Source organism: Cyanobacterium sp. HL-69 (genome assembly GCA_002813895.1).
Taxonomy (GTDB): Bacteria; Cyanobacteriota; Cyanobacteriia; order Cyanobacteriales; family Cyanobacteriaceae; genus Cyanobacterium.
Map to the genome: position 1 here is coordinate 1384115 of CP024912.1, position 57671 is coordinate 1441785.

Sequence of the window (57671 nt, forward strand, 5' to 3'; positions counted from 1 at the left end):
GAAACTGCCCGTCCTGAAGCGAGTAAGAATCTCCATACTAATCTCATCATTGAAAAGATTGCGGAGCAAGAATCTATTACTCTGACTGAGGAAGAAATTAGCGAGAAAATCGCTGAGGTTACTAAAGAGATGAACTCCAGTGAAATTGATCAAAACAAGTTACAGAAGTTTGTGAAAAATGATCTTTTATCCGACAAGGTTTTGACTTTTTTACAAGAAAAAAATGAGGTTGAGTTGGTGCCTGAAGGTAGTTTGACTCCCGAGGAAGGGGAAGCAACCTCGGAAGGTGAAGTTGAGCAAGTGAGCGCTGAATAATTCTCTAAGATTATTTTTCGTTTTTTACCCCAAACCCTTTTTATATGAGGGGGAGGGGCATCTTTTTTATTAGAATTGTTATTGTTGTTTTATTAGGTTAAGGTTATGGCTGAAGATAAAAAAGAAATGATGTATGGGGAAAGGGCGATCGCCGAGGGATCCTTGATTACATTTCCCAATCCTCGTCCTGGTAGGGTTTACAACGTCAGCGTGACGTTACCAGAGTTTACTTGTAAATGTCCTTTTTCTGGTTATCCAGATTTTGCCACTATTTACATTAACTATTCCCCCGATCAAAAAGTGGTGGAATTGAAAGCGATTAAACTTTATATTAACAACTATCGCGATCGCTATATATCCCATGAGGAATGTATTAATCAGATTTTAGATGATTTTGTAGAAGCCTGTGACCCCCTTTATATGTCCGTTAAAGGGGACTTTTACCCCAGAGGTAATGTCCATACAGTCATTGAAGTAGAACACAAAAAAAACCCCCAATAACCCCAAAAGCGATGGCAAAAATAGAGTTACCTTACAGTGAAATATATTACTATCCCGACTTTTTTGACTCTGCCACCAGTGATGTTTTATTTACTGAATTACATAGAGAAATTGAGTGGCGACAGGATAATATTACAGTGTACGGGAAAACTCATTTACAGCCTCGCCTAACGGCTTGGTATGCCGACGAAGGCTTAACCTATACCTATTCTAATCTCACCATGTATCCCAATCCTTGGATTGATTGTTTGGAGCAGATAAAGGACAAGATAGAATTTTTGTTGAATGTAAAATTTAACAGTGTCTTACTCAATTATTATCGCCATGGCAAAGATAGTATGGGATGGCACAGTGATAATGAACCAGAATTAGGAAAAAATCCCCTCATCGCTTCGGTTAGCTTTGGGGGAGAAAGACGTTTTATGTTAAAAACAAGGGATAAGAAAAACCCCATTAAATCAGAAATATCCCTTACCCATGGCAGTTTGTTGGTAATGGCAGGAGAAACTCAACATTATTGGCTACATCAAATCCCTAAAACATCCAAGTCCGTTAAACCAAGAATTAACCTCACTTTTCGACTAATTAACCAAGAATTACAGTGAGTCCGATAAATGGAAGTTGTGACAGTGGATAAGAGACAAAGGGAAATAATCACCCCAATTTTTACTTTTTGCGATAAAAACGCTTAATAGATTCAATAATAGCCGTCACAGCCTGTAAATTTTCGTCTTGCTCTAACCCTTCAATAGGAGAATTTGCCACGTGTTGCATTTTTTTAGCAATTACTTCTATATTTTTATCGTAATGCTCAAACATTCTGATAAGAAGATCATCAAAACTACAAGTTCTCACAATAGACCAATGTTGTTCTAGGGTATCAATATCATATACTGCATAGAATAAAAGAATCTTAGCACGGAGAGGATTAGTATATTGCATTATTTCCTGTTTAAGTTCAAATAGATTTTCTATTTTTAGCCAAGGAATAATCTGCCCTTCTGGCACACTGCTAGGGGTTACATCTCTTTTTACCTCTTCTGTCGGTTGCGATATTTCTTGGGGTTGTGATGGAGTAGAGGTTTGGGACTTTTCTGTTTCCTGAGTTGCTTTCTTCGATTGTGCTTTAATTAGCTGGGTTTCTTCGTCTCCAGAATTAGTATCTTTATCTATATCTCTCACTTCGTAGGGGTATAAATGACTAAAGTTATCCATGATGGTATCGGCGATGAATGTATAAAAATTCTGGCGATTGATGCTTGATACCACCATATCAAGGGCTTTTTTTAGTCTTTTACTACTGGGATAAAGTTCTTTTATTTCACGGATTAAGTCTCTCATGTCATACATATCGATGACATTTATATCTGCTTCCCAGTATTGCTTACACACAGCAAAAATTACTTTTTTCATTCTTGCTGATTCTTCATGATTTTGAATCGCTTCTGTAATGGCCTCGACTATTTCTGTGTCAGAAGTCTCATTTTCTTCGATATAGTCTTCTTCAACGGGAATAATTTGGTATAAATCAGACATACGTCTCAAAACATAAGTGGCAATTTTTTTATAAATAGTTTTGCGATTTAATGTTTCTACCGCATGATGAAGTAGGGCTTTAAGATCTTCTAAGGTGGGGTTTGTTTGATGTAAATTTTCTAATAAATCAAAAAAGGAATAGTCATTGATAACATTAATATCGGTTTCCCAATATCTTTGACTAACATAAAATACTAACTTTTTTGCCCTGAGTGCTTCCTTAGAGTTGCTTAAATCTTGTGCTATACTTTCAATTATATCTGACGATAAGACCATTTAATTTCGTCGGGAATGATTTGTTCTTTTTCTTGAAATTATAACTGATTCATACACTCCATCGATTTATTCCCTAAACCATTTTTGATGGCATTAGCCAAAAATAGAGATCATGGGGAGTAAAAGACTATGGATTAGCTATTTCTCGCAAAACTATGGAAATAGTAATGATGAAATTTCAAAAAAATTTAAACAATCATTTTTAATATTTTGTACCTTGAGAAAAAATCATTTGCGCAAATGAGAGGGCAATTCAATGTGAGGAAGAATTAACCGTAATTCATCATAGGAAATTAAACCAAAGTTCATGATGGTGGGTAAGGGTAAGTGACAATCGATTAAAGTTGTCCTGATGCGTTCTTTCGATTCACCACCATTAATGATTAAAGCTACGTCATTACCAAATAATTGTTCGGCAACCTTGGCATTATTAGCCCTATAATCTCCCCCTAAACTGGCTGTACCTGCAACGATGGGAAATGGAGATTGATCGACTAATTGATAGATGAAATCATCAGGACAGGAAACAAAGATGGTGTTATGCCCTGCGGTGACGGTATCGGAGAGGTTATTACGATGGGGAATGATGATACTGATAGGAAGGGGAAATTGATTAACTAAGACTTGAGCATCATTGTCTAAAAGGGCATAGTCGGGGAGTTTTTGTTGGTGGGATAATAATGTTAAGGGTTTACGGGGATTCCATTTTTTTAGTTCATGAATTTTTTTACAGGCATTGGAGTTTAAACCGTTGGCTAGAAGGAGATAAACCATATCGGTGTGTAAAATTACTATTTGCCCTTTGTCTAGGTAATCAATGATTTTTGGAATAATATTAATGGATTTAGGCTGAATTTTGCTCATGTGATAATTGCTCAATATTTCTGTTAAATATTATACGTTATGCTATTTTTGCATCATGCTGTTTACGCATCGAAAATATTCATTAAAACCATAGAACAAAAGTTATTTTCCCGTTAAAAAAGTAAGAATGCTGGTGGCGGTGTCCAGAGGGCAATTTCAAATAAATCCCTTGCCCCTGTCATGGCTTGTCCTAAAAATAAAAGTAGGGCGATACAATTAACGATGATGTGAATGTTGCGCCATTTATGAGTTTTATCTTTGTATATCTCGTTAATGATGGCAATGGAAAATATCATCAATAGGGTTACGGTAACTCCATAATAGTAGTGGGAGATGTACCATTCATCGCCTCTACGAAATACACCGTCTTGGCAACCAAGGATGACGACTGCCATACCGCTAAGGGTAGCGAATATTCCTCGCCATAGTTTGGTTTTAGCTATGTAAAGTAATATGTAAGTGGCGATCGCCCCTAAAAACATTAAAATAATAAAACTAAACTGAAAAAAATCTGTTTCCCAAAGTCTATTCTCGATAATATTTTTAGCCACAATAGGACGAAACAAACCGATAAGACTAACGATTACCACGGCGGTAGAGAGTTTTTTCCCTATGTCTACATGGTTTTTTCCCACTGAGGGTGGAATAGAACTTTTATCCCCTGCCTTGATGGCAAGTCGTCTTTGGCGAGTATCCCAAGCAAAATAGGATACAATACCGATGAGAGGAAACACACCTATGACCGCTAAAATGGGATGTACGATAATGGAAAATTGCTCGGCATTCATGATAATAACTAGGTAGTGCAACAAAAAATAATTTATTGGGGACTGTGGTAGCTATTAGCAGTTAGGCATTAGGTTATAATGCCATTAATTAAGAACTTGCACCACACACAAAATTATGGAAACTGATATAAGGCTATAGTAACCCATAATATTTTAGTCTCCTCCCATGGCTAATTAGTTCACAATGGTTGAATCTAATTATGAATTTCTTTGCCACCGATGAAACATTAATTGACTTACTAGATGAACATTTCCCCTGCCCTTGCTCAAAAACTAGCTACGCCCTTAAAAATTGGTTCTATGGAGGTTAATAGCCGTGTGTTACAGTCTCCTTTGTCGGGGGTGACTGATTTGGTGTTCCGTCGTTTGGTGAGGCGTTATGCCCCCCAATCCATGACCTATACAGAGATGGTTAATGCGACGGAATTGAGCCATATGAAAAAGTTACCCCGTCTGATGGAAATTGATCCTGATGAGCAGCCTATTAGTATTCAGTTATTCGATTGTCGTCCCGATTTTATGGCTCAGGCAGCCGTTAAGGCGGTGCAGGAGGGGGCGCAAACGGTGGATATAAATATGGGTTGCCCTGTGAATAAAATTACTAAAAGAGGGGGCGGCTCAAGATTATTGAGGGAGCCAGAAGTGGCGATCGCACTGGTACGGGAAGTTAAAGGGGCGGTGGATGTACCCGTGACGGTTAAAACCCGCTTGGGATGGAATGATCAAGAAATTAATATTATTGAATTTGCTCAACGCATGGAGGAAGCGGGGGCAGATATGATTACCATTCATGGACGCACCAGAGAGCAAGGTTACACGGGCAATGCAAGATGGGAGTTTATCACCCAGGTGAAGAAAAAGTTAACTATTCCCGTCATTGCCAATGGAGATATATTTTCCCTCGAAGATGCCCTCCGTTGTCTGGAAATGACTCAGGCAGATGGGGTGATGTGTTCCCGTGGTACTTTGGGTTATCCTTTTTTGGTGGGGGAAATTGACCATTTTTTGAAAACAGGAATTAACCCCGTTTATCCTACCATCAGGCAAAAATTGGAATGTGCCAAGGAGCATTTACAGGGCTTGTGGGAATATAAGGGTTATAAAGGCATTCTGCAATCCCGTAAACATCTGGCTTGGTATTGTAAGGGTTTTGAGGGGGCTTCAGAATTAAGAGATAAATGTTCTCGCATCGAATCGGTGACGGAAGGTTATGATTTGTTAGATGCTGCGATCGCCCTAATACCTTGAGAGGGAGTCATCCACATACACCGCATAGGCATCGATACCCCCCGACAGGTTTTTCACATTTTGGAACCCTTGATGAAGCAACCACTGGCACATCTGAGCGGATCTGATACCGTGGTGGCACATGACGATGGTTTCTTTTTCCGGGTCTAATTCCGTCATGATTTTAGATGACCATTGCTCATATTCACTGAGGGGCAAAATGATAAAATGGGGCAAAGAGGCGATCGCGACTTCTTGCAACTCTCTCACATCAAGTAATTGCACCATGTCAGGACGATCAGCCAAAATCAAAGACAAATCCTGTACCGTTAGGCTAGACATCTGATTCATTATCAATACGATCCAATATGTGATTATTGAAAAACTTAAGTTGAATTCCTCCTATGATTAACAACTAGGAGGATTCATCCTTTTATGATGAAGGGCGTAAACTACGGTTCAAAACCCATTACCCTTGCAACCTCTTGTAAATCCGCCTTGATGCCACCTTTGATACCACCTTCACTATTAGTCATAGCACTATCAGGATCCTTCAAACCGTTTCCAGTCAAAACACATACCACCGTGCCATTATCAGGCACCTGATCCTTTAACTTCAATACCCCAGCCACAGAAGCCGCGCTCGCAGGTTCACAGAAAATACCTTCTTCCCTGCCCAAAATTTTATAAGCCTCTAAAATTTCACTGTCGGTTACAGCATTAAACTCCCCATTAGAAGCCTCCCGCACAGACAAAGCCTTGTCCCAGTTTGCAGGGTTACCGATGCGGATAGCGGTAGCAATGGTATCAGGTTTCATAATTTGATGTCCGTGAATTAAAGGAGCCGAACCTGCCGCCTGAAAGCCCATCATGCGAGGAAGACTGTTACATCTACCTTCCCCTTGATACTGACAAAACCCCATCCAATAAGCGGTAATGTTACCGGCATTGCCCACAGGAATACATACCCAATCAGGGGCATAACCTAAAGTATCTACCACCTCAAAAGCAGCAGTTTTTTGTCCTTCTAAACGATAAGGGTTAAGGGAATTAACCAAAGTAACGGGGTAGTTATCAGCAATTTCTCTTACAATGGTTAAAGCATCATCAAAATTACCATCAATGGCAAGAACCTCTGCTCCATAAATCAAAGCCTGAGCTAATTTCCCCAGAGCAACATAACCATCAGGGACAATTACAAAAGCTCTCAAACCAGCTCTCGTGGCATAAGCCGCCGCCGCTGCTGATGTGTTTCCCGTACTAGCACAGATTACAGCCTTTGCCCCTGCCTCCTTGGCTTTGGTAATGGCCATAGTCATTCCCCTATCCTTGAAAGAGCCAGTAGGGTTCAAACCATCATACTTGACAAATACTTTGACGTTGCGCCCAATTAAATTAGAAATGTAGGGAACAGGAATTAAAGGAGTGTTTCCTTCTCTAAGGGTGACAACTGGGGTGTTTTCCGTCACGGGCAAATAGGCTCGATACTCTTCAATCAAACCTCTCCATCCGCTTCTAGGTAAACTATTAAGTGTGTTTGGGGAAATTTTCGTCGCTACCACAGGTGTTAATTTTGAATAGATGACTGTCGCAATTATAACATATAGTGTTACTCACTGGTAGGGCTGGTTTATGGTCAATTTTCTTTTGGGGGTAGGTTATGGTGATAGTGGTAGAAAATTTCTAACTAAGTCTAAAATTGTCTAAAATTTATTTATCAACAAGTTGCCCATAACCTTTTCTTAAAAAATAGATTTATCATTCTTTTTATATAGCAGTTGTTCTTTTGTAATGAAAATAAAGTATATTCTAAAACCGAAAAATATAACCCAACATTTCGACACATTTCAATGTATTGTATTTATTTTTGCTGTCATATTTTTTCTAATTCTTTCGGGGCTGGTAGTAAGCGATAGATTAAGTTCCGCGGATGTATCTTTCCAAAACTTCCTTCAAGATAGTTTACCTAGTTGGTTTGAATATATTGCCAGATTTTTTTATTTTGTAGGTGAGGCAGAAGTTGCTGTTTTTGTAGTTTTATTTAGTTTGATTTTTTTGGTGCGGAAAAGGTTATGGATTGAAGCTCAAGTGATGGCTTTATCTTCTTTATCTATTCTCTTATTAGTCGATAAAGTATTTAAACCATTATTTGCTATTCCTCGCCCTATAGATCGTATGGTTGACCATGTTAACGGTTATAGTTATCCTAGTGGTCATGGTTCGGGAAATTTAATTTTATATCTACTCATTGCTTATTTTGTTTCCCAATATTTTCCCCGCCGAAGGGTTGCTTTATTTAGCTTTGTTGTTATTTTTATGATTTTGATGGGCATCAGTAGTGTTTATTTGGGTGTACATTGGATGACGGACTTTTTGGCTTCTTACTCTGTTGGTTATATTATTTTTAGTATTTCTATACTATTGTACAAAAGTTCTAAGTAGCTTTGAGGATGAGTAAGGGGGATTTTGGTTAAGATTAAGAAATGTAACAATCTTTGAGTAATCAATGGAAGCACAAAAAAATCCTCGTCCTAATTTTTTCAATCCCATAGTATATGTTGCCCCTTTTTTTTTGTGGGGTACGGCAATGGTTGCTATGAAGGGTACTATATTGGAAACTACTCCGATATTTTTGGGAGCATTAAGAATTTTTCCTGCGGGTATTTTGGTTTTAATATTCGTGAGTCGGGGAAAAAGTTTACAACCCCAATCATGGAAAGCATGGGGCTGGATTGTATTGTTTGCTTTGGTGGACGGCGCTATGTTTCAGGGTTTTTTGGCGGAGGGATTATTGCGCACGGGGGCTGGCTTAGGCTCGGTTATGATTGATTCTCAGCCTTTGGCGGTGGCAATTTTATGCCGTTGGTTATTCAAGGATATGATTGGTTTTTGGGGTTGGTTAGGGTTAGGTGTGGGGATTATTGGTATTAGTTTGATTGGTTTGCCTGATGAGTGGATTGTTAATTTCTTTCAGGGTAATTGGGGGGAGTTTTATTTTAGTTGGGAAGGGCTTTTTAATAATGGGGAGTGGTTGATGTTGTTGGCTTCTTTGTCTATGGCATTAGGTACTGTTATGATTCCCTATATCTCCCGTCATGTGAATACGGTATTGGCTACGGGATGGCACATGATTATTGGGGGTTTGATGTTATTTTTCCTTAGTGGGGTGACGGAGACTAATCAGTGGGTAAATATTAGTTTGTCTGGTTGGTTGTCTATTGCTTATGCTGCTACGTTTGGCAGTGCGATCGCCTATGGTGTATTCTTTTATTTAGCATCAAAGGGTAATATTACCAGTTTAAGTGCGCTGACTTTTTTAACCCCTGTATTTGCCCTTAGTTTTGGTAATTTGGTATTAGGTGAACAACTTTCTTCGTTGCAATGGGGGGGAGTGTGTCTCACTTTAGTTAGTATTTATTTGATTAATCAGCGCAAAATGATTAATAATAAATGGCAAAATTTTAAGCTCAATTTTCCTTGGTTGAATATTCGAGAAAAGATAAATTAATGAGGTAGTGCTGAAAAAGTCTTTAGATTTAGTGTAGGTGTCAGGTAAAAAATTTTATATTTATACAAAAATACTTGACAAAAAAAAATATATTCGCCATAATAATATATGTGCTGATTGCGGGTATAGCTCAGTGGTAGAGCGTCACCTTGCCAAGGTGAATGTCGCGCGTTCGAATCGCGTTACCCGCTTAAATGATTAATGAAACTTAAAAGCCGAGATCGCTCTTGGCTTTTTTTGCTTCTATACGTAATGTATCATCATCCATGGTTTGCCAGTCTGGCTCTCCTACCTCTGCATAAAACTGTTGATCATAGGCTCTAGTCCTCACTACCACGGGCATAGGCACCGCATGGCCTAATACTAATGCCTGTTGTTTGGAGTCTAATTTTGCTAATACCGAGCGCAACCCACTTGCCCCAGAAACCCCTGTAAAGATAGCATCAATATCCTTCTCATCGTTCAATAAACAAGTAATCCTCGTACCTACTTGGGACATTACTTCATTATCTATACCCGAAGGACGTTGATCTACAACTAACAAGGTTACAAAGTATTTTCTCATCTCACGGGCGATCGTGCCAAAAATCGTTTGATGGACAATTTTAGAATCCAAAAAGCGGTGTGCCTCCTCAATGGTAATCACCAAAGGACGAGGTCTATCTGTGCTGTTTTTAGTTTGTAAAAAAGTTTCCGCCTTTTTTACATAAGCACGGTGAATCCTACGAGTAATCATATTCGTCACCAACATATAAGAAAGCATACTACCTTGAGAGCCAAATTCCACTACCACGTGTTTACCACCGTCAAGAAGGGCAAGGATTTCATTAATATAATTGTGAGGACATACCGACTTCATATACTTAAGGCTTTCCAACCTTTTCAACTTCCGTTGCAAAGCCATAATTGAGCCTTTATGCCCCTGTTTCTCATTACAAAATATTTCTATATCCTCATTAGTCATATTAATGAGTTTATAAATCCAATCTCTGCCCAACTCTCCAGCCAAGATATTGGCATTGTCCAAGCTAGCCTCCGACAAACCCAACTCCCGACTAATTAACCGTAAATCCTCAATCTCGATTTGGTCATAACTTAAAAATAAATCCCTCGAATTGGGTACTCCTCGGCGTTTGGTCGATTTTGGATCCAAAGTATAAATTTCTACTTCCTTAGGAAACAATTGCCGTAAACCCTTGACCATGTTTAACTGTTTACCCTCACTCACCGCTTCCCAACCATATTCCGAGTGCATATCAAACATTAAATTAACAGCGGCCTGTTTGCGAATAATGCCCGAAATAAGAAGCCTTGTTAAAAAAGATTTACCCGTACCTGATTTACCAAAAATACCATTGCTACGTTCTACAAAACGATCTAAATCAATACAGATAGGTACTTCCATATCGAGAGGTTTCCCGATCGCAAAGTTCCTTTTATGGGGATCATCTTCCCAACCAAATACCGAGCGAAAATCCTGCTCTGTGGATTCATATACCTGACTAAAATGGCTAGGAATGGTTTTAACGGGTAGTAATTTTAATTGACTTTCAAATTCACCAAAGGCATTTTTGAGGGTAATAGTATTGGGGCTATCTTCTTCGATGCTGTTATCAATGCTCAACATGAGCATGGGAGCAATTTCGATGGTGCCATAGGTGTCGCTTCCTGCCAATACTTCTCGCCAAAAATCATCTTCAGGATCGGGGGGATGGGTAAAAATTCTGGGGGTGGATGTGCCTAGGGAAACATCGGTGAGGAGACAGAAAAATTTTGACCTGCTTCCTTGCACTACTAAAAATTTACCTACTCGCATCTCTTCTACGGATATATCAGGATGTAAGCGCACTTCTAATCCTTCGCTTAATGATCCTTCAATAACTGATCCTAAAGGTTGATTCAACTGTCAAATTCTCCCAAAAGTCAATCTTAACCACTATATTAGCTTGTTATGAGTAAATCTGATCTTATTGTGTAACGGTTTTTATCTCGCAAAGAAGCGCAAATTCATAATTATTAAGAAGAAATCATGAGTAAGTCCAACCCCTGCTCAAAAATCTGGTCAATGGGTAACATTTGATGGTCAGAGGTCATCATTTTATGATCCTTGGTGGCTTTGATAGTTGCACCATTTTCCAACTCATATTCAAAAACCTCTTGTTCTCCTCTATCATGCCACTGGGCGATCGCCTGAGTATATACAAAACCATATTGATCTACACTGTAAACAGTACATTGGATATGCTCCTCCACAATTTTGCCAATGGGTAAAACCCCATATTCCACCGTCAAAATCTCCGTATCATAACTCAAACAATACTCCGCAAACTTAACCATCTGGTCAAATAAACTCTCCGCAATATCCTTGGAAACACCATTTTTCATGGAACCATCAATAAATTTTTCTTGGTGTTTTGCCATCTCCGATGCCTTTTTTTTACCCATCGCCCGACGCAACAAATCCGCCTCCCCAAGGGAATAACCCGCCAAATCCTGAGCCATTTTCATAATTTGCTCTTGATATACCAACACCGCATAGGTTTCTTTCAAAATGGGCTGTAATAGCTCATGCTCATAGGTAATCGCCTCTCTACCATGCTTACGATTGATAAAAATAGGGATTAAACCAGCATCAAGGGGACCGGGGCGATAAAGTGCCAAAATAGAAGAAATATCCTCAATACCAGACGGTTTTAAATCCCTAACAATTTGTTTCATGCCATCGGATTCCAGCTGAAATATTCCTTGTAAGTCTCCCCTTTCCAAAAGGTTATGGGTGAGGGCGACATCTTTGGGTAACTTTTTACTCGTACCCTTTTCCAAAATTTGTAAAGCCTTTCTTTCCCCCAAAGGCAAGTCATCTACATCTATGTCAATATTACGATTGAGCTTAATTAGTTCCGCTGTTTTTTGGATTGTGGTTAGGTTTCTCAGACCCAAAAAGTCCATTTTCAGCAGTCCCAATGACTCTAAATCTTCCATGAAATATTGAGTAATTACTGAGCCTTCGTTGTTTTTTTGCAAAGGTACAATTTCGTCTAAAGGTTCACTGGAAATAACTACCCCCGCTGCATGGACACCAAACGTTTTATTCATGCCCTCGATGCGCATAGCCATATCTAACCATTTTTTTACCCGTGGCTCGTTATCATATCTTTCTTTGAACTCGGGGGTGGGAGTATCATCGGATACCATCACCTTTAATTTCGCTGGTTTTCCACGGGATACGGGAATCATTTTTGCCATTTCATCGGCTTCGGCGTAGGGTACATCCAAAACCCTGGCTACGTCCTTTAAAACAGCCTTAGAGGTCATTCTGTTGAAGGTAATAATTTGGGCAACTTTATCTTCTCCGTATTTGGCTGTAACATAGCGAATCATTTGATCCCTTCTATCAATACAAAAGTCGGTATCAATATCAGGCATGGATTTACGTTCTGGGTTCAAAAAACGCTCGAATAATAAGCCATGGTGAACAGGGTCAATGTTTGTAATACCAAGGGCGTAGGCTACCAGTGAACCAGCGGCGGAACCGCGCCCCGGGCCCACGGGAATGTCGTTGTCTCTGGCATATTTGATATAGTCCCACACGACGAGGAAATAGGTGCAAAAACCCATGGTTTCCATCATGCGCAGTTCATATTCTAGTCTTTCTTTGTAAACTGGACTAATTTCGCTTTTTTGCCGACAGTTGAATCTATCCATCAATCCATCCCAGGTGACAGCCTCGAGGTAGCTTTCGGGGGTGTGTCCGCTAGGAATGTCAAAGTTGGGAATTCTTGGCTCTCCGAGGACGTTGTAGGGTTTTATTTTATCGGCTATTTCGAGGGTATTGGCGATCGCCCTTTCTACAATTTCAGGTTCAAGATGATCCCTAAATAGCAGTTTCATTTCTGCTTCTGATTTGAGGTATTCTGTGCCTGAATAACGGAGTCTTTTTTCTTGGTCGATACTTTTCTTGGTATTAATACAAAGGAGGGCATCATGGGCTTCTACGTCATAGCAGGAGAGAAAATGGGAGTCGTTGGTGGCGATAATTTTGATGTCTAATTCTTGACTAATTTTCGCCAATTCTACGTTAACGATACGGTCTTCTTTTGATCCGTGATCTTGAATTTCGAGGTAAAAATCATCTTTAAATACTCTTTTGTACCATTTGGCTACCTCTCTGGCTCTTTTATAGTCTCCTTTAAGGATAGCTTGGGGCATTTCTCCCCCTAAACAGGCACTGGTGACGATTAAGCCTTCGTGGTATTGCTCTAATAATTCTTTGTTGATACAGGGACGAGAAAATATGCCTTTACCTTGCATCCCTTGAAGGTGGGAGATGGTGGTAAGTTTGACAAGGTTTTTGTATCCTTGTTTGTCTTTGGCGAGGACGATTTGATGAAATTTTTTGATGCCTTTGTGGTATTGGGTTATGTCGTCGTTGATGACGTACATTTCGTTACCAATGATGGGTTTGATGGGTTTATTAAGGCAGTTTTTGATCAGTTGAATGGCACCATACATGACTCCATGATCGGTAATGGCTATCGCAGGCATCTCTAATTCTACTGCTTTTTCTACGAGGGAAGGAATCTGGGATGCACCATCTAGTAAGCTATAGTCGGTGTGTATGTGTAAGCCAACAAAGGACATTTCATCAAGGGGAATAGGGAACAGGGAATGGGGAATGGTTCAAGAATTAATAACCAATAGATACAGTATAAGGAATTGTTTTGAGGATGGCATTTTCTGATGGGTTTGCTCAAATTTGCTAATTTTCTATTTCTATTTTTTCTGGAGAGAGATGTTGATGTCTAGTTGACTGGTGTTGGGGCTATTACTAGAGCTAGTAATGGCAATTCCTTTGAGGGCATTAATAATTGGTTGGCTCTCAGGGGGGGCATCTTCAAAAAATTCGGGGGCAAATTCATTGAGAATATTAACTGTTTTTTCTATGTCAAAAAAGACGTAACCAAAGTTATCTTGGGGGAGAGTTTGGGTGGTGAGGGTAAAATTTTCATTGCTTTGTAATGATGTATTACTATTAGTAATAGTATTAATATTTTCCTCTTGACTTAAGTTTACAAATAAGAGGTTATCTTCTAGCCAACCGTAAGATAATAGTTGTCCTTCTATGGTAGTCCATTTAGTAGATGAAACACCATTATTTTCCTCTTTTTCTATCCGTATAAATTGATCTGAACCTGTTAATCTTTCTATTTGGTTGAGGGTGTTTTCTGCTAAAGTGCGATCGCCCGTTTCCATCAAAAATAGACCTTTCATGCCAGTATCAGCAAAGGAATTATTTTCATCAACGGATAAGCCAAAGGCAAATTCTCCGTCTAACCAAGCAAAAATATCGTCCTGTAAATTGAGATTTAAGGCATTTCCAGTAAAAGATTCTAGTAACACAATAAACTGATCTAATTCAGGTATTAATTGACGATTTACCTCTACTTGTTCCCAAATAGTTTTTAAAGCTACACCATCTATCATAAAAATAACATCATCAGAAATTTTATTGATTAATTTATGGGTAGTAGTACTACTAATTTCTGAATATAAAGGATTTGATAAATTAACAATAGTACTAAGATTAATACCATGATCTTGAATATCAAAAGTAGTCACAGCAGTTTCAATCATCGGAATTTCTGCTGTACCGGGTAAATCAAAAGATTCTGTAATAATATCGCCGATGAAATAATTATAATCAGTAATATATGTCTGAAATAAAGGATTTTTTTGATTCAGTTTTTCCCTAGTTGTCTCATGGGCTTCTTTCACCGAAACAATAGAATCAGCCCCCCGATAAGTATCTATAAATTGTTCTATCACCGTTTGGGCATCACCCATGACGGCTTGATTATCAAAGAAACTAAACCACACACCTTCAGGGTTTTCGGTGGAAGTAACTTGATAAACTGTAATATTTTGATATTCACTTTCTATTACTTCGGTGTCAGGATTCTCTTTAATTTTGTTTAAAAAATTCCTTGCTTTTAATTTATTTTTTACCCCGGCAATTACTCCAACATTAGGTTCAGAAGTATCATCAATATTAGGAAGAAAAGCCATCATCAAATTTCCTAACCAAGGCTCAATATCTTCTTGGTAATTAACCTCAATATTTTCCGAGCCTAATTCATTTTGCCATTGTTGCCAATTTTCTTCAACGGATTCCCTTGCTCCAAAAGTGTCAAATTGTTCTAATTCTTGCCAGTCATTTATATCTGTGGAAATAAAACCAGTGGCAACGGCATCGGCGGGAATGATTTGTGAGCCTTGTAAGGGGGTTAATTCTTCTCCTAATAATAATCTACGACCAAAATAGTATCCTAATCCTGCGGCTACTATTACTATTAGGGAAACCCCAAAACAACCAATTCCTAGTTTATTTTTTTTCTGTGCGCTCATTACTTTTAGCCCATTTTATTAATGATTTTATCAAGGTTTTTTAGATACAGACCTAAAAACTTAGAATAGTTTTACATTTGTCCATCACCTACGACGATTTGTTTGAGGGTGGTAAAGGTTTCTAGGCTGATTAATCCTCGGCGATGCCCTTTTTGATTGGATACCCCCAAAAATACTGAGTTGCTTCCCTGTAAATAGCGATAAAAACGGGGGGATGAGTTGATATACACTAGGGCGCTATCGGCTTCCATGGCAAAGGTGCGCCCTTCTTGATAGGAATCCGTAACTAGACAGTTGGCATGACCACTGCTATATTCGTTGATATAGGAGATCGCACTTTGTAGATCATCTGTACGCCTAAAGGCGATGGTTTTAGTCAAAAAAGGTTCATGCCATGAAGACTCTTTGGCAGGAATTAGATAATCAGGAAACTCCTGCACTAAGGCATCATCCCCTTTTAAAACAAAGTCATTTTCCTGAAGATAGTTAAATAAACGAGTAATAGAAGTGGACTTTTGTTGACTATTAATCAAAACCTTTTCGATGGCATTAACAGGATCTGGTAAACTACCATGACTATCCACAATAACAGATTTAACTATATCAAGATCACTAGATAAAGACCAGTATAAATAACAATTACCCATGGCCGACTTCAACACTGGGGCAGTAGCCATTTCCGTTACCTGTTGAATTAAACTAGGGCGCCCGTAAGGGATAATTAAATTTAAATATTGATCCTGAGTGATCAAATCTTGGATAGAATAACCTTGTTCAGAGGGTAAAAATTCAATACAACTAGGGGGAAAATCTGCTTCCTCTAGGGCTACTTGCAGTATTTGGGAAATAATAGTGTTAGTATTGCTCGATTCACTACCGCCCCTCAAAATTAAACTGTTACCCGTTTTGATGGTTAATCCTGCGGCGATAATAGCCAAATCTGGTAAAGCCTCATACACCATGGCAATTACCCCAAGGGGCATCAACTGGGAATAATTTTGACAATAGGTTACTTGGTAGGGGGCATTGATTACTTTTTGAAAAGGATCAGGTAATTCTGCTAAAGTTTTTAATATCTCTACGGCTGCTTCTAGTCTTTGGGGTGTTAATTTTAGCCAATCCAAAATTAAATCGGGCACAGACATTTCCCGACTAATTTCTAAATCGAGGGTGTTTGCCTGAAGAATATCATCAAAACAATCTTCTAGTTTACTTGCCATTAATGATACCGCTAAGGAACGCTCTATCCCTTTTATCTTACTCATTTCGAGAAATGCTTGATGGGCTTTTTTTACCCTTTTATCGATGGATTCTGTCATAGAATTTGCGGTTATAACCTGAACAATTTTAATATCTGTATGGCAACAGAAGAATTATCAATACAGAGGAGATAATCATAATACTTCCCACTAGCCAAGGAATAGGATTCACTAATGAAAAGACTAATAATATAGAAATCATACCAATGGTAAACCATAGCAGGAAAAATAAGTAGTTTTTTGAGATTTCCTGACGGTGTAATACCCATTTTTTGCCATTCCAAGACCATTTTTTTTTGTATGGTGATAGATTAACCACAGGTTTTAAATACTGATGTTCTTCATCGGTGACAAATATTTGTTGACATTTGTGACAACCCAAGGCTTCGGTTAGGGTGATTGGTTGTAGTCTTCCCTCTTGACGACAAGGGCAGGGATATTCACATTTTAGGTCTATTGGCTGATCTTTAAACACTCAAGCCCCTCTTTGTTTTTGCTCTTTATTTATTTTTTTTGTTTATTTTAATTCAGAATTTGGTCTGATGATTTACTTCGACAACAAGACACTATAATATCTATCTTAAAAGTAATTTTTTAAGAGCGATCGCCCATGACCGATTTTTTTCAATTTGAAGCGGATTTTGTAGAGTCTCTCCGTTGTATTCCCCTAGCCGTAAGACTAAAATTAGACACCTGCGGAGTAAAATTAAAACTTAATCATTGGCATCAATTTACGTTAGAAGAAAGAGAAATATTAGTTAAAAAACCTTGTGTAACTTCCCTTGAAGCTGAAGATTATGCTACTTTTTTGCAAGAATTAGTACATAAACAAACGGGAAAATATGCAAAGACTTTAGAAATTGAGTCTAATCCATCATGGCAGCAAAAAGGGAAAATACCACTACAAATCATTGAAAAAGCCCAAGAATTTGATATTAAATTAAGTATTAATCAATGGCAAAATTTAACAGATTTACAAAGATTTGCTCTAATTAAATTAAGTCGCCCCAGCCACGAAAATAATAACTTTCTCCCCGCCCTCAAGGAATTTGATTTAATTTAGGTTTATGAGAAGACGAAAAAAGTCCACTCCCCATTGCCTATTCCCCATTCCCCACCCCGACTAACAATATATTCATCAAACTGAGGTACAATAGTAAGATTGCAGACCAAATAAAACTCGTTTATGGTAGAAAAAAAACCAATTAAAGTAATAAGTGATAATCGTCAAGCCAGATACCTATATGAGATTTTAGACACCTATGAAGCAGGAATCCAGTTAGGCGGTACGGAAGTAAAATCCGTCAGGGCTGGAAAGGTGAATTTGAGAGATGGATATTGTTTGATTCGTAATGGGGAAGCATGGTTGATGAATGTTCACATCGCCCCCCACCAAACCGCAGGGCAGTATTTTAACCATGAGCCGAAGCGCGATCGCAAATTACTGTTACACAAAAAAGAAATCAGTAAATTAATCGGCTTATTAGAGCAAAAAGGATTAAGTTTAGTTCCCCTAAAAATGTACATCAAAGGAGATTGGATTAAAATTAATCTTGGTTTAGGTAAAGGTAAGAAACTCCATGATAAACGGGAAACCATTAAACGCCGTGACGATGAGCGACAAATGGCGAGAGTAATGAAACAGTATTAAAAATTGACAATTGACAATGGACAATTGACAATGAATTATACTTAAAGCTTTACTTTGAGTCATAAATAATGAGTTAATTTCTTAATCCAAAAGACTAACTATTCATTATCAATTATCAATTATTAATTATCAATTACTATCCATGGCTTCCATTTCCCAATTACACAAACAGCTTATCAATAAAGAACGTTCAGCGGTAGAAATTACCAAAGAATATCTCCATACCATCGAAAAATTAGAACCCCAAATTAAAAGCTATCTCCACATCACCAAGGATTTAGCCCTAGAGAGCGCCCAAAAAGTGGATCAAAAAATTGCTAGGGGAGAGGAAATTGGAACCCTTGAAGGTATCCCCATCGCCGTTAAAGATAATATGTCCACTAAAGGGATTCCCACCACCTGCGGTTCAAAAATTCTCGAAGGTTTTACCCCTAGCTATGAATCCACCGTTACCCAAAAACTCCATGACCAAGGGGCGGTAATTTTAGGTAAAACTAACTTAGATGAGTTTGCCATGGGAAGTTCTACGGAAAATTCTGGTTATCAAGTAACCGCTAACCCTTGGGATACCACCCGAGTGCCTGGCGGTTCTTCTGGAGGCTCTGCGGCCGCCGTGGCTGCCGATGAATGTGTGGTTTCCTTGGGATCTGATACTGGGGGATCTATCCGTCAACCTGCCTCACTGTGTGGGGTTGTGGGGTTAAAACCTACCTATGGTTTGGTGTCTCGTTTTGGTTTAGTGGCCTATGCTTCGTCCTTAGATCAAATTGGGCCTTTTGCTCACACTGTCGAGGATGCAGCTGTTATGTTAAAGGCGATCGCCGGTTACGACTCTAAAGACTCCACTAGCTTAAAAGTCGAAATCCCTGACTATACAACATCCTTTACCACCGACTTAAAAGGCTTGAAAGTGGGCATCATCCGAGAAACCTTTGGAGATGGATTAGATGGAGTAGTGGCAGAAGCCGTTAACCAAGGCATCAAAGAATTAGAAAAACTAGGCGCCCAAGTAAAAGAAATTTCTTGCCCCCGTTTCCGCTATGGTTTGCCAGTTTACTACATCATCGCCCCCAGTGAAGCCTCCGCCAACCTCGCCCGTTACGATGCTGTGAAATACGGTGTTAGAAGTCAAGCCGATAACCTCATGGATATGTACACTCAAACTAGGGCGCAAGGTTTTGGTAAGGAAGTAAAACGCCGTATTATGTTAGGTACTTATGCCCTTTCTGCAGGTTACTATGACGCTTATTATCTCAAGGCACAAAAAGTGAGAACTTTAATCAAACAAGACTTTGACAACGCTTTTGCCGATGTAGATGTATTAATTTCCCCTACCTCCCCCACTACTGCTTTTAAAGCAGGAGAAAAAACCGATGATCCCCTTACCATGTATTTATCGGATTTAATGACTATCCCTGTTAACCTCGCAGGTTTACCCGGTATGAGTATCCCTTGTGGTTTTGATGGTCAAAATTTACCCATCGGGATGCAGTTAATCGGTAACGTCTTACGGGAAGATATTTTGTTCAAAGTAGGCTACGCCTTCCAACAAGCCACCGACTGGCACACCAAATCCCCAAATTTGGGTTAATAGCCCGTAAAACATCCCCCAATTCTGGGGGACTTGTCAATTTGAGAAATGTAGTATTATTTTTTGAGATAGATGTTAATGTCTATTTTTTGCCCTAACAATTATTCACCATTGCCCGTTCCCCATTCCCTATTCCCCATTACTCAGTTGACCCTTAAACGGTAATTAGGTTATGGTAAAAAGAAAAATATTAAGATAGAAAATACATATAAAATGGACGGATTAACCTTTTTCCAAAATAGTGCTGGTAAATGGCGATCGCAACGTACCACCCATCACTTACCCTTCCGCCGTGCCGAAAGTGGTGGCTCAGAAATTAGGGTTGAAAGCCTCGACAAAAATAACCCTAAAATCAAAGAAATATGCGAAATGCACAAATTTGATCCTGAAAACTCCGTAGGAGGTTCCTATGTTGCTTGGGATGGCTCTATGGCGTGGGATAAAGAAAATGAAAGCCACAAAGGAGAAACCGTTTTTGCCCTTATTCCTGAGCCTAATAACCCCCGTGAAGGAAAACTATTAAGAGAGAGAGGATACGCCGAAATCGTACCCGTAGCAGGGGAATATTACCTTGATCATGATGATGCCCTCGTTTTAACCACCGAATATGAAACCATGACAATCCATGAGCGTTTTTGGTTTGTTAGCGATGATGTTCGTTTGCGTACCAGCACAGTGCAAAGATTTGGAGGTTTTAACACCGCTACTTTTTGTATTGAAGTAAGGGAAAAATCTGAAGACGACAAAACCACTCAACCTAATCTTGATTCCTTATTAGACTCCCCCGCCATTACTGGCTGGTAATACTAAAAAAAAGAGTTTTATTCCCTCCTTATTAAGGGGGGTTATGGGGAATCAAATCTTTACAATTCCCTACAAAAATTATATAAAAAAAGGCTGTTTCTATTATTAATAAAACATTTTAAAAAATGAGTAATTCCACAGATGTAAAAGCCCTTGCTAAATTAATGGCTGGTGATTTTAGTAACGAAGCACAAGCCATAGAAAATCCTCCCTTCTTTGCCCATATTCGGGTATGTATGCGTCCTTTACCCCATTCTCTTTTTGGAGAGGTAAGTTTTTTCCTCGAACAAGCCTACGATTTTTTACTCTCTCAACCCTACCGCTTAAGGGTATTTACCATCAAAGCAGTGGGTGATCATCTTGAGTTGGAACACTATAAACTCAAAGAAGAAAAAGAATTTTATGGAGCTTCTCGCAACCCCGAAAAACTAAAAGGATTAACCCTTGAGCATCTGGACAAAATGGATGGTTGTGATATGATTGCCCACTGGACAGGAACCCATTTTAAAGGTCAAGTCAAACCGGGTAAGGCTTGTATTGTGGAACGTAAGGGCAAAAAATCTTATCTTGATAATAGCTTTGAAATCGATGACAATAAGCTGATCAGTTTTGACCGTGGTAGAGACTTAGAAACTGATGAGTTGTTATGGGGTTCGGTGGCAGGACCTTTTCATTTTAGCCCAACCCAACGCTTTACCGATGAACTATAACCTCCAAAATATTCTCAACTCTCATCTCGAGTATCATTAGAAAACCTAATGCCTAAGAGCTAATACATAACACCTGCCTTATAGTTCGGAAACCCGTACAATAAAACCCATTGCTATGGTACGCTGATTTCGGTTAAATTAGCACTCGTAAGGTGAGAGTGCTAAAAGCATTTTCTCCGAGCGATTAAAAAAATTAACTATAGAGAAATAAGGAGAAAACCATAGATGGCTGCAATTACCATTAATGTATCAACTGTTAAGCCTTTGGGCGATCGCGTTTTCGTCAAAGTAAGTGAAGCTGAAGAAAAAACTGCTGGTGGTATCTACCTACCTGACAATGCCAAAGAAAAACCCCAAATTGGTGAAGTTGTCACCGTGGGTGATGGCAAAGTAAACGACCAAGGTACTCGTACCGCTGTGGAAGTAAAAGTAGGTGATAAAGTGCTTTATTCCAAATATGCAGGTACCGACATCAAACTTGGTAGTGATGATTATGTCTTACTCTCCGAAAAAGACATCCTCGCTGTAGTTTCCTAATTTTATATTGAAACCCCTGAAGGTAGCTCAAATTTATTGAGTAAATCAAAACCTTTCAACCCATCAAATTATTTCAACTTTTACAGTAAATAAGAAAAAATAACTATGTCCAAGTCTATCATTTATAACGAAGAAGCTCGTCGCGCCCTAGAGCGTGGTATTGATTTATTAGCTGAAGCCGTTGCCGTTACCTTAGGCCCTAAAGGTCGTAACGTAGTATTAGAAAAGAAATTTGGTGCGCCTCAAATCGTTAACGATGGTGTAACCATTGCCAAAGAAATCGAATTAGAAGATCACATCGAAAATACTGGGGTTGCTTTGATTCGTCAGGCGGCTTCCAAAACCAATGATGTGGCTGGAGACGGTACTACTACCGCTACTGTACTCGCCCACGCCATCGTTAAAGAAGGTTTACGTAACGTTGCCGCTGGGGCAAACCCCATCGCCCTCAAACGTGGTATTGACAAAGCGACTGAGCATTTAGTAGAAAAAATCGCTGCCCATGCCAGAAAAATTGAAGATAGCAAGGCGATCGCCCAAGTAGGTGCTATCTCTGCGGGTAATGATACCGAAGTCGGTGAAATGATTGCCCAAGCCATGGATAAAGTCGGTAAAGAAGGCGTTATCTCCCTCGAAGAAGGTAAGTCCATGGAAACTGAACTCGAAATTACCGAAGGTATGCGTTTCGAGAAAGGTTATATTTCCCCTTACTTCGTAACCGATGCCGAGCGCATGGAAGCAGTATTTGAAGAGCCTTACATTCTCATCACCGATAAAAAAATCACCTTAGTCCAAGACTTAGTTCCCGTTTTAGAACAAGTTGCCCGTCAAGGTAAGCCCTTAATCATCATCGCTGAGGACATCGAGAAAGAAGCCCTCGCCACCTTAGTAGTTAACCGCATCCGTGGTGTACTAAACGTGGCAGCAGTAAAAGCTCCTGGTTTTGGCGATCGCCGTAAGCAAATGCTTGAAGATCTCGCCATCCTAACTGGTGGAAAAATGATCAGCGAAGACGCAGGATTAAAATTAGATACTACCACCGTAGATCAACTTGGTACTGCTCGTCGTATGACCATCACCAAAGATACTACCACCATCGTTGCTGAAGGTAACGAAAAAGAAGTTAAAACCCGTTGTGATCAAATTCGTCGTCAAATTGAAGAATCTGATTCTTCCTACGACAAAGAAAAATTACAAGAGCGCCTCGCAAAATTAAGCGGTGGTGTAGCGGTAATCAAAGTAGGTGCGGCTACCGAAACCGAAATGAAAGATCGTAAGCTCCGCTTAGAAGATGCCATCAACGCCACCAAAGCGGCCGTAGAAGAAGGTATCGTCCCTGGTGGTGGAACTACCCTCGCTCACCTCGCTCCTGAATTGGAAGAATGGGCAAAAGATAACTTAACCGCTGAGCAGTTGACTGGTGCTTTAATCGTTGCCCGTGCTTTAACCGCACCCCTAAAACGTATCGCCGAAAATGCTGGTCAAAACGGTGCGGTAGTAGCTGAAAGGGTTAAGGAAAAAGACTTTAACACTGGCTATGATGCTGCTAACAACGAGTATGTTGATATGTTTGATGCCGGTATCGTTGACCCTGCCAAAGTAACTCGCTCTGGTATTCAAAACGCCGCTTCCATCGCTGGAATGGTATTAACCACCGAGTGTATCATCGTTGACAAACCTGAAAAGGATAAAGGTGCGGCCCCTGCTGGTGGCGGAGACTTCGACTACTAAGTTGAAACTTTATAAATAACTTTGGGGTGGGCAATATGTCCACCCTTTTTTTTGTTAAAATTAATCCTCATCTCCAATCTTTTTCAAATGCTATGGCTTCTATTCCCACTGAAATTAGTAATCGAGTTCAACAGTTAAAAGTTAAATTGCAAGAAGCAAGTTATGCTTATTATGTGTTGGATAATCCTATTATGGAAGATTCAGTTTATGATCAACTTTATCGGGAATTACAAACCCTAGAAATAGATTATCCCCAATTAATTACTATAGATAGTCCCACTCAAAGAATAGGAGATAAATTAGATGGTCAGTTTAATTCTGTTAAGCATAATATTCCTCTTTATAGTTTGGATAATGCTTTTAACTTCGAGGAGTTAAAACAGTGGGAAAATAGATGGCAAAAACAGTTATCTGAAACCGTTGATTTTGATTATATTTGTGAGCTAAAAATAGATGGCAGTGCGATCGCCCTTACCTATGAAAATGGAGTATTAACTAGGGGGTTAACAAGGGGAGATGGCATTACAGGGGAAGACATTACCCATAATTTACGCACCATTCGATCCATTCCCTTAAGGTTAAATTTAGATAATCCACCCCACATATTAGAAGTAAGGGGAGAAGCCCTACTACCCCTTAAAGAATTTGAAAGAATCAATCAAGAAAGGGATAAAAACCAAGAAAATTTATTTGCCAATCCTCGCAATGCCACCGCAGGAACATTAAGACAATTAGATCCTAATATTGTTAGTCAAAGAAAACTACAATTTTTTGCTTATAATTTACATATAAATAGCGAAAATATTTCTATTAATAGTCAAAAAGAATCACTAGATTTTTTACAACAAAATGGCTTTTTAGTCAATCCTAATCATCAAGTTTGTTCAACTTTAGAAGACGTAATTAATTATTGCAATTACTGGGAAAATAATCGTCAACAATTACCCTATATGACTGATGGTATTGTTATTAAAATAAACTCCCTAAATCTTCAAAATCAACTCGGTTTTACTCAAAAATTCCCCCGATGGGCGATCGCCCTTAAATACCCTGCCGACGAAACCCCCACCATGGTTGAAAAAATCACCGTCAACGTAGGACGCACTGGGGCAGTGACTCCCATGGCAATAATGAAACCCGTGCTATTAGCAGGAACAACCGTTCAAAGAGCCACTTTACATAACTACGACTTTTTGCAACAATTAGACATTAGAGTGGGAGATACCGTGGTAATTCGCAAAGCAGGGGAAATAATCCCCGAAGTCGTCAGAGTTATTCCCGAATTACGCCCCGAAAATACTCAACCCTTCGAGTTTCCCACCCATTGCCCCGAATGTGCTTCAGAATTAGTACGCCCAGAAAACGAAGCCGTTACCCGTTGCCTAAACAACTCCTGCCCTGCTATTTTGCGGGGTAGCCTAATCCATTGGGCATCCCGTGGCGCCATGGACATTCGAGGGTTAGGAGAAAAAGTAGTCGCTTTGTTAATGGAACATAAATTAATTAAATCCATTGCCGATATATACGAATTAAAAGCCTTTCAAATTGCCGAATTAGAGCGGATGGGCGAAAAGTCTGCCCAAAATTTAATCATGGGTATTGAAGATAGTAAAAAACAACCTTTTGCCAAAGTTTTATACGGTTTAGGAATCCGTTATGTAGGTGCTGTAAATGCTCAAATTTTAGCGGATAATTTTCCAGATATAGACAGTTTAGCCAATGCCAGTATTATGGATTTGGAAGCAATCAATGGCATAGGAAAAGAAATTGCTAATTCTGTAGTGGAATGGTTTAGCATCGAACAAAATAAACAACTAATTAATCTTTTAAAAGGTCACAATCTCACATTACAAAACCAAAATAGTGATACTCAAAAAGATGAAAAACAACTAATACTAGAAGGGAAAGTATTTGTGATTACAGGAACATTAAACCAATTAACCAGAAATGAAGCGAAAGATTTAATTCAAAAATATGGAGGAAAAGTAACAGGCTCGGTAAGTAGTAAAACAGACTATTTATTGGCAGGAGAAAAAGCAGGTTCAAAGTTAACTAAAGCTCAAGAATTAGGCATTAAAATTATTTCTGAATCAGAATTATTAACCATAATTAATTAAGATAAATATTAAATATTTAGGAGTTCAAAATGATAGTTATAAATATAAATACAAGCTCTTCTCTTGTCAAATGAGACTAGGACAATTATACGATCTATATGCTATTGAAAAAGTTAATTTTTTCCCAACCACTTCCATAAGAAGTGTTTTTCTCCCTTTGCCCTAATCTTTTTTACTTCTTGGGCAAAATAATATTTTTCCTTGTCTGATAATCCTCCTCTAATGATATAGGAACTATGCCAGAGCAAAACAGAGGTTAAAAAACCAATGGAAAAAGTAACCGCCAAAGTACCGAGGGGATTAAATTCCATTCCTGCCCTAACCGCTGACCATGTACAATGTTCTTGACAAAGGGAAAAAGTTTCTCTAAATTGCCACAAGCCCCAAGGCATCAGGGTTAACCAGGATAAAAGCACTAGTAGCCATCGGCCATATATTCTGCTCAGGTGCAATCTTTCAATGTCATCGTCTTCAATTATAGATTCTTCTTGATTTTCGTTCATTTTCCTTTGGTTAACAAATCTTGGTTAAAACTTAAACTATTCATTACCTTCCATTAACTTTCATACCCTAGCATAGGTGGTAATTCGATGTATCCTAGCAAACATTGGCTATCACAACTTATGTTAATTACTTCTCCATCCAAACATCATTTAAGCACTAAAATTCAATCTAGTGAAAGAAGATTACATTTTTATGGCAAGGGTGAAGAAATCCCCCTTTTAGAACAAGGAATTTGGAGCATTAGTAGTGGTTTTGTACAATTAGTTGGGGTGAATAATCAGGGGGATGAAACTTGGCTAGGATGGGCTTCTCAGGGTCATTTTTTTGGTTTATGGTTAACTTCTTTAGATTCTTTTAAAGCAAGGGCTTTGTCGGATGTATATTTGCAGTGGTATAGTTTGCAAGAAATTGAAAAATCACCCCAAATTGCTCAGACTGTTTTAGCTCAAACAGTAGTCAGAGTTAAGCAAACTGAACAGTTATTGGCGATCGCAGGATTAAAGAGAGTTGAGGAGAAACTGATTGAATTATTACGTTTGTTATCTAACTGTATCGGTGAAAATCTTAATGATGATTATACCCGTTTAACAGTGCGTTTTACCCATCAAAATTTAGCCAGTGCGATCGGGACTACACGGGTAACAGTAACCCGTTTATTAGGAGATTTGCAAAAAGATGGTTTAATTTCCTTTGACAAAAGTCGTCATATTATTGTTAAAAAATGATGCTCTATGGTTTATTCCCCATTCCTCCATCTAAATCATCAAATCGAAATTGAGTTTGATTATAGACGAGGTTAAAAAAGTTTTTGATAGTAGGAATTTCTAACCTATCCCGAGTAGTAACCAAAACCACGTCTCTGGTGAGGGGTAAGCCCGAATTTAGGGCGATGGATACCACCTCTAGGGTAGGATCTAAAACGGCTTCTTGGAGAGCAGATTGGGGTAACAGAGCGATTAAATTGCCCTGACGAATCACCCCCCGAAAAGCGTCTAGGGTGTTTAATTCCATGGCAACGCTTAACTCAAAACCATGACTAGCGAATAAATCTTGGACAATGCGCTGCATTCCGTAGCCGTCTTTGAAAATAACTTGGGGAAAACCGACTAAGTCTTTGATGGTCAGAGTTTGGTAGGAGGCAAGGGGATGATCTTTTGCCACTAAAACCTGTATTACTTCTTCATATAGAGGTCTTACAAACATTTCCCCCGTAGCAGTCAAATATTTGTTATTCATGACCACAGCAACGTCCACAAGTCCATCTCGTAAAACTTTTAAGGCGCGATCGCTCCCTAAAGCTGTTACCCTTAATTGTACTTGGGGAAACGTACTACAAAATTGTTGCAAAATAGGGGGCAAAAAATAGGCACACACCGAGTGAATCGCCGCCACACATAGCTCTGGTTGTTCCCCCTGCAAAAGTTCCTTCATTTTTTCCTCAACCTTTTCCCACTCCTGACAAATACGCCTTGCGTGGGGTAATAGTCGCTCTCCTCCCACCGTTAACTTTGCCTGGGCGTGACGATGAAATAAAGAAGTGCCTAAATGAGCTTCTAAGGCTTGAACTTGACGGCTTACCGTGGACTGGGTAACACCACACTTTTTGGCTGCTTGTCCAAAACTCCCTGTATCATTCACCGCTAAAAATGCCTTAATTTGCTCAATTCTCATTAATTTACCAATCCTCTACCTCGGGTGTTACATCCATTAATACCGTACGATTAGATAACCTTTTCAATCTGTAACAATTCATACTATATTTATGGAATATCTCTGGGTTTGAAAAACCGAGATTAATGAAGGTATAATTCACAACTTCCCAGAAAAGGTGATAATTAACCTACCACGACTTTTAAGTAACTATTATGTATTGAAATCTTAGTGATTTTACTATAGCATTACCTAGGAGTAGTTTTTCCTCTTGTTTTGATGGTTTACGGTTGGTCAAAAAAACTCTATTTTTTATCAAAAAATTATCAATAAAATTTAATATCTAACTTTTAGAATTTATATCATGGCACAGCGTTATGTAAGGGTTAAAACCAAAAAAGGACAAACATATTATGGCAAATTACAACTTGACCGTAGTGTGTTAGTTTTAGATGCGCCACCATGGCTAGATGGCGGTGAAACGGATTTGGTTTTGGAAGTGGACGAATATCTCTTACTTGCGCCCTGTGCGCCTTCTAAGATTATTGCGGTGGGTAAAAACTATGCTTCCCATGCAGCGGAAATGGGTTCAGAAGTACCCAAAGAGCCTCTTATTTTCTTAAAACCTCCTTCTTCTATCATTGCCCACGAACAAATTATTTATTATCCCAAACAGTCTCAAAGGGTTGATTTTGAAGGGGAATTGGCAGTTATAATAGGCGATCGCACTAAAAACTGCACCCTAGAAGAAGCTACAACCAAAATATGGGGTTACACCATCGCTAACGACGTTACCGCCAGAGATTTACAGAAAAAAGATGGACAATGGACAAGGGCGAAAGGATTTGATACATTTTGCCCCCTAGGCCCTTGGATTGTCAGAGAATTAACCTCAGGAGCAAAACTCGAAACCATCATCAACGAAGAAGAAAAACCAAAACAATCTGCATTACTAGAAGACATGGTATTTTCTCCCGCCGAAATAGTCGCCTATGTCTCCCAAATTATGACCCTTTTACCTGGGGATGTCATCTTAACAGGTACTCCCGAAGGTATCGCCCCCATGCAGATAGGAGACACCGTCAGTATAGAAATTGAAAGCATTGGGGTATTAACTAACACCATTGAAGCCATACCCGACTAAAAAGGCACTTGAGAATAAGCCGCTTCAGAAATACCGGGTAACTCTGCATATTTACCAGTGGCAGATTGATAAATACTATAGCCACAGGCGGCTAAAGTACCCAAGAAAATAACGTTATAGAGGGTTTCAATAAATAATCCCCCTATGCCCCCAGCGAGTATGCCAATAATTAGATTTACTAAGATTAACAAAATATCAATGAGAATAGCCTGCATGGCATTGTATCGAAGGAAATGGCTAAACTTAGAATTCCTAATGACAAAAGAAAATAAAGCGATAAAAATAATAAAGCGAGCAAATGGAATGATGCTATAAAGATAAATTAGAGGGATTAACGGGATCGTTATTAATTGCAGAATGGGAAATTGATTGAACAAAAACCCCCCAAATTCTAAAACATAATAAAGGGGTATGAGATAGACTAAAGAAGCAAATAGTCTATCCTTCCAATCATTTGAGCCTAGGCGAGTCATAAAGTTAATAGTTTATTTTTTTATTTCACTTATTCGATATTAACAAGATGAAACCCCATCTGACATTGATATACTATGGGTTGATTTTGCCCTAACTTGCCCAAACATTGCCCACAGCCAAGTTTACCCTTTTGCCAACGGGGTGTCCCTCCATGATTCGCCATCAGGCAACCATTACAAACTTTTTCGGTGGATAATAGTTGTTCATTTTGGAGAATTACTAACATTGTCTAGCCCTCCCTTACGCTTAACTCCCATAGCTCTATTTTACTCTTTTGCCCAGAAAAACTGTATTATCGGATGCTTTACTTAACAATTACTGTGGTTTGATGGAAGAATTTGTTGAGTGTCAGGTAAGAGAACGTATTAGGCATTAGGCTTAAATATTTGTACGTTAGAAGTTTTATTATCAATTCTCCATTATCCATTCTCCTCCTGCCTTAGCCAATTTATGGTAGTTTTAGGATAGGACATTAACCGTGTAAATTAACACGATACTCTGTAAGATTTTATATGTCGAATGTTAACGATTTTGTTTCTAGTATTATTCCCATTGCCCCAGAAAATTTTAAATCTGGTTTCATAGCAATTATTGGGCGCCCCAATGTGGGTAAGTCCACTTTGATGAATCAATTGATTGGACAGAAGGTTGCTATTACTTCCCCCGTTGCCCAAACCACTCGTAATCGTTTGCGGGGTATTTTAACCACCGATGAGGCTCAAATTATTTTTGTGGATACTCCTGGTATTCATAAGCCACACCATGAGTTAGGGCGAGTTTTAGTTCAAAATGCAACCTCGGCTATTAATAATGTGGATGTGGTTTTGTTTGTGGTGGACTGTGCGCAAAGGGCTGGTGGGGGCGATCGCTTCATAGCCGATTTGTTGCATGATAGTTCTACCCCTGTAATTCTGGGTTTAAATAAGGCAGATTTGCAAAGGGGTAATAGTGAAGAAATTGACGCTAGTTATCAAGAAATTTGTGAGGAAAATTGGCAACAAGTTAAGTTTTCAGCGACCAATGGTACAGGGTTAGAAAATTTACAGGAAAAGTTAATTAATAATCTTGATAATGGCCCTTATTATTATCCCCCAGATTTAGTAACGGATCAGCCAGAAAGATTTATCATGGGAGAGTTAATTAGGGAACAAATTTTGTTATTAACAAGGGAAGAAGTTCCCCATTCCGTGGCAGTGACTATCGAAAAAATGGTAGAAACTCCTAAAATAACTAAAATATATGCTGCCATTAGTGTAGAAAGAAAGTCCCAAAAAGGTATCATAATTGGCGATAAAGGTAGTATGTTGAAGGAGATTGGTACTGCTTCCCGTCAACAAATGCAAAAAATATTGAGCGGAAAAGTATATTTAGAATTGTTTGTAAAAGTTGAACCAAAATGGAGACAATCACGGTTAAGATTAGCTGAATTTGGTTATCAAGTAGATAAAAATTAATATATTTATTATTTTAATATAGTTAAAATTTATAGTTATTTATTATGTTAGATTTAATAACAAACCCTAGTCCAAATGTAATTTTTTTATTAGCTTTATTACATTGTTTTATCGGTCTATCAGCAGGGATTGTCGCTGATACTAAGGGTTATTCCTTTGCTCTTTGGTTATTGATAGGTGCGATCGCAGGTACCTTTGGACTCATCGCTTCCCTACGACTCAAACCTTTGACAAAAGCGAGTTAGAGCAAAATCAAACAACAAAAAGTTCCCTCGATTCCATCATCCGAACAGGAATATCCCCCATGGCATTTTTAAATCGAAAGGCAGTCAACTCCAAATCTTCGGGGGGAATAGCCTTCCATAACTCCCTAGAAGCCCAACGAATCACAAAAATAACCTCGTCTTCATCATCTGGACTCATCCAAACCTGCTTATCAATAAATCCCTCATATTTTTCTAAGGCATCAGTCCAAATTAATCTATCTTGCTCCAAAAAAAAGTTGTGATACTCAGAACAAACCTCAAACTTTAACCACTCAATAACCATCCCTTAAGTCCTAATAATAAATAATATGGAGAGTTTCCATAATAGGATTAAAACACCTATATAATTATAAGATTGACTAAAATTTATTGATCCAAATTATGCCTGATTTTTTACCCATCGCCTATTTTGAAGGTAACTTCGTACCCTTTAAAGAAGCTAATATTTCCATTGCTACCCACGCCCTACACTACGGCACAGGAGCTTTTGGCGGTTTAAGAGGTACCATTAACCCTCAAAATCCCAAACAAGTGCTATTATTTCGCTTAGATCGTCACTGTAAAAGATTAAGTAATAGTGCCAAGTATCTTCACTACGATTTACCCGCCACCAAAATTTATGATGTCATTAAAGATTTTGTAAGTAAAAACGCTCCTACCAACCCTTTTTATATTCGTCCTTTTGTTTATACCTCCGATTTAGGAGTTGCCCCTAGATTACATAACATTGAAAAAAACTTTTTTGTCTATGGTTTAGAAATGGGTGATTATTTATCCCCCGATGGTATTAGTTGCCGTATTAGCTCTTGGTATCGCCAAGAAGACCGTAGTTTACCCCTCAGAGGCAAGATTAGTGGCGCTTATATTACCTCTGCCCTAGCCAAGACTGAGGCGGTGGATTCTGGCTTTGATGAAGCAATTTTGATGAACTCTCAGGGCAAGGTATGCGAAGCGACAGGAATGAATATTTTTATGGTGAGAAATGGTAAGTTAATTACTCCTAGTTTTGATCAAGATATTCTTGAGGGTATTACCCGAGACAGTGTCATTACCATCGCCAAAAACTTGGGTATGGAAGTTGAGCAAAGGGAAATCGATAAGACTGAATTATTCATTGCTGATGAGTTATTTTTATGTGGCACCGCAGCCAAGGTGACTCCTGTTAAGAGGGTGGAGAATTATCATCTAGCCAAAGAAAGACCTATTACAACTAAAATCAAAGAAACTTTGACTGCTATTACTGAAAATAGGGATTCTAATTATCAAGATTGGATTACTACTATTGATCTTTAGGGAATAATTTATTATTAGTTATTACTATATTTTAAGTTTTTATGATGTGATGTAAACAAACCCCACTGGTTAAAATTGGTGGGGCTTATGACGAAAAATATAATGGAATTTTTAATTAGTACCTTTACAATTTTTACTGCGTTGATGTCGTCGGGAGGGTTTATCATTGATAGTGCATTTACCAATGCCATCAAACAAAATTCTGAGTCGGTGGAGGAAATTGAGGTAAGGGTTGAAAATGTTCCTACCCATAACATTGTTAAGGGAGAAGTTGATAGTATTAAATTAGCTGTGCGAGGTTGGGGTTTAAGGGAAAATTTCCGCCTTGATGTATTGGAATTGGAAACTGATCCTCTCAAGTTTGATTTTAGTCGTATTCGGGAAATTAATAGGGAAACTTGGCGCGAAATTATTCAGAGTGATATTAATGTCGGTATTCGTACTGTGATGACAGAGGATGATCTCAATGCTATAGTGCGATCGCCCCGAGCCTTGGAAATAATATCCTCATCCATCCCCCCATCCTCCCCTGAAGGCTTTGAATTAGAAGATGTGAGCCTTGACTTACGACCTAATCAAAGAATCAGGCTAAACACCATTGCTAGATCTCAAACTCCTGGAGTAAGAGTAGATTTTAGTATAGAGTTTGGCATAGAATTAATTGGGGGACAACGGTTAAAAATTGTTGAACCTCAAGGAACATTTAACGGTCGTCCCATATCACAGGAACTATTACAAGGCTTTACCCAGAACCTTAATATGCGCTTAGATCTTAATGCTTTGCAACGCTTCGGGGTGATTGCAAGACTACTACAATTAGACATAGCAGATGAAAATATAGGTATGAGTGCATTAATTCATGTTCCAAATCGTTAAAATTAGTTCAACAATAATTATTTAATATTTATTTTTACTACTATGGCAGATAAAAATCCTAACCCTTTTTCTTCATTAAAAACAATCATTATCACTGGTGGTGTTGTTTTGGTATTGGGAACCGTAGGCGCTCTCCTTGCCTATAATTCTCTCAATAGAGATACAACCCAACTTCCTAATAATCCTACCATCATTGAACCCGTCGATCCCGTAGATCCTGATCCTGAGCAACCCGTCGAACCCGAAGGGCAAAGAGTAAATCTTTATTGGTTGAACGAAAACCTTGAAATCACCCCTCGCACCACAGACTTACCCAAGGCAGAAACTCAAGAAGAAGTATTAACCAATGCCTTTAATATGCTCTTACAAGGCTCTGACACCGAAGATTTTAGTGCCATTCCCGAAGAAACTCAGTTACTCGATTTAGAAGTAAGAGAGGATGGAGTTCATGTTAATTTATCCTTTGACTACACCACTGGAGGCGGTAGTGCTTCTATGATAGGACGTTTGGGGCAGGTAATTTATACCGCTAGTAGCCTAGAGCCTAACACTCCTGTATGGCTTAATGTTGATGGAGAGCCTTTAGAACTCTTGGGCGGTGAGGGTTTGGAGGTAGAACAACCCATGACCAGAGACTTATATCAACAACAGTATCAATTTTAGTTAGGATCTGCTCAAAAGGTCTTTTCATAAGGGGTAGGGGATAGTTTTTTTTCGTTTAATTCAGCTCACCCCATCTATTTCGCCATGCTTTTTTTTATTAAATAACCTAAGTAAAAACTGGTTAGGGCAGTGATAGTAATATCCCAAAACTGAGGCAACATCAAAGAGTATCTCTGGGCGATCGCCCCTAGCACAATAAAAATCCCCAAAAACACCGCATATCTATCTTTTTCTTTCATAATATCAAGAGCTAAAAGTAGGGTGGGCATTGCCCACCGAGCAATTATTGCGATCGAATCATAGTCATGGAAAGCTGCTTTATTTCCTTCTCAACCAACTACAATTTTTTCTAAACTACCCCTTAGAAGCCAAAACAGCCTCCGCCGCCTGTCTTCCCGAAATAGTAGCCCCCTCCATACTATCAATATAATCCTGTTGAGTATAACTACCTGCAAGGAAAAAATTATCAATAGGAGTCTTTTGGGCAGGGCGATAGGCATCCATCCCAGGAGCCTCACGATACAAAGATTGAGCCAACTTCACCACACTATACCAAGTCATATTCAAATCCTTAGAAGAAGGAAATAACTTATGTACCTGATCTAGTACATGGTGAGCAATCTTTTCATTATTTTCCTTAATAAAAGGATCACCCGGAGTTAAAACCAACTGTAACAAAGAACCCTCGCCCTCTCGATAATAATCCCCTGGACTAGACAAAGCCAAATCAGAAAAACAAGAGAAATCAGCATCAGCAGTATAAAGTAAATTATCAATGCCCTCGGCCTTCTCCAACTGAGTGCGTTTTTGTGGGTCATTTAATTCCGTTACCCAACCATCAAAACGTAATTGCACCGTAGCCACAGGCACTGCATCCAGCTTATAAATATTGTCAAACTCAGACCACTTGCGCCACCCTTGGGGCAACAACCTTTGAATCCCCGGAATATCACAGGCACACACATATCTATCCGCCGTTATCAACTCCTCTGTTTCACCATCAGCAATTAATAATCCCGTTACTTGAGCCTTTCCATTTTCCTCATACTGGATTTCCCTTACTCGTCGGCGAGTGTGAATTTTTACCCCTTTTTCTTCCAAATAATTAACAATAGGGCCATGTAAATATTCGTGGGGAGAGCCTTCCAACATTCTCAATACAGAAGCCTCAGTTTTGGCCGCAAAAAATTGAAAAATAGTTAACATACAACGGGCAGAAATATTTTCTGTATCAATAAAACCCAAAGCATAAGCAATGGGATTCCACATTTTATCCAAACTGCCCTGATTGCCCCCATGGCTTCTAAACCAATCAGCAAAACTCACCTTATCTAACTTACGAATATCTCGCATAGCACCTTCAAAATCCACCAACCCTCTAACGATGGGGCTAGTACCAAGGGCCAAAGAATTGGCAATTTTATCCACCGCTGAAAGCTGAGACGTAGTAAAAAATGCCTTTAAACCATTGAAAGGAGCGCCTGTGATAAAGCGAAAATCAAGCTCTCCTACCCTACCACCCTCATTAATAAAAGTGTGAGTGTGTTGTTTTAAACGTAAATTATCGATCGCCCCTACCTTTTCCATCAAGGCAAAAAGATTGTAGTAACAACCAAAAAAGACGTGCAACCCCATTTCAATGTGATTACCATCCTTATCAACCCAACTACCAACCTTCCCCCCCACAAAAGGACGAGATTCAAAAATTTCTACTTCACAACCAGCATCAACTAAATCAATGGCTGTGGCTAATCCTGCTAATCCAGCACCGACGATGGCAACTCGCATTCTTTTTTATCATACTCTTAACTTTTCTTTACATATTATAAACAATAAAAGTCCCCTTTATAATGTGGCCCTTTCCAACCATCGACACAATTACGGTGGGGGTTAACAGTGTTGAACCCCTTATCAACCTTAAAATTAAATCTCCATCTTAATTATTAAAGAGGCTTTGCTGATAGGATACAGCCTGATGTAAGAACTTCTCGTTTACCAAAACCCTAAAGGTATCCAAATTTTCTTGCCAAGAATTAATTTTGCTCATCAAAACCTTTGATTTATTCTCCGCCCCTTGAATACTATCAAACTTATAAGTAAAATTCCCCGCAAAAAGGATCGCAGGCATTGCCGTATTATTAGACTGTTGTAACCTAGCAGGGTTAATGTTGACCGCCAAGCTATATCCTTGCAAATTATAAAATAAATTTAAAGCCGCTTGAGGTTCGACACCTTCAAATTGTGACCAACTGCCCCGTTTTAAAAATTCTTCATTAATCAATTTTTTCCCTGCGGTTTCATCTCCAGATAAAGGAGCGATAATTTTCGGAGAAATACTTAAACCCTGATACTCGGCACTAGATAACTTTTCGATATATTTAGTAGCTACCTTAGCAAAATTTAAGTCTTTCATCTCTTTGTTACCCAAACCCTCAATAAAATTAATTATCCCTGGTTGAGCAATGATTTTTAAACCATTTTTATACATAATCTGAGTGCCATTGGGGCTGACCATAGGTTTTTGAGCCACTTCCCAATCCGAGGGAATAATGCCCCCCATTTGCAAAAACTCAGCACTTACCATGGTGGGGTTAAAATTTTTGATAGCAATTCCGAGGGTTACTTCTTCAATTTGTTGAGGAATTTTGACGGATACAGGATTATTAAATTGACCTTGTAAATTCATAATGTTAAATATTTAGAATAATCTTTTGTTCTACTCTAAGACTATCTCAATTTAAGGTTATATACTTTTTTGAGGGTCATGAAGAATAAAGAACACTCTTTGGTGTTTTTTGTATCTTTACGGGATAAAGTCTAATCTTAATTAACCTATGGGAAATCTTTAATTCTTCCCTAGTTTGAACTATAATGTCACAGCGATACTGTTATAAAAAGTGTATATAAAATGACAAAAATCGCATGGGTATTTCCAGGGCAAGGCTCACAGGCTCAGGGCATGGGTTTATCTTTAAAGGATACAGAAATAGGTAAACAAAAGTTTGCACAGGCTCAAGAAATCCTTGGCTGGTCAGTGTTGGAGGTATGTGAAGCAGGGGATGAAAGGCTTTCTCAAACTATTTATACTCAGCCTTGTTTATACACTGTGGAGTGTATTTTGGTTGATTTACAAAGGCAGGAGGGAAAACAGCCTGATTTGGTGGCAGGACATAGTTTAGGGGAATATGTGGCTCTTTATGCGGCGGGGGTGTATGATTTTGCCGAGGGGTTAAAGTTAGTGAAACGTCGGGCTGAGTTGATGAGTACCGCAGAGGGTGGGAAAATGGTGGCATTGATGAAGTTTGACCGTGATGTATTAGAAAGTGCGATCGCCTCTAGCCCTGATGTTGTCATTGCCAATGATAATAGTGAAGGACAAGTGGTAATTTCAGGAAAACCAGAAGCCATTGATGAGGTTTTAGAAAAAGTACAAGCGAAAAAAGCTGTGGAGTTAAACGTTTCAGGAGCATTTCATTCTCCTTTCATGGCATCGGCGGCCACAGAATTTACTAAAGTATTAGACACCATCACCTTTAGAGATGCCGCAACCCCTATTATGTCTAATGTGGATCCCCTCCCTAGTACATCCGCCCTAGAAATAAAACAAAGACTAATTCAACAAATGACGGGGGGAGTGCGCTGGCGGGAAATTATGTTAGATTTTCCCAACCATGGCATCACCGAAGTGGTGGAAGTAGGACCAGGTAAAGTTCTCACGGGGTTAATCAAACGTACCAATAAGACCATTGGTTTAAATAATATATCGGGATAAGTATCGGTTAAGTGTTAGGTACAAATAGGATCTGCTGAATAAATCAAAAACTGGAAATATCGGGAGTTTGTGCATATCATACTAAATCCCGTTTCAATAATATACTAATTAGGGCGGAGAACAGGGAACGGGGAACGGATAGTAATTGTTTATTGTCAATTGTTACACGGTGAATAATAGTAAACTCTACTAATCGGATTTGGTATCACAACGGTCAAAAAATACGCAAAAATCCCCATTATTCATTCTCCATTATCAATTAACACCAAATACCGAACCCACCATAAAACTATTTTTTGTTTCCATTGATTATTCATCAACTCTCAAGCTACCATAGAGATAAATTATTATAATTACTAATCCGTTTACCCCTTATAACCCTTTGTCTTCTCGTCTATATATTTGTATTTTTGCCCCAGATACCTCTATCAGTCAGTCATTAATCACATGGCTGAAAGATGAAGGTGTAAAAGAATCGAGCGATCGCCATTATCTGCATATCATAGAATCAAACACAGAATTTCAACACTTTATTATTGAAAATAAAGAAAAAATTGACTGTTTGATCATACTCTACAACAGCACTAGCCAAGAAATTATCACCAACCTTTATGACGAAGGATTAATTTTACCCACCGTAATCATCGAAACCCCCGACTACCCCATCAACCAAGGGCAATACCAAGCCGACTTAACCCAAGAAAATCCTCCCGAAGAAAACCCATCGATCATTTACCATGTCGGGGAAATCAAAATTAAACCAGAACAAATCAAAAATATCACCACCCATGTAGATAAAGCTATCACTCAATTTCTCTATTTAGCCCCTAGTTGCTCTGTCTCAGAAAAAGAAAAAACTATTCCTCCCCAGAACGAAGAAAGACAAAACTTTTTATTATTACAACAAAGAAGACTAGCTTCAAAATTAAAAGAAAGACTAGGATATTTAGGAGTATATTATAATAGAAATCCAGACTATTTTTATCGTAACTTATCCCTAGAAGAACGCCAAGAATATCTTGGACAATTAGCTGCACAATATAGAGAAGTCATAATACTCTATTTTGGAGAAGAAAACGAAGTAAATCAACTCATAGATCAATTTGTTAATCAATGTTTTTTTGCTGATTTATCCGTATCACAAATCCTCGAAATTCATATGGAATTAATGGATGAATTCGCACAACAACTGAAGCTAGAAGGACGTAATGAAGAAATATTACTAGATTATCGTTTAGCCCTCATTGACATAATTGCTCACCTTTGCGAGATGTATCGTCGTTCAATTCCCAGAGAAGATTTACCCTTTGAAGTCTTGTTTCCAGCTGATTAAAATAGTAAAATAAAGTTTAGTTAAAAGCTATAAAAAATAATTATATGAGTCCCCTAAGAAAAACCTATGTCCTGAAATTATACGTAGCAGGAAACACCCCAAACTCCGTAAGAGCATTAAAAACTTTAAAGACCATTTTAGAAGAAGAATTTAAAGGAGTTTATGCTCTCAAAGTAATTGACGTTCTCAAAAATCCTCAACTAGCAGAAGAAGACAAAATCTTGGCCACTCCTACCCTTTCCAAAGTTTTACCGCCCCCCGTGCGAAAAATTATCGGCGATCTTTCCGACCGAGAAAAAGTCCTCATCGGTTTGGACTTACTCTATGAAGAAATCAAAGACCGAGAATAGGTTATGATCTCCCATAATTAGATAAATAATAACTTTAAATAACAAATTTTTTTTAATATTTTTTTTAAATCGACTCAATATTAACAATGTCTAAAGATTTTATTAGTAAGGAAAGGAAAGAAGAATTAAGGGCAAAAGGTGTCAAAAAAAGACGCACCATGATCGAAGGTTTTGACGAAATTAGCCATGGTGGTTTACCCATCGCCCGAACAACCCTTGTTAGTGGTACATCTGGTACAGGAAAAACCCTCTTAGCTATTCAATTTCTTTACAACGGTATCAAACACTTTGATTGCCCTGGTTTATTTGTCACCTTTGAAGAATCCCCCAATGACATTATCCAAAACGCCTATAGTTTTGGTTGGGATTTACAAACTCTTATTGATCAAGGAAAACTTTTTATTTTAGACGCTTCCCCAGATCCCGAAGGGCAAGAAGTGGTGGGAAATTTTGACTTATCAGCCCTCATTGAAAGAATCCAATATGCGGTTAATAAATACAAAGCTAAATTAGTATCCATCGATTCTGTCACCGCCGTTTTTCAGCAGTATGACGCCGCGTCCGTGGTACGCCGTGAGATTTTTCGCCTAGTGGCAAGATTAAAACACCTTGAAGTTACATCTATTATGACCACCGAAAGGATCGAAGAATATGGTCCTGTGGCACGGTTTGGGGTAGAAGAATTTGTGTCGGATAATGTGGTTATTGCCCGTAATGTCTTGGAAGGAGAAAGAAGAAGACGTACCATTGAAATCCTGAAGTTGCGCGGTACTACTCACATGAAGGGAGAATATCCTTTTACCATTACAGGGGATGGTATCAATATCTTTCCTTTGGGTGCGATGCAACTTACCCAGCGCTCTTCTAATGCCCGTAGTTCGTCTGGCATCAAAACCCTTGATGAGATGTGCGGGGGTGGATTCTTCAAAGATTCTATTATCCTTGCCACAGGGGCTACTGGTACGGGTAAAACTCTGTTGGTTAGTAAGTTTTTGGAAGAAGGTTGTCGTCAGGGAGAAAGGGCAATTTTGTTTGCCTATGAGGAGTCGAGGGCTCAGTTATCCCGTAATGCTTCTTCTTGGGGTATTGATTTTGAAGATATGGAGCGTAAGGGCTTGTTGAAACTGTTATGTTCTTATCCTGAGTCCGCTGGTTTAGAGGATCATTTACAGATGATTAAATCAGAGATTGCGGAGTTTAAACCTAGTCGCATTGCCATTGATTCTTTATCGGCTTTGGCTAGGGGGGTTACTAATAATGCTTTTCGTCAATTTGTCATTGGGGTGACGGGATATGCGAAACAGGAGGAGATTACTGGTTTCTTTACTAATACCACGGATCAGTTTATGGGAGCACACTCTATCACTGAATCCCACATTTCTACTATTACGGATACGATTTTGATGTTGCAGTATGTGGAAATTAGGGGGGAAATGTCTAGGGCGATTAATGTGTTTAAGATGCGTGGTTCTTGGCATGATAAGGGTATTCGGGAATATAGCATCAGTAAGGAAGGTCCTAATATTAAGGATTCGTTCCGCAATTATGAAAGGATTATCAGTGGTTCCCCTAGTCGCATTAGTGTGGATGAGAAAAGTGAGTTATCCCGCATTGTTAAAGGGGTAAGGGATAAAACTCAAGATCCCATTTAGAGTCTGCTAAGTAAATCAGAAACTTTGATTGCTAAGAATTGAAGTGTAGTATTAAGCACCAAAAAATCTTCATTATCCATTCTCCATTATCAATTAACACCACGACCCATTTTTTCATTCAATCCTATGTAATAATTAACTTTTGTTACGAAAATTTAAGTTATCATGGGGGGTGATGAGTCTTTATCGTGAAATTTAAGGAATGGAAGAAAAACTGCCCACCCACAGAATGGAGATTACTGACGATCTCGATAAACTTTTACACATTTTACCGTTAAGTATCCAAAGTGCGATCGCCTCTCATCCCCAGAAAAAAAATCTGATTGAAATAGTTTTAGACTTAGGCAGAAAACCCGAAGCAAGATTTATCGATCATACCTGCTACCTAAGCGAAGATGTAGTGAGTCGGGAAGACTTGGAGCATTGTATTCCCAGAGTCGGACACTTCAGCGCCGACAACCGAGCAGGTATAGAAGGAACATTGCACCGCATTAGCGCCATCCGTAACCGCCAAGACAAAATTATTGGCTTAACCTGTCGTATTGGTAGAGCTGTATTCGGCACTATCTTGATGATCAGAGAATTGGTGGAAAGTGGGCAATCCATTCTTTTATTAGGTCGTCCAGGGGTAGGTAAAACCACTGCTCTTCGGGAAATCGCCAGAGTTTTGGCCGATGAACTGGAAAAAAGAGTGGTCATCATTGATACCTCCAACGAAATTGCAGGGGATGGGGATATACCTCACCCCGCCATCGGTAGGGCAAGGAGAATGCAGGTAGCTCACCCCGAATTACAACATCAGGTAATGATTGAGGCGGTGGAAAACCATATGCCAGAGGTGATTATCATTGATGAAATTGGCACAGAATTAGAGGCGCTCGCCGCCCGTACCATCGCCGAGAGGGGGGTTCAATTGGTGGGTACCGCCCACGGTAACTACTTGGAAAATTTGATCAAAAACCCCACCCTTTCTGATCTAATTGGGGGCATTCAATCTGTTACCCTAGGAGATGATGAAGCCCGTCGTCGTGGTTCTCAGAAAACGGTCTTAGAAAGAAAAGCCCCTCCTACCTTCGAGATTGCGGTGGAGATGTGGGAGCGCCAAAAATGGGTAGTCCATGAGGAAGTGGCTCAGACGGTGGATAATATTTTGCGTGGTAGGCAGATTATTCCTCAGTTACGGCAGGTGGATGATGCAGGGCAGGTTTCCATTACCAGAGATCCTAATTTAGCTCCTAGTAACAGCGAAATTTCTAAGGTGTCTGAACCTCAGTGGGAAACTATGATGAATACTCCTAGCAAACCTTCGGGGTTGAGGGCATCGGGAAAAATGTACCCTCCCAAAACTGAAACTCCTGCCCAAGTGGAATTTAACCAGCTGTTGGATAAATCTTGGTATCAGGCGGATGAGGTGAATAAAATTCGTACTCCAGGCCCTAATGGGGAGGATTGGCCGGTTTATCTTTATCCTTACGGTGTGGGGCGATCGCAATTAGAACAGGTCATAAACGTTCTTAAAATGCCCATTTCCCTTACCAAAGACCTAGATTCTGCCGATGCAGTGTTAGCTTTGCGATCGCAAGTTAAACACCATGGGAAACTACTTCAGTTAGCAAAAAATAGTGAAGTACCCATCTATAGCATCAAATCCAACAGCATCCCCCAAATTACCAGAGCCCTGCGCAAACTGGTGAACATGGACAACCCAGACAACCCAGAATCAGCGGATTTACGCCTATTTACCAAAGCAGGTAGTGACGACGAAATAGAAGCCCTAGAGGAAGCTAGACTCGCCGTAGAGCAAATAGTTATTCCCCAAGGGCAACCCGTGGAGTTATTACCACGCAATGCCAAGGTTCGCAAAATGCAACATGAGCTTATCGAACATTATCGTCTGCGTTCTGATAGTTTTGGTAATGAGCCCAATCGTCGCCTCAGAATTTATCCAGCTTAGGGGATAGGGAATATTACAAAAAAAAGGGGGTTGTACCCCCTTAATCTTTATCATCTTAAAGCTCTGTGAACTATGTATGATACCTAGGAATTGAGTTGACGGCGTAATTCTTCCAAATCATCATCTACGGCACTACTAGAAGCCCCAGAAGCCACATGACTATCTTGGGGTTGACCTTCAGGAAGGGCGGCCGCAGGCTCTGAGCCTCCAGACATTTGTAATCTCATTTGTGCTAATTCATCATCCACATCAGAACCACCCTCCAAGGCTGCCCAGCGAGATTCTTCCCCAGCCCCTGCCAATTCCCCAGCAGACTCAGAAACCGCTTCCATTTGTAATACCTTGTCTTCCATGCGCTCGAAAGCAGCACTAGCAGAGCTAGTATTAATATTGCTGATGGTGCTTTGTAATTGTTGATTTGCCTTGGCCGCACTGTAACGGGCTTTAAGCATATCTTTTTTAGTTTTTGCCTCAGAAATTTTGCTTTCCAAGGTAACGAGGTTTCTTCTTAACCCATCTACCTGAGTGCTTTGAGAATCCAACTGAGTTTTGAGGGTAGTTGCTACATCAGCAAAGGACTTTTTGCGCACGAGGGCTTCTCTGGCTAAACCTTCATCCCCTTTACTAAGAGCTAATTGAGCGCGTTGTTGCCATTTATTTGCTTCTGCTTGATTTTTTTGGTACTGTTGTTCTGTCCTTTTCTGAGATGCGATCGCCTGTGCCACTGCCTGACGCATTTTGATCAAGTCTTCGCTCATTTCCCGAATACTTTGTTCTAGGACTTTTTCAGGATCTTCGGCTTTATCGATTAGATCATTGACATTGGCTTTTACAACTCTTCCAAGGCGCTCAAATATTCCCATAATCTCTTTAACCTTTTACTATACTGGTGAACTTTTGAATAACTGTAACTTAATCTATCTTATCTTTAATAATATAGTAGCCTTAAGGAAAGTTGTAGCAAAAAAGTAAAACAACATTAATATCCTATAATGATGGTAAAGGCTCTAACCCTTATTAATCAAATCAAAAATAAAATTTCTTTACTTTCCACCATGGAAATTCCTCAGAAATTTTGAGACTAAAAATGCAAAAATGGGAAACGCTGAATGATTGTAAGCTATTGTGTGAATCCTTCCTGTCCTGAACCTGAGAATCATCCCAACCTCAAACAGTGTCGGGCTTGTGGTAGTGATTTGATCTTACATAATCGTTATCGTGCCTTAAGAAAAATCGGTAAGGGTGGTTTTGGTTCGACTTTTTTAGGAATGGATTTACGTTTGCCGGGTAATCCTTATTGTGTCATTAAACAACTGCGTCCTAATGCTGAAGATCCTGATACTTTTAGTATGGCATTAGATTTATTTGAAAGGGAAGCTAAAACTTTAGGAAAAATAGATCATCCTCAAATTCCTCGCCTTCTTGATTATTTTGAAGATCAAAAAAAGTTTTATCTCGTCCAAACCCTAGCCAAAGGTATTACTTTACAAAAAGAAGTACAAAAGTATGGAGTATTAAGCGAAAACGCCACCAAACGCTTTTTAGTAGAAATGTTACCCATACTAAAATATATCCACTCCATCAAGATGATTCACCGAGACATAAAACCTGCTAATATCATCCGTAGGGAACAAGATAAAAAGTTAGTTCTCATTGATTTTGGAGCAGTAAAAGACCAAGTCAACACCCAACTGGCCGCCAGTAATTATGGTCAAACAGCCTTTACTCAGTTTGCAGTCGGTACTATGGGTTTTGCACCCCCCGAACAACTTGCCATGCGCCCCGTATATTCTAGCGATATTTATGCCTTGGGTTCTACTTGTTTATATTTACTAACAGGTAAGGCCCCCAAGGATTTGTTGTGTGATGAGGTAACGGGGGAGTTATTGTGGGAGCAGGAAGTGAAGGTAAGCGCTAACTTTGCCAAAATCCTCGGCAAAATGTTGGAGGTAGATTTGCGAAATCGCTACCGAATGGTAGATGAGGTGATTAATGATTTGGATATGATGCCCTATGATATAGAGTTACAACAGGGTTTAATCTCCAGTCCTAAAAAGTTTGAATCAAAACCCAAGGAGGCGCAAGAGTCAGAGGATAATGTAGATAGTGAAAATCGTTCTAGTACCAGTGCATCTCGCTTGGCGGAAGCTATTCGGGCGAGAAAAGCTCGTCAGGGTAAATCTAAGTCTTTATCACCCACTAAAATTACCCCTGAAACCTTGTTAAGTTCCTATGCCATGGGCCGTGATGATTTTAGTAATCAGTGTTTTAATGGTTTTAATTTGAGTGGTGCTAATCTGCCTCGGGTAAATTTTAATCATGGTAAGTTCATCAAGACGAATTTTGAGGATGCTAATTTGGAGAGTGCTAATTTTTACCATGCTGATTTTAGTCGAGCGGCATTAGGTAGGGCGAATTTAAGGAAGGCTCATCTTCTGAAAGCGGAGTTACAGTATGCGGATTTGCGCAATGCTGATTTGACGGGGGCTAATTTGGACGGGGCGAATCTTTATAAGGCGAATTTGTGTGGTGCTAATTTGACGGATGCCCATGTGGATGAGTTTCAGTTGCAGGAGGCTGAGACTAATTGGGCGACTATTTTTCCTGATGGTAAGAAGCGTTTGTGGTAAAAAAAATATGTTTTTTTTTGATGGTCAATTGATTGAAGGGGATTCCATTTGTTTGCCTGTAAATGACCCTGGTTTTCTGTATGGGGCGACGATTTTTACGACTTTGAGGGTTTATAACCAGTCTTTGGAACATCCTCTGACTAACTGGGAGGCTCATTGCGATCGCACTTATAACAGCATAAAAACTTTTGGTTGGGTAATGCCAGACTGGCAGAGAATTAAAGAAGAAGCTCAATATTTAACTAATCATTATCCTGTGTTGCGAGTTACCGTTTTTCCTGATGGAAAAGAGTTAATTTTAGGAAGGCAACTACCTGCTGATTTAGAGCAAAAACAACGGTCAGGAATTGCAGGTAAACTGATAATAAATAATCAAAATATGCGTTCTTTACCGTTACATAAAACAGGGAATTATTTAACCCCTTTTTTATGTTTAAATCAAGCAAAAAAAGACGGTTTTCAAGAAGCTATTTTAACCGATAAAAATGGTAATTTCTTAGAAACTACCACAGGTAATTTGTGGGCTTATGCCGATGAATGCTGGTTTACACCCTTGTTATCCGAGGGAATATTACCCGGTATTGCTAGAGATGTAATTATAAAAAATGCTAATTTTTCTATTAAACAAAATGTTTGGACAGCGGATTTTATTGCACAAATAGAGGCGATCGCCCATAGTAATAGCGTTATAGAAATTGTGCCTTTCCACACTATTAGCACCCAAGAAAAAATATTAAACTTTGACCCCTTGCACCCAGCTATTCAACTATTAAAAAATATATTTGCTGATTTTTACATTGATAATTAATAGCGAAAAAAAGTATCAACTATCCATCCTAAAACATCGATGATTACTAACGTAGCTTATTCGTCATTCTCTTTTTTTAGTTGCCTCATTTTATAACCAACAAATTCCCTAAACTTGAATAAATTAAAAGAATGTCCCAACTTCAGAGGCAACAAAGAAATGCCCTCTAGGCTAGACTGCACCCAACCATCACCCCAACACCACTCTTGATAACCATCAATACCCCCACTCAAGAGGAAGCGGATACAATTATTCTCAATACACTGCACCTCATGGTTAACCTCTACCAAACCAATATAGGCTTTAAACTTAGCTCCCGTAGTCAACTTAGAAGACAACTTTTTATCTAATTGAAAAGGGAAAAACCACTTACTAACATTATCCACCTCTAAAATAGATTCACGAAGAATATTCTCCTCGGCTTCAACCTCAATCCGTAATTGACTACTTTGGAATTTCCCTAACATAAGAATTACTCAGCAATAACAAGGTCATCTTCTATATTGACATATTTTTCAGGATGAAACACTTACTCAATTCACCATAACTACTTTATTCCTATGGAAACTTAAAATATTTCATTCTTTGGCTATCCCAAAATGAAAAACCTAAAAAAAAATTAAATTTCCCTTGACAATATATAGGTAGGATTCGCTATAATTGTTTATGTGCCCAAGCGATGGGATGTCGCCAAGCGGTAAGGCAGCGGGTTTTGGTCTCGCCATTCCTAGGTTCGAATCCTAGCATCCCAGCTCAATAATAAAGCAAGGTCGATTTTCTGACCTTGTTTTTTTTGCCTTTATGATAAACTATTTTGCTGATACCCTCGAAAATTTTGTCCCTCCTGAGTTACTGAATGGGGATAGTAAAGTTACTTATTGGTATGAAGGATATTGTCCAAAAACTAATCAACTTCTTAGATTACCTCGTACAACATTAGCGGAAAAAGTTGCTTGTCTGTTAATGGATTATCTAAGACAGAATGGCAGTTTTGATGAGGAGGGCAAGATGTATGGAATATTATTATGTGAAGATAGCAAGGGGCAGTTAAAGGTTATCAAGGCTTTTTCTGGGTTGTGGAAGGGAAGGGATAATGTGGAGGGATGGGTAAATCAAATTCCGGGGCGTAAAAAATTTGCTATGGCGGAAAAGATTACTCTCAGGGAGTTGGATAGGATAAAAAATGAAATTATTGCGTTAAATACTTTAGGGGTAAGAGAAGAATATAGTAATTTACTAGATAAACATAGTCATGATTATCAGGTTTTAAAAGACACTCATCGCCAACGGAAAAGATTAAGGGATGAGAAGAGGATATATTATCAAGAAAATTTCCTAGGAGATTTATTAGATGAGAGGTTATCTAATTTAGCCCAAGAGAGTAGAAAAGATGACTGGGAAAGGAGAAGTTTTAAAAAGGAATGGCAAGATAAATTATCATCTTTTAAGCAACAAGTAGAGAATGCTGATAGGCAAATTCAAGAGTTAAGAAAAGAACGGAAAAATCTTTCTCGTCAGTTACAAAGTCAAATGCAGGGAGCTTATTCTTTAACTAATTTTGCGGGAGAAACCTTGAGTTTGTCGGAGTTGGTAAATAAGTCTTTTATTCCTACTGGTACGGGGGATTGTTGTGCGCCTAAGTTGCTACATTATGCGGCCGTCAATAATCTTCAACCGACGGCAATGGCTGAGTTTTGGTGGGGAATTTCTTCTCCTAATGGGGAAAGAGTATCAGGAAAATTTTATCCTGCTTGTGTGGAACGTTGTGAGCCTATAATGGGTTTTTTGCTGTCGGGTTTACAGAATAATGCTGTTAAAAATAATGACTATCAAATTGAAGTTGTTTATGAAGATAATTATTTTTTAGTGATTAATAAACCTAGTGGTTTGTTGTCGGTGCCTGGAAGAGGAAGTGATAATTTTGATAGTGTGGAATCTCGTTTAAGAGTTAATAATAAAGATGATAATTTTTTTAAGGCAGTTCATCGTTTGGATCAAGATACTTCTGGTATATTAGTTATTGCTAAAAGTGCGGATGTTCATCGTAATTTATCTAGTCAGTTTGCGAGTAGGCAGGTGAATAAGATATATGAAGCTGTATTGGCGGGAGTGATAGCTGAAAATGAGGGCAAGATTGATTTACCTTTATGGGCTAATCCTGATAATCGTCCTCTACAGGAGGTTAATTATGGGTTTGGGAAGGATGCTGTGACTGGTTTTCGGGTAATGGCTTGTGATGGTATTACTACTAGGGTGGAGTTTTTTCCTGTGACGGGGCGCACTCATCAGTTACGGGTACATTCTTTGATGGGTTTGGGTTTTCCTATTAAGGGCGATCGCCTTTACGGCTTTATAGGGGATAATAGAGATAGACTCCATCTCCATGCCCGTGAGATTAGCTTTTATCATCCCCACAGTGGAGAAAAAGTATCTTTTACAATTCCTTGCCCTTTTTAGGAGTCAAAAGAATTTTAAGGGCAAACTAAAGATTATTTTTTGATAGTTATAGTCAATCTTTTAAAAAACCATTGCCCATTCCCTAATATGAGATTTTTAACGTATCGAATTAGTAAACACAAAAAACCCCTATTCATCTATCTACCAGGCATGGATGGCAGTGGCAAATTATTGGAAACTCAAAGGGATTTATTCCGAAATTTTGAGGTGCGTTGTCTCGATTTTACCCACGATAGGGCATCAAACTGGCAAGAGTTAATTAAGCCTTTAATGTTGTTATTGGAGAAGGAAGTTGATAAAAATAATTATCCCCAGATATATCTTTGCGGAGAGTCTTTTGGGGCTTGTATCGCTTTGAAGTTGATGGAGATGATTCCTGATTTTTTCGATAAAGTAATTCTGATTAATTCCGCATCTAGTTTTTATCGTCGTAGTTGGTTAAATGTTGGCACTTATATCACTTCTTTGATGCCTAATAATATTTATAATGGCACTACTTTCATTTTGTTTCCTTTTTTGGTTAAAATAAATGCGATCGCACATTCTCAACGGGTAGCCCTTCTGAATACCCTCCAATCCATACATCCCCTCACGGTATCCAATCGCATCAAACTTCTTAATCAATTCCGTCTCAACCTGCACAAAATTAAACAGTTTTCCCAACCAGTATTAATCATCGCCTCAGAAGAAGATAATCTTTTGCCCTCCGTAGAAGAAGCCCAACGATTACAACAATTTTTTAGTCAAAGTTTTGTGAATATTTTGCCCTATAGTGGTCACTGTTGCCTATTAGAAAAAGAAATAAATTTACTTACAATTATGTATAAATACTCATTTCTGAATTGATAAGAATAGATGTAAAGTTTTGTAAAAACCCATAGCATTGGAGGAAAAAGGTTGTTATATTATATATATAGAAGGAAAAAGATCCTTCTTCCGTTAGACTAAACAACGATAGAAACCCATTGAAAAAGTGAGGTAACTTAACTGAATAAGATACGTTGTATTATCCGTCTTTCGAGTGCCGAAACAGCTTTTCGTTTTCTGTTTCATTTTTCCTAAAGTGCCACAACTGAGAGCAAGGGAACTGGATCAATTAATAAATTGAATAGTAAATTGGTTTTCAGTGCAACTCTGTTAAATATCGATGTAGGTAAGGAAAATAATTAAATCAAAATAGTAAACACAAGGAGGTTAAACAAGCTGTTAACGGTTAGTTTCATTCTCAAAGGTCAAAAAAAAGTAGCAGTGGTTATTACTTCCGCTCTGATTTCCTAAAATGTGCTGACTCAGGAAGCAAGGGAACTATTGATATATAATTTAATTATCTCAGTGGTGCAACTTCGAGTATTATCAACAACCATAGGAAGTGATTGAGTCAAGTAAAATTCGGACCACTGTTATTTTTTTGTATATTATTATGATTAAAGTTTCTGGAAAAGTTGAATATCGAGCCATTGCCGTTGGTGCATGGGCTTTAGTTACAAAAGAGGGTAAAATCTACGAATTATATAACCCTCCCCAAGATTTGAAGCAGGATGGCATTACCATCGAAGTAGAAGGAGTCATTCGAGATGATGTGATGACTATTTCTATGATAGGTAAAATACTTGAGGTGCGATCGTTTACCATTAAGTCTTAGTTTTTTCTCCCTAAGACGTAGATTCAAGAAATACAAAGGGAAGGGTTAAGAATTTTAACCCCTTTATATGGTCAAAATTAATTATGTTTGAGGTAAGACATCCGTTAAACCATAACCATCTTTTCCTGTTTCACCAGAATTCTCCGCTACAAAACTGTAATAGTCTTGCACCAACTGAGACATCAATCTTTGTTTAATACGCATTAAAACACCCCTTAATAACCCATTTCCCGTGCTTCTTAGCAATGATTGGGGAGTTAACCATAGTGGAGGGGGTAAATCTACCTTTACTTGTAAATCTACTTTACCTGTTAGGTAAACATTTCCACCCACTTCTTCAGGGGTTAGGTTTCCTTTTAGGTATAAAAAAAAACGACGGTTAATATATTCGATGCCTTTAATTTCGCAGGATTCAGAATTTACATAGACTCGTCCAGAAGCCCCTGCCCACACTTTTAACACTACTATGGGTTGAAAATGATAAATATCTAAAAAATTAAGGGGGTGCATTCTCAACTTATAGCAATCATTGGCTAAGGGAGTCATTAATTTTTCATCGGCAATGGCCTTGACAAGTCGTTGCGGTTGCCTTAGATAATGCTGAAGAGGAGTCGATTTTTGCTCTACTTTTAACCTAACTCCCTCTGTTGCCTCAAAACAAATATTCATATTGTTAAACAATGATTGATGTCCTTTTCTAATCTTACTTTACATTTCTTCATATTCATGTTCGGTATTCCCTCATCCTACATTTAATCTGTACTTTTTTAGTATCCTTTCTTAGAAGTTTGTAATATTAGTTGAGGTTTTAGGGATGATTTAACCATCCCTTTTTAAATAACGACTGATGATTTGTTATTCTCCCCAAATTTCATTTAAACGCCGATCGCGCCCACACCGACTACGATAAAATTTGTAAAGGAGGGTACTAGTCTGGTAATAATTTTGGTGATAATCTTCTGCAGGATAAAACTCACTAGAAGCAGTTATTTCGGTATAGATATTAGTATCTAATTCTTGGGCAACCTTTTCCTTAGAAGTCTGGGCAAGGGCTTTTTGCTGCTCATCATGGTAAAACACCGCACTACGATATTGATTACCGACATCACAAAACTGTTTATTTCTAACGGTGGGGTCAATGTTATGCCAAAATACATCCAATAGTTGCTCATAACTGACCTTGTCGGCATTGTACTCTATTTCTACGGATTCGGCGTGTCCTGTCCTACCTGCGCTAACTTGTTTGTAGTTGGGGTTAGCAACATTCCCTCCAGTATAACCAGAAGTGGTGGAGATAACTCCGTCGAGTTCGTCAAAAGGCTCTTCCATACACCAAAAACATCCCCCTGCAAAAGTTGCTTTGGCAATGTTGTCGGCTTGGGCTATGGGGGCGAGAGTAAACCAGCAGAGGAGAATGATTAATAATAGCTTTTTCATCAAAAAATTAAGTTTCAGGTACAAAATTAAGGGCTAAACCATTGTTACAGTAACGTTTCCCAGTGGGTGCAGGGCCGTCATTAAAAACATGACCTTGATGACCACCACATCTTCGGCAATGGTACTCAGTACGGGGTATGATTAGTTTAAAGTCTGTTTTAGTTTCAACGTTAAGGGCGATCGTATCATAAAAACTAGGCCAACCAGTACCACTATCATATTTCATACTGGACTTAAATAGGGGTAAATCACATCCAGCACAAACAAAAGTACCTTCACGTTTTTCATCATTTAACTTACTAGAAAAAGGTCTTTCTGTACCTTCTTCCCTTAATATATGATATTGATCAGGGGTTAATTTTTCTTGCCATTGAGCATCAGAAAGGGCAATTTTATCTTTACCATTACTTTCTGATTTTGGTTGAGGTTTTATTAATGCCATCAAGAATGTGGGTGCAAAACTTGCCTGGAAAATTGCACCTATGCTTAAACCAAAAAATGTTTTACGATTCATAACAAGTAAATATTTAATAATAGCTCAGTGTATTAAACTTATTGTTACATATAACCATAACATTTTGTTAAAATATTAATATAAAGTCTAATTTTAAATTATATTTAAATCACAAATACAATTATTTATTCTTCATTAATTAAGTCTAAATAAAAATAATAATGTGAGTTGTTTTGCTCCATAAAATTTGTTTTTTTAAAAGGTTTTTAGAATATTATAGAGCAAATATTTTTATTTAATAATCGGGGATTACAGTGACGATAAATAGACAATATTAGTCAAAACTTATATTCAATGCTCGACACCCCGATAACCCAACACCTAAACTTCCTAATACCTTTTTTATGCTCCCTCTCTGAGTTTATCTAAGACGCTACGATCTTCTAAAGTAGAGGTATCCCCTGCAATCTCTTGTCCAGAAGCAAGACTACGTAAAAGGCGACGCATGATTTTACCAGATCTGGTTTTGGGCATTCCCTCAGTAAATCTGATTTCTGCAGGACGGGCGATCGCACCGATTTCCTGTACTACATGGGCTTTAAGCTGATTAGCCAAATCATCATTGGGTTCAAAACCACCCTCAAGGGTAACAAAAGCGCATATATCCTCACCCTTAACCTCATCAGGTTTACCAACCACCGCAGCCTCAGCTACTGCAGGATGGGACACTAGGGCAGATTCTACCTCCATAGTACCAAGACGATGACCCGAAACATTAATCACATCATCCACACGACCCATTACCCAAAAATAGCCATCTTCATCCCTTCTCGCTCCATCCCCAGCAAAATAGAGGTAATTACCATCTTTAGGGGCAATATGCTCCCAGTAGGTATTGCGGAAGCGATCTGGATCACCATATACCGTCCTCATCATTCCAGGCCAAGGATGTTTCACCACCAAATAACCCCCTTGATTATCCGCCACGGGATTACCATCTAAATCCACAATATCCGCCATAATGCCAGGAAAGGGATGGGTAGCCGAACCTGGTTTGGTTGGAGTCGCCCCTGGTAAGGCTGTAATCATCACCCCCCCTGTTTCCGTTTGCCACCAAGTATCGACTATAGGGCATTTTTCCTTCCCAATTACCTTGTGATACCACATCCATGCTTCAGGGTTAATGGGTTCGCCTACGGTGCCAAGAAGTCTCAGGGAAGATAAATCACGGGCGTTGGGATGGTGTTCCCCCATTTTTATAAAGGCACGGATAGCCGTGGGAGCCGTATAAAAGATATTTACCCCATATTTTTCCACCACATCCCAGAAACAGCCTAAATTAGAAGGGCGTGGCACTCCTTCATACATTACCGTAGTGGCACCGTTGGAAAGAGGCCCATAAACGATGTAACTATGCCCCGTAATCCAGCCCACATCAGCGGTACACCAGTAAACATCATCATCCTTGAGGTCAAAAATCCATTTGCTGGTAATATGAGCATAAAGGTTATATCCCCCCGTGGTGTGGACTACCCCTTTGGGTTTGCCCGTGCTGCCGCTGGTATAGAGAACAAATAACATATCTTCACTGTCCATGGGTTCGGCGGGACAATGGGCGCTAACCCCTGCCTGTAAGTCATGCCACCAATGATCGCGCCCTGCTTCCATATGGACTTTTTCTTTGGTGCGCTCTACCACTAAAACATTATCCACACTGGGTGCTTTGTTGTCTTCGAGGGCTAAATCAACCTGTGGTTTGAGGGCGATGGTTTTATCTTTACGGAAACCACCATCGGCGGTAATGACTAATTTTGCCTCAGCGGCATTGAGTCTATCCCGTAGGGCTTCGGCACTAAATCCCCCAAATACGACGCTATGTACTGCCCCAATTCTGGCACAGGCCAACATGGCGATCGCACTTTCGGGAATCATCGGCATATAAATAGCTACCCGATCACCTTTTTTAACCCCCAACTGCTTAATCACATTAGCCATCTGGCACACCTCACGGTGTAACTGAGCATAGGTAAGGGTGCGACTATCCCCCGGTTCCCCTTCCCAAATAATAGCGGCCTTATTACGTCTCCAAGTGGTGAGATGACGATCTAAACAATTGTGGGAAATATTAATTTTACCGTTAACAAACCATTTGGCAAAAGGGGGGTTACTCCAATCTAGTACCTGATCCCATTTTTCAAACCAATCTAATTCTGATTCTGCTAACTCTCCCCAAAACTCGGAGGGATTTTCCGAGGCTTTTTGATATAACTCTTGATATTTTTCCCAACTATCGATAGTTGCCTTACTAGCAAACTCCGCAGAGGGTTTAAAAGTTCTTTTTTCCTTTAGGATTGATTCTATAGTAGGTTGTGACATAGATAATTATGATCTTTAAAAATAGTCTCAACCCTTTACTCTACGACATTTCCAAGTTTTTAATTATTAAATTTTGTTGATTGCCCGTACTATATAGTCTGAAAACTCTTATCCCCACACCATACACAAAACAGAAATAGCAAATTTAACTATCATAATCCTCTGATTGTAGATGTTTCTTGGAAAAAAGTATTAATCCTAAAGAAAATAAACTCAAAAGAATCTTAGAAGGCTCAGACACTTCTACCGCCACCGTGTTAAATTCTGTGAAGAAAACACTGCCGATTGCACCACTACGACCACTAAAGTCAACTTCTAAATAATCGACTTGACCATCGGTGGGATTGTAGGTGCTTAGCTCATTTTCCTCTGTTAAATTAAAAGTGGGATTAAAATTGGAAGTGCCATCGGTATAGGTTACTAAAATTGAACCTCTAACATCATCAACTAAAGTGATTTCTCCAATCTTCACACTGGAGAGAATACTACGATCAAAGTTAATCCTAATTTTACCACCGTTGCCTAGATCATCGGGAATACCATTGCCAGCATTCTCTTCTATAATCAAGAGAACCCCTTGAGAAGGCGTATCATAACTCACACTCCCATAATTACCTTTTCCCGTGGCCAAGTCTGGATCTCCGAGAGATGCAGTTGTGTTACAAGGAACAGTAAAACCATTATTTGATGTTCCAGTATTACTGCCGAAATTAGTAGTTGTAAAATTACCTGTGTTTGGTATTGGCGTCCCCACTGGAGGATTAGGGAGACAATTACTTTGAAATAATCCCACACGAGCAGGATTATTACTTGAATTAACAGCAGTTATACTAATCCCAATAGAACTCCATATTTGTCCAACATTATTGTTGTTCGTGCTGTATGTTGTCGAGCCTATTGTTTGTCCGGCACCGTCGATTAAATAAGGATCTAGGACGGTGCCATCGGGAGCATTGTTCAAATTGAAAGTAAAAGTAGCCGCATTAGCTGTTTGTAGCACGGAAGCACTTAAAGTGGATAAGATAGCTATGGTTGCTATTTTAAATACGTTATTCATTTTTTATTATTGAAAAAGTTAATAACTTTTATGTAAGAATTTAAAGGAATGTTTTTGTCGATAAAGTAATCGTAAATTAATTTTTCAGTCTTGAATAAAAAGATTTGATGAAGATAATTGCATTTTTGTTAAAGATGTTAAAAATAATGATCTTTATCGAGTGTTCAAAAAGCAAAACAAAAAAAATTCGGCATTACTTAATCATCGTATGAAATACAATTGAATGATGCTAGAAATTGAGACATCAAAATATTATCACCATTGCCTCTTCCCTATTCCCTGCTTCTATGAAAAATCATATCTAAAATAGACGCTATTATTTATTTTTCTCCCTTGGCTAAAAGGGCAACTCCATAACAGGCTTCCGTGTGCGGAGATTTTGCTACAGGTACATTTAACTTTAATTCCCTTATCTGTCGCCATGGTTCATTTATCGCACCTCCCCCAGCGGTATATACTTTAGTGAGAGGATTTGCCCCTAGTTGTTGTAATAATTGATAACCTTGTTGTTCAATGTCCGCAATCCCTTCTAAAATTCCTTGTAAAAAAAGAAGAGAAGTATCAGGTTTTGGTTCTAATTTTGGGCTTAATTCAGGATTATTAATAGGAAAACGATCGCCCTTATTTATTAAGGGATAATAATGGTAATTAAGAAGATTATTAGGGTTAATATTATTAGTCAACTCCTGTAACTGTTGAGGAGAAAAAAAATGTTTTAAAACCGCACCGCCCGTATTAGAAGCCCCCCCAGTTAACCACAAATTTCCTAAGCGATGGCTATAGATACCATAACGACTATCATCGATTTTCTTGTCACTAAGAAGTTTTAAAACAAGGGTTGAACCCAAGGAAGTTACCCCCTCCCCCGTATTTTTGACTCCACTAGCTAAAAAAGCGGCGATACTATCGGTAGTGCCTGTTTTTATGACACATTGGGCATTGATATTAAATTTTTTACTAATATTTGCCATGATAGGGGCAACGGTTTCCCCTGGGTGTTTAATGGTAGGTAAAAGATGGTAAAAAGGTTTATTTTTTAGCCATGAAGGATAGGTTAAATTTTCCACGTCATAACCTAATTTGAGGGCATTATGATAATCGCTAATACCTAGTTTTCCATGTAACAAAAAACCGAGATAATCTGCTTGATGGAGAAAATAATGGGCTTGGTTAAAAATAGGTTGTTGATACCACCAATAAAGTTTGGCAAGGCTAGAAGTAGCACTGAGGGTAAGATTATTCTCGGGGACAAATTCTTGCAGTTGAGGGAGTACATTTTTTCCTCGACTATCGTTATACCAAAGGGCATTGGTGAGGGGTTTTCCTTCTTTGTCGCATAATAAAACAGTGCTGGATGTGCCAGAAACTGCGATCGCCCTTAAATTTTGTTTTATATTGAGGGGGAGTTGAGAAAAAACCTCTTCAAAAATTTCTCGCCACTGGGAAAAATGGTCATAGTTTTGGCATGGTACTTTGATAATATCACTACATTGATAATTTTGATCAAGGGCGATCGCCCTTACCCCCGAAGTACCAAAATCAAAACCTAAATAAAAATTATCTGCCATAACACCTCAATTTCACAGCAAAACACGAATATATAAA

Annotated in this window: 57 protein-coding genes and 2 tRNA genes (1 of these 59 cut by a window edge); 33 read left to right on the forward strand and 26 right to left on the reverse strand. The window is 38.9% G+C overall.

Translation table 11 applies throughout. The annotated features are described in order from the left end of the window. The 3 genes from tig to AA637_RS06370 all read left to right on the forward strand — a co-directional run. Positions 1-315, forward strand: partial view of a trigger factor gene (gene tig / locus AA637_RS06360; protein WP_446684352.1) — the end only. 1068 nt of this gene lie to the left of the window's left edge; the window shows 315 of its 1383 coding nt (coding positions 1069-1383); its start codon lies off the left edge, out of view; it ends in the stop codon at positions 313-315. A gap of 105 nt (positions 316-420) precedes the next feature. Continuing rightward, positions 421-816, forward strand: a complete 396-nt coding sequence (gene queF, locus AA637_RS06365; RefSeq protein WP_446684353.1) for a preQ(1) synthase — start codon at positions 421-423, stop codon at positions 814-816. 11 nt (positions 817-827) lie between these two features. Beyond that, positions 828-1421 (forward strand): alpha-ketoglutarate-dependent dioxygenase AlkB family protein, encoded by a 594-nt coding sequence (locus AA637_RS06370; RefSeq protein WP_446684354.1) that lies wholly within the window; start codon positions 828-830, stop codon positions 1419-1421. Between the two features lie 61 nt (positions 1422-1482). Here AA637_RS06370 and AA637_RS06375 read toward each other — a convergent pair whose 3' ends face one another. The 3 genes from AA637_RS06375 to AA637_RS06385 all read right to left on the reverse strand — a co-directional run bounded on the left by AA637_RS06375 (position 1483) and on the right by AA637_RS06385 (position 4280). After that, entirely contained in the window at positions 1483-2628 is a 1146-nt protein-coding gene (locus AA637_RS06375; RefSeq protein ID WP_446684355.1) for a hypothetical protein, read from the reverse strand. Between the two features lie 228 nt (positions 2629-2856). Beyond that, a complete protein-coding gene (locus AA637_RS06380; RefSeq protein ID WP_446684356.1) occupies positions 2857-3492 on the reverse strand; it encodes a Sua5/YciO/YrdC/YwlC family protein in 636 nt (211 codons plus the stop codon). Positions 3493-3605: 113 nt separating this feature from the next. Further along, positions 3606-4280, reverse strand: coding sequence for a DUF4079 domain-containing protein (locus AA637_RS06385; RefSeq protein ID WP_446684357.1), 675 nt, complete (start codon positions 4278-4280; stop codon positions 3606-3608). Between the two features lie 243 nt (positions 4281-4523). On the opposite strand from AA637_RS06385, the gene dusB reads away from it, so the two are divergent. Beyond that, positions 4524-5528 (forward strand): tRNA dihydrouridine synthase DusB, encoded by a 1005-nt coding sequence (gene dusB, locus AA637_RS06390; RefSeq protein ID WP_446684358.1) that lies wholly within the window; start codon positions 4524-4526, stop codon positions 5526-5528. Here dusB and AA637_RS06395 read toward each other — a convergent pair. Continuing rightward, positions 5517-5858, reverse strand: coding sequence for a rhodanese-like domain-containing protein (locus AA637_RS06395; RefSeq protein WP_446684359.1), 342 nt, complete (start codon positions 5856-5858; stop codon positions 5517-5519). The two genes, dusB and AA637_RS06395, sit on opposite strands and share 12 nt — an antisense overlap. A 101-nt stretch (positions 5859-5959) precedes the next feature. Next, positions 5960-7069 (reverse strand): threonine synthase, encoded by a 1110-nt coding sequence (gene thrC, locus AA637_RS06400; RefSeq protein ID WP_446684360.1) that lies wholly within the window; start codon positions 7067-7069, stop codon positions 5960-5962. Between the two features lie 229 nt (positions 7070-7298). Here thrC and AA637_RS06405 point away from each other — a divergent pair, with 229 nt between their 5' ends. The 3 genes from AA637_RS06405 (at position 7299) to AA637_RS06415 (ending at position 9206) form a co-directional block, all read left to right on the forward strand. Beyond that, entirely contained in the window at positions 7299-7949 is a 651-nt protein-coding gene (locus tag AA637_RS06405) for a phosphatase PAP2 family protein (RefSeq protein ID WP_446684361.1), read from the forward strand. A gap of 64 nt (positions 7950-8013) precedes the next feature. Next, entirely contained in the window at positions 8014-9015 is a 1002-nt protein-coding gene (locus tag AA637_RS06410) for a DMT family transporter (protein ID WP_446684362.1), read from the forward strand. A gap of 119 nt (positions 9016-9134) precedes the next feature. Then, positions 9135-9206, forward strand: a tRNA-Gly gene (locus tag AA637_RS06415). Positions 9207-9223: 17 nt separating this feature from the next. On the opposite strand, the gene AA637_RS06420 is transcribed toward AA637_RS06415, so the two are convergent. The 5 genes from AA637_RS06420 to AA637_RS06440 form a co-directional block, all read right to left on the reverse strand. After that, complete coding sequence (locus AA637_RS06420) at positions 9224-10918, reverse strand: helicase HerA domain-containing protein (RefSeq protein WP_446684363.1); 1695 nt, start codon at positions 10916-10918, stop codon at positions 9224-9226. A gap of 113 nt (positions 10919-11031) precedes the next feature. Further along, on the reverse strand, positions 11032-13656 hold the full coding sequence (locus AA637_RS06425; protein ID WP_446684364.1) for a DNA polymerase III subunit alpha: 2625 nt from the start codon (positions 13654-13656) through the stop codon (positions 11032-11034). Between the two features lie 132 nt (positions 13657-13788). Further along, positions 13789-15420, reverse strand: coding sequence for a DUF3352 domain-containing protein (locus tag AA637_RS06430; RefSeq protein ID WP_446684365.1), 1632 nt, complete (start codon positions 15418-15420; stop codon positions 13789-13791). 71 nt (positions 15421-15491) lie between these two features. Continuing rightward, positions 15492-16739 (reverse strand): glutamate-5-semialdehyde dehydrogenase, encoded by a 1248-nt coding sequence (locus AA637_RS06435; protein ID WP_446684366.1) that lies wholly within the window; start codon positions 16737-16739, stop codon positions 15492-15494. Positions 16740-16767: 28 nt separating this feature from the next. Further along, positions 16768-17154, reverse strand: a complete 387-nt coding sequence (locus AA637_RS06440; RefSeq protein ID WP_446684367.1) for an NfeD family protein — start codon at positions 17152-17154, stop codon at positions 16768-16770. Between the two features lie 135 nt (positions 17155-17289). On the opposite strand from AA637_RS06440, the gene AA637_RS06445 reads away from it, so the two are divergent. The 8 genes from AA637_RS06445 to ligA all read left to right on the forward strand — a co-directional run bounded on the left by AA637_RS06445 (position 17290) and on the right by ligA (position 25820). Then, a complete protein-coding gene (locus AA637_RS06445; protein ID WP_446684368.1) occupies positions 17290-17742 on the forward strand; it encodes a nitrate reductase associated protein in 453 nt (150 codons plus the stop codon). Between the two features lie 123 nt (positions 17743-17865). After that, positions 17866-18330, forward strand: a complete 465-nt coding sequence (gene smpB / locus AA637_RS06450) for an SsrA-binding protein SmpB (RefSeq protein WP_069790657.1) — start codon at positions 17866-17868, stop codon at positions 18328-18330. A gap of 142 nt (positions 18331-18472) precedes the next feature. Continuing rightward, positions 18473-19921 carry an Asp-tRNA(Asn)/Glu-tRNA(Gln) amidotransferase subunit GatA gene (gene gatA, locus AA637_RS06455; RefSeq protein ID WP_446684369.1) on the forward strand — a complete coding sequence of 483 codons (1449 nt, stop codon included), beginning with the start codon at positions 18473-18475 and terminating at the stop codon, positions 19919-19921. Positions 19922-20134: 213 nt separating this feature from the next. After that, a complete protein-coding gene (locus AA637_RS06460) occupies positions 20135-20725 on the forward strand; it encodes a phycobiliprotein lyase (RefSeq protein WP_446684370.1) in 591 nt (196 codons plus the stop codon). A gap of 125 nt (positions 20726-20850) precedes the next feature. Further along, positions 20851-21435, forward strand: a complete 585-nt coding sequence (locus tag AA637_RS06465; protein ID WP_446684371.1) for a CpcT/CpeT family chromophore lyase — start codon at positions 20851-20853, stop codon at positions 21433-21435. Positions 21436-21660: 225 nt separating this feature from the next. Continuing rightward, complete coding sequence (groES, locus tag AA637_RS06470; protein ID WP_446684372.1) at positions 21661-21972, forward strand: co-chaperone GroES; 312 nt, start codon at positions 21661-21663, stop codon at positions 21970-21972. Between the two features lie 105 nt (positions 21973-22077). Further along, positions 22078-23703: a chaperonin GroEL gene (gene groL / locus AA637_RS06475; protein ID WP_446684373.1), complete on the forward strand. Its 1626-nt coding sequence runs from the start codon at positions 22078-22080 to the stop codon at positions 23701-23703. A gap of 92 nt (positions 23704-23795) precedes the next feature. After that, a complete protein-coding gene (gene ligA, locus AA637_RS06480; RefSeq protein ID WP_446684543.1) occupies positions 23796-25820 on the forward strand; it encodes an NAD-dependent DNA ligase LigA in 2025 nt (674 codons plus the stop codon). A gap of 113 nt (positions 25821-25933) precedes the next feature. Here ligA and AA637_RS06485 read toward each other — a convergent pair whose 3' ends face one another. Next, positions 25934-26323 carry a hypothetical protein gene (locus tag AA637_RS06485; RefSeq protein ID WP_446684374.1) on the reverse strand — a complete coding sequence of 130 codons (390 nt, stop codon included), beginning with the start codon at positions 26321-26323 and terminating at the stop codon, positions 25934-25936. Between the two features lie 120 nt (positions 26324-26443). Here AA637_RS06485 and AA637_RS06490 point away from each other — a divergent pair, with 120 nt between their 5' ends. Continuing rightward, the gene (locus AA637_RS06490; RefSeq protein WP_446684375.1) at positions 26444-27049 is read left to right on the forward strand and encodes a Crp/Fnr family transcriptional regulator; all 606 of its coding nucleotides are present in this window, start codon (positions 26444-26446) and stop codon (positions 27047-27049) included. Between the two features lie 4 nt (positions 27050-27053). Here AA637_RS06490 and AA637_RS06495 read toward each other — a convergent pair whose 3' ends face one another. Next, positions 27054-27995, reverse strand: coding sequence for a LysR family transcriptional regulator (locus AA637_RS06495; protein ID WP_446684376.1), 942 nt, complete (start codon positions 27993-27995; stop codon positions 27054-27056). 343 nt (positions 27996-28338) lie between these two features. Here AA637_RS06495 and AA637_RS06500 point away from each other — a divergent pair, with 343 nt between their 5' ends. After that, a complete protein-coding gene (locus tag AA637_RS06500) occupies positions 28339-29118 on the forward strand; it encodes a fumarylacetoacetate hydrolase family protein (protein WP_446684377.1) in 780 nt (259 codons plus the stop codon). Here AA637_RS06500 and AA637_RS06505 read toward each other — a convergent pair. Continuing rightward, complete coding sequence (locus tag AA637_RS06505; RefSeq protein WP_446684378.1) at positions 29115-29591, reverse strand: Tic20 family protein; 477 nt, start codon at positions 29589-29591, stop codon at positions 29115-29117. The genes AA637_RS06500 and AA637_RS06505 overlap by 4 nt on opposite strands. A gap of 29 nt (positions 29592-29620) precedes the next feature. Continuing rightward, a complete protein-coding gene (locus AA637_RS06510; RefSeq protein ID WP_446684379.1) occupies positions 29621-29818 on the reverse strand; it encodes a hypothetical protein in 198 nt (65 codons plus the stop codon). 286 nt (positions 29819-30104) lie between these two features. Here AA637_RS06510 and era point away from each other — a divergent pair, with 286 nt between their 5' ends. Both era and AA637_RS06520 read left to right on the forward strand, forming a co-directional pair. Further along, positions 30105-31046, forward strand: a complete 942-nt coding sequence (gene era / locus AA637_RS06515) for a GTPase Era (RefSeq protein WP_446684380.1) — start codon at positions 30105-30107, stop codon at positions 31044-31046. Positions 31047-31090: 44 nt separating this feature from the next. Continuing rightward, positions 31091-31291 (forward strand): hypothetical protein, encoded by a 201-nt coding sequence (locus tag AA637_RS06520; protein ID WP_446684381.1) that lies wholly within the window; start codon positions 31091-31093, stop codon positions 31289-31291. 7 nt (positions 31292-31298) lie between these two features. Here the strand turns inward: AA637_RS06520 and AA637_RS06525 are convergent, their stop codons facing one another. Beyond that, positions 31299-31595 carry a TIGR03792 family protein gene (locus AA637_RS06525; RefSeq protein WP_446684382.1) on the reverse strand — a complete coding sequence of 99 codons (297 nt, stop codon included), beginning with the start codon at positions 31593-31595 and terminating at the stop codon, positions 31299-31301. Positions 31596-31693: 98 nt separating this feature from the next. Between AA637_RS06525 and AA637_RS06530 the strand changes: the two genes are divergently transcribed. The 3 genes from AA637_RS06530 to AA637_RS06540 all read left to right on the forward strand — a co-directional run bounded on the left by AA637_RS06530 (position 31694) and on the right by AA637_RS06540 (position 34144). Beyond that, a complete protein-coding gene (locus AA637_RS06530; protein WP_446684383.1) occupies positions 31694-32605 on the forward strand; it encodes a branched-chain amino acid transaminase in 912 nt (303 codons plus the stop codon). An 87-nt stretch (positions 32606-32692) separates the two neighbouring features. Then, on the forward strand, positions 32693-33481 hold the full coding sequence (locus AA637_RS06535) for an LmeA family phospholipid-binding protein (RefSeq protein WP_446684384.1): 789 nt from the start codon (positions 32693-32695) through the stop codon (positions 33479-33481). 42 nt (positions 33482-33523) lie between these two features. Then, entirely contained in the window at positions 33524-34144 is a 621-nt protein-coding gene (locus AA637_RS06540) for a GerMN domain-containing protein (RefSeq protein WP_446684385.1), read from the forward strand. Between the two features lie 74 nt (positions 34145-34218). Here the strand turns inward: AA637_RS06540 and AA637_RS06545 are convergent, their stop codons facing one another. The 3 genes from AA637_RS06545 to AA637_RS06555 all read right to left on the reverse strand — a co-directional run bounded on the left by AA637_RS06545 (position 34219) and on the right by AA637_RS06555 (position 36830). Beyond that, positions 34219-34413 carry a hypothetical protein gene (locus AA637_RS06545; protein ID WP_446684386.1) on the reverse strand — a complete coding sequence of 65 codons (195 nt, stop codon included), beginning with the start codon at positions 34411-34413 and terminating at the stop codon, positions 34219-34221. A gap of 85 nt (positions 34414-34498) precedes the next feature. Continuing rightward, the gene (zds, locus tag AA637_RS06550) at positions 34499-35932 is read right to left on the reverse strand and encodes a 9,9'-di-cis-zeta-carotene desaturase (RefSeq protein ID WP_446684387.1); all 1434 of its coding nucleotides are present in this window, start codon (positions 35930-35932) and stop codon (positions 34499-34501) included. A 148-nt stretch (positions 35933-36080) separates the two neighbouring features. Then, positions 36081-36830 (reverse strand): hypothetical protein, encoded by a 750-nt coding sequence (locus tag AA637_RS06555; protein WP_446684388.1) that lies wholly within the window; start codon positions 36828-36830, stop codon positions 36081-36083. A 222-nt stretch (positions 36831-37052) separates the two neighbouring features. Here AA637_RS06555 and fabD point away from each other — a divergent pair, with 222 nt between their 5' ends. The 5 genes from fabD to AA637_RS06580 all read left to right on the forward strand — a co-directional run bounded on the left by fabD (position 37053) and on the right by AA637_RS06580 (position 43205). Continuing rightward, entirely contained in the window at positions 37053-37916 is an 864-nt protein-coding gene (fabD, locus tag AA637_RS06560) for an ACP S-malonyltransferase (protein WP_446684389.1), read from the forward strand. Between the two features lie 382 nt (positions 37917-38298). Beyond that, on the forward strand, positions 38299-39249 hold the full coding sequence (locus AA637_RS06565) for a circadian clock protein KaiA (RefSeq protein WP_069790678.1): 951 nt from the start codon (positions 38299-38301) through the stop codon (positions 39247-39249). A gap of 44 nt (positions 39250-39293) precedes the next feature. Then, positions 39294-39599: a circadian clock protein KaiB gene (kaiB, locus tag AA637_RS06570; RefSeq protein ID WP_069790679.1), complete on the forward strand. Its 306-nt coding sequence runs from the start codon at positions 39294-39296 to the stop codon at positions 39597-39599. 86 nt (positions 39600-39685) lie between these two features. Continuing rightward, positions 39686-41251 carry a circadian clock protein KaiC gene (gene kaiC, locus AA637_RS06575; RefSeq protein ID WP_446684390.1) on the forward strand — a complete coding sequence of 522 codons (1566 nt, stop codon included), beginning with the start codon at positions 39686-39688 and terminating at the stop codon, positions 41249-41251. Between the two features lie 202 nt (positions 41252-41453). Beyond that, positions 41454-43205: a R3H domain-containing nucleic acid-binding protein gene (locus AA637_RS06580; protein ID WP_446684391.1), complete on the forward strand. Its 1752-nt coding sequence runs from the start codon at positions 41454-41456 to the stop codon at positions 43203-43205. 83 nt (positions 43206-43288) lie between these two features. Here the strand turns inward: AA637_RS06580 and AA637_RS06585 are convergent, their stop codons facing one another. Continuing rightward, on the reverse strand, positions 43289-44068 hold the full coding sequence (locus AA637_RS06585; RefSeq protein ID WP_446684392.1) for a PspA/IM30 family protein: 780 nt from the start codon (positions 44066-44068) through the stop codon (positions 43289-43291). A 246-nt stretch (positions 44069-44314) separates the two neighbouring features. Here AA637_RS06585 and AA637_RS06590 point away from each other — a divergent pair, with 246 nt between their 5' ends. Both AA637_RS06590 and AA637_RS06595 read left to right on the forward strand, forming a co-directional pair. Then, positions 44315-45835, forward strand: coding sequence for a protein kinase domain-containing protein (locus AA637_RS06590; protein WP_446684393.1), 1521 nt, complete (start codon positions 44315-44317; stop codon positions 45833-45835). Positions 45836-45842: 7 nt separating this feature from the next. Beyond that, a complete protein-coding gene (locus AA637_RS06595) occupies positions 45843-46643 on the forward strand; it encodes an aminotransferase class IV (RefSeq protein WP_446684394.1) in 801 nt (266 codons plus the stop codon). A 56-nt stretch (positions 46644-46699) separates the two neighbouring features. Here AA637_RS06595 and AA637_RS06600 read toward each other — a convergent pair whose 3' ends face one another. Next, the gene (locus AA637_RS06600; RefSeq protein ID WP_446684395.1) at positions 46700-47110 is read right to left on the reverse strand and encodes a hypothetical protein; all 411 of its coding nucleotides are present in this window, start codon (positions 47108-47110) and stop codon (positions 46700-46702) included. Positions 47111-47323: 213 nt separating this feature from the next. Between AA637_RS06600 and AA637_RS06605 the strand changes: the two genes are divergently transcribed. The 4 genes from AA637_RS06605 (at position 47324) to AA637_RS06620 (ending at position 50742) form a co-directional block, all read left to right on the forward strand. Further along, positions 47324-47395: transfer RNA gene (locus tag AA637_RS06605), tRNA-Gln, on the forward strand. Positions 47396-47444: 49 nt separating this feature from the next. Further along, complete coding sequence (locus tag AA637_RS06610; protein ID WP_446684396.1) at positions 47445-49100, forward strand: pseudouridine synthase; 1656 nt, start codon at positions 47445-47447, stop codon at positions 49098-49100. An 87-nt stretch (positions 49101-49187) separates the two neighbouring features. Continuing rightward, positions 49188-49946: an alpha/beta fold hydrolase gene (locus AA637_RS06615; protein ID WP_446684397.1), complete on the forward strand. Its 759-nt coding sequence runs from the start codon at positions 49188-49190 to the stop codon at positions 49944-49946. Positions 49947-50520: 574 nt separating this feature from the next. Further along, positions 50521-50742 carry a hypothetical protein gene (locus AA637_RS06620; RefSeq protein WP_446684398.1) on the forward strand — a complete coding sequence of 74 codons (222 nt, stop codon included), beginning with the start codon at positions 50521-50523 and terminating at the stop codon, positions 50740-50742. A gap of 81 nt (positions 50743-50823) precedes the next feature. Here AA637_RS06620 and AA637_RS06625 read toward each other — a convergent pair whose 3' ends face one another. From AA637_RS06625 to AA637_RS06650, 6 genes are all read right to left on the reverse strand, one after another. Beyond that, entirely contained in the window at positions 50824-51411 is a 588-nt protein-coding gene (locus AA637_RS06625) for a DUF1997 domain-containing protein (RefSeq protein WP_446684399.1), read from the reverse strand. A 186-nt stretch (positions 51412-51597) separates the two neighbouring features. Next, positions 51598-52179, reverse strand: coding sequence for a peptide-methionine (S)-S-oxide reductase MsrA (msrA, locus tag AA637_RS06630; protein ID WP_446684400.1), 582 nt, complete (start codon positions 52177-52179; stop codon positions 51598-51600). A gap of 7 nt (positions 52180-52186) precedes the next feature. Next, complete coding sequence (msrB, locus tag AA637_RS06635; protein WP_446684401.1) at positions 52187-52693, reverse strand: peptide-methionine (R)-S-oxide reductase MsrB; 507 nt, start codon at positions 52691-52693, stop codon at positions 52187-52189. 342 nt (positions 52694-53035) lie between these two features. After that, entirely contained in the window at positions 53036-55009 is a 1974-nt protein-coding gene (acs, locus tag AA637_RS06640; protein ID WP_446684402.1) for an acetate--CoA ligase, read from the reverse strand. 145 nt (positions 55010-55154) lie between these two features. Then, positions 55155-56066, reverse strand: a complete 912-nt coding sequence (locus AA637_RS06645) for a hypothetical protein (RefSeq protein WP_446684403.1) — start codon at positions 56064-56066, stop codon at positions 55155-55157. A gap of 320 nt (positions 56067-56386) precedes the next feature. Further along, positions 56387-57634 (reverse strand): FGGY-family carbohydrate kinase, encoded by a 1248-nt coding sequence (locus AA637_RS06650; protein WP_446684404.1) that lies wholly within the window; start codon positions 57632-57634, stop codon positions 56387-56389. Between the last annotated feature and the right edge of the window lie 37 nt (positions 57635-57671).

What these genes read in the sequence shown, in the direction of transcription:
- queF (WP_446684353.1), top strand. Translation starts at nt 421, where the DNA reads ATGGCTGAAGATAAAAAAGAAATGATGTATGGGGAAAGGGCGATCGCC.
- AA637_RS06370 (WP_446684354.1), top strand. Translation starts at nt 828, where the DNA reads ATGGCAAAAATAGAGTTACCTTACAGTGAAATATATTACTATCCCGAC.
- AA637_RS06375 (WP_446684355.1), bottom strand. Translation starts at nt 2,628, where the DNA reads ATGGTCTTATCGTCAGATATAATTGAAAGTATAGCACAAGATTTAAGC.
- AA637_RS06380 (WP_446684356.1), bottom strand. Translation starts at nt 3,492, where the DNA reads ATGAGCAAAATTCAGCCTAAATCCATTAATATTATTCCAAAAATCATT.
- AA637_RS06385 (WP_446684357.1), bottom strand. Translation starts at nt 4,280, where the DNA reads ATGAATGCCGAGCAATTTTCCATTATCGTACATCCCATTTTAGCGGTC.
- dusB (WP_446684358.1), top strand. Translation starts at nt 4,524, where the DNA reads ATGAACATTTCCCCTGCCCTTGCTCAAAAACTAGCTACGCCCTTAAAA.
- AA637_RS06395 (WP_446684359.1), bottom strand. Translation starts at nt 5,858, where the DNA reads ATGAATCAGATGTCTAGCCTAACGGTACAGGATTTGTCTTTGATTTTG.
- AA637_RS06405 (WP_446684361.1), top strand. Translation starts at nt 7,299, where the DNA reads ATGAAAATAAAGTATATTCTAAAACCGAAAAATATAACCCAACATTTC.
- AA637_RS06410 (WP_446684362.1), top strand. Translation starts at nt 8,014, where the DNA reads ATGGAAGCACAAAAAAATCCTCGTCCTAATTTTTTCAATCCCATAGTA.
- AA637_RS06425 (WP_446684364.1), bottom strand. Translation starts at nt 13,656, where the DNA reads ATGTCCTTTGTTGGCTTACACATACACACCGACTATAGCTTACTAGAT.
- AA637_RS06430 (WP_446684365.1), bottom strand. Translation starts at nt 15,420, where the DNA reads ATGAGCGCACAGAAAAAAAATAAACTAGGAATTGGTTGTTTTGGGGTT.
- AA637_RS06435 (WP_446684366.1), bottom strand. Translation starts at nt 16,739, where the DNA reads ATGACAGAATCCATCGATAAAAGGGTAAAAAAAGCCCATCAAGCATTT.
- AA637_RS06445 (WP_446684368.1), top strand. Translation starts at nt 17,290, where the DNA reads ATGACCGATTTTTTTCAATTTGAAGCGGATTTTGTAGAGTCTCTCCGT.
- smpB (WP_069790657.1), top strand. Translation starts at nt 17,866, where the DNA reads ATGGTAGAAAAAAAACCAATTAAAGTAATAAGTGATAATCGTCAAGCC.
- gatA (WP_446684369.1), top strand. Translation starts at nt 18,473, where the DNA reads ATGGCTTCCATTTCCCAATTACACAAACAGCTTATCAATAAAGAACGT.
- AA637_RS06460 (WP_446684370.1), top strand. Translation starts at nt 20,135, where the DNA reads ATGGACGGATTAACCTTTTTCCAAAATAGTGCTGGTAAATGGCGATCG.
- AA637_RS06465 (WP_446684371.1), top strand. Translation starts at nt 20,851, where the DNA reads ATGAGTAATTCCACAGATGTAAAAGCCCTTGCTAAATTAATGGCTGGT.
- groES (WP_446684372.1), top strand. Translation starts at nt 21,661, where the DNA reads ATGGCTGCAATTACCATTAATGTATCAACTGTTAAGCCTTTGGGCGAT.
- groL (WP_446684373.1), top strand. Translation starts at nt 22,078, where the DNA reads ATGTCCAAGTCTATCATTTATAACGAAGAAGCTCGTCGCGCCCTAGAG.
- ligA (WP_446684543.1), top strand. Translation starts at nt 23,796, where the DNA reads ATGGCTTCTATTCCCACTGAAATTAGTAATCGAGTTCAACAGTTAAAA.
- AA637_RS06485 (WP_446684374.1), bottom strand. Translation starts at nt 26,323, where the DNA reads ATGAACGAAAATCAAGAAGAATCTATAATTGAAGACGATGACATTGAA.
- AA637_RS06490 (WP_446684375.1), top strand. Translation starts at nt 26,444, where the DNA reads ATGTTAATTACTTCTCCATCCAAACATCATTTAAGCACTAAAATTCAA.
- AA637_RS06495 (WP_446684376.1), bottom strand. Translation starts at nt 27,995, where the DNA reads ATGAGAATTGAGCAAATTAAGGCATTTTTAGCGGTGAATGATACAGGG.
- AA637_RS06500 (WP_446684377.1), top strand. Translation starts at nt 28,339, where the DNA reads ATGGCACAGCGTTATGTAAGGGTTAAAACCAAAAAAGGACAAACATAT.
- AA637_RS06505 (WP_446684378.1), bottom strand. Translation starts at nt 29,591, where the DNA reads ATGACTCGCCTAGGCTCAAATGATTGGAAGGATAGACTATTTGCTTCT.
- AA637_RS06510 (WP_446684379.1), bottom strand. Translation starts at nt 29,818, where the DNA reads ATGTTAGTAATTCTCCAAAATGAACAACTATTATCCACCGAAAAAGTT.
- era (WP_446684380.1), top strand. Translation starts at nt 30,105, where the DNA reads ATGTCGAATGTTAACGATTTTGTTTCTAGTATTATTCCCATTGCCCCA.
- AA637_RS06520 (WP_446684381.1), top strand. Translation starts at nt 31,091, where the DNA reads ATGTTAGATTTAATAACAAACCCTAGTCCAAATGTAATTTTTTTATTA.
- AA637_RS06525 (WP_446684382.1), bottom strand. Translation starts at nt 31,595, where the DNA reads ATGGTTATTGAGTGGTTAAAGTTTGAGGTTTGTTCTGAGTATCACAAC.
- AA637_RS06530 (WP_446684383.1), top strand. Translation starts at nt 31,694, where the DNA reads ATGCCTGATTTTTTACCCATCGCCTATTTTGAAGGTAACTTCGTACCC.
- AA637_RS06535 (WP_446684384.1), top strand. Translation starts at nt 32,693, where the DNA reads ATGACGAAAAATATAATGGAATTTTTAATTAGTACCTTTACAATTTTT.
- AA637_RS06540 (WP_446684385.1), top strand. Translation starts at nt 33,524, where the DNA reads ATGGCAGATAAAAATCCTAACCCTTTTTCTTCATTAAAAACAATCATT.
- AA637_RS06545 (WP_446684386.1), bottom strand. Translation starts at nt 34,413, where the DNA reads ATGCCCACCCTACTTTTAGCTCTTGATATTATGAAAGAAAAAGATAGA.
- zds (WP_446684387.1), bottom strand. Translation starts at nt 35,932, where the DNA reads ATGCGAGTTGCCATCGTCGGTGCTGGATTAGCAGGATTAGCCACAGCC.
- AA637_RS06555 (WP_446684388.1), bottom strand. Translation starts at nt 36,830, where the DNA reads ATGAATTTACAAGGTCAATTTAATAATCCTGTATCCGTCAAAATTCCT.
- fabD (WP_446684389.1), top strand. Translation starts at nt 37,053, where the DNA reads ATGACAAAAATCGCATGGGTATTTCCAGGGCAAGGCTCACAGGCTCAG.
- kaiB (WP_069790679.1), top strand. Translation starts at nt 39,294, where the DNA reads ATGAGTCCCCTAAGAAAAACCTATGTCCTGAAATTATACGTAGCAGGA.
- kaiC (WP_446684390.1), top strand. Translation starts at nt 39,686, where the DNA reads ATGTCTAAAGATTTTATTAGTAAGGAAAGGAAAGAAGAATTAAGGGCA.
- AA637_RS06580 (WP_446684391.1), top strand. Translation starts at nt 41,454, where the DNA reads ATGGAAGAAAAACTGCCCACCCACAGAATGGAGATTACTGACGATCTC.
- AA637_RS06585 (WP_446684392.1), bottom strand. Translation starts at nt 44,068, where the DNA reads ATGGGAATATTTGAGCGCCTTGGAAGAGTTGTAAAAGCCAATGTCAAT.
- AA637_RS06590 (WP_446684393.1), top strand. Translation starts at nt 44,315, where the DNA reads ATGATTGTAAGCTATTGTGTGAATCCTTCCTGTCCTGAACCTGAGAAT.
- AA637_RS06595 (WP_446684394.1), top strand. Translation starts at nt 45,843, where the DNA reads ATGTTTTTTTTTGATGGTCAATTGATTGAAGGGGATTCCATTTGTTTG.
- AA637_RS06600 (WP_446684395.1), bottom strand. Translation starts at nt 47,110, where the DNA reads ATGTTAGGGAAATTCCAAAGTAGTCAATTACGGATTGAGGTTGAAGCC.
- AA637_RS06610 (WP_446684396.1), top strand. Translation starts at nt 47,445, where the DNA reads ATGATAAACTATTTTGCTGATACCCTCGAAAATTTTGTCCCTCCTGAG.
- AA637_RS06615 (WP_446684397.1), top strand. Translation starts at nt 49,188, where the DNA reads ATGAGATTTTTAACGTATCGAATTAGTAAACACAAAAAACCCCTATTC.
- AA637_RS06620 (WP_446684398.1), top strand. Translation starts at nt 50,521, where the DNA reads ATGATTAAAGTTTCTGGAAAAGTTGAATATCGAGCCATTGCCGTTGGT.
- AA637_RS06625 (WP_446684399.1), bottom strand. Translation starts at nt 51,411, where the DNA reads ATGAATATTTGTTTTGAGGCAACAGAGGGAGTTAGGTTAAAAGTAGAG.
- msrA (WP_446684400.1), bottom strand. Translation starts at nt 52,179, where the DNA reads ATGAAAAAGCTATTATTAATCATTCTCCTCTGCTGGTTTACTCTCGCC.
- msrB (WP_446684401.1), bottom strand. Translation starts at nt 52,693, where the DNA reads ATGAATCGTAAAACATTTTTTGGTTTAAGCATAGGTGCAATTTTCCAG.
- acs (WP_446684402.1), bottom strand. Translation starts at nt 55,009, where the DNA reads ATGTCACAACCTACTATAGAATCAATCCTAAAGGAAAAAAGAACTTTT.
- AA637_RS06645 (WP_446684403.1), bottom strand. Translation starts at nt 56,066, where the DNA reads ATGAATAACGTATTTAAAATAGCAACCATAGCTATCTTATCCACTTTA.
- AA637_RS06650 (WP_446684404.1), bottom strand. Translation starts at nt 57,634, where the DNA reads ATGGCAGATAATTTTTATTTAGGTTTTGATTTTGGTACTTCGGGGGTA.